Origin of the sequence: Knoellia koreensis (genome assembly GCF_013041615.1) — a bacterium.
Classification (GTDB): domain Bacteria; phylum Actinomycetota; class Actinomycetes; order Actinomycetales; family Dermatophilaceae; genus Pedococcus; species Pedococcus koreensis.
On the sequence record NZ_JABEPQ010000006.1, the window covers coordinates 1 to 57671 of the forward strand.

Consider the following 57671-nt stretch of genomic DNA (forward strand, 5'->3'; position numbering starts at 1 on the left):
CGACAACGCCCGGCGTGCCCGACTTGCCACCCGCCGAGAACACCGCCAGGATCACCCATGAGCACCGCCTCCTGGCTGGGTATTTCAACCGCCAACTGGTGCATTTACTCAGACGCACCTCGGTCCAGAATCCACGTGTCCATCGCCGCGATGGGTGTAGGCGTTGCTGGCTCCTCTGCCCAGCCGAGTACCGGTCGAGACGCGGCGCTCGAAACCTCCTCGTCGGCTCGCCGATCATCACGCTGTGCCTCGGTGCGGAATCCCAGAGGCTGATGCATCGTCGTTTGTTCGAGCACGGCGCCGCAGACGGGGCAGATGGAGGCGGGCTCGCCGTCCGAGCCGGCGATCGCGAAGGTGCATTGCGGGCAGCGTCGGACGAACGTCGACGGTCCGAGCGGATTGGCCTTGGTTTGGCCGGTCCGGGTGTATGAAGCGAAGCCATTGGCGGTGTACACCCAGCCGTCCTTCGTGACGTGCGATCCGGGTGAGAACATGGACACGGCTTGTCCGAGTGGCCGGTCAGAGACTTCTTCGGGTGGCCGGCCGGCGCCGGGTACGTAATAGAGCGTCCGAACGCGTGTCGGGAAGCCGAACATTGGAAGCACTCCCGCGTTGGCCAGCCTTTCAGACAGATCAGTTTGCGTAAGTAGGGGATCGCCGTACGCGGAATCGATCTCGCTGACGAGGTCGGTCCGAATCCAGTCTCTGATTGCGCTGACATCCGCGTTCGCCACCCCCGTGTAGGCAGCCAACCTTTCTACGAGAGGCGCGATGACCGGTGACGTTGCGAGATAGGTAGCGATCTCGTCTCGGATCCCCGGCCAGTCGTGGACTTGGCCGAAGGACCCGTGGACGGAGGAACGCCCGCTCGGAGGAGATGCCTGTGACCCGAAGGCCTGACGAAGCGCCTCGGCTGTGGCGACCCGGCGCAGGATGAGCGGACGACTGGTATCCAGGAATGGCTGGGGTGGTGGGTCGCCGGTCATGCGCCGCGATTCAACGAAGTAGTAGTCGTCGTGTGACCGATCGCGACACAGGGTCAGGGCGTACGAGAAGGGCTGGTTCGCACGGCCGGCGCGGCCAACGCGCTGCTGATAGTTGAACCGCTGCGGGGGCATGTTAGCCATCACCGTCGAGCTCAGGCTGCCGATGTCGATGCCGACCTCCATGGTCGTTGTCACGCTGAGGACATCGAGGGGAGTAGTGCGCTCGTTCTCGCGCGGCTCCGGAAGCAGGGCACCGCGGAATCGTCGTTGCCGGGCGCGTGCCTCGGATGCAGGGCTCGTCTGTCCCGTCAGTTCGGCGACCGCCAGCCGGCTGGGCTCGAGGTGACTTAGCCGAATGTAGTAGTCCAACTCGGCGAGGACCTCGTGGGCGATCGCTTCGAGCAGCCCAGCGCATGACTGCCGGATGCACGTGCCTGCTGACTCGTGAAGGTGACGCGTGGAGCAACTTGAGCAGACCCAAACCTCGCTGCCGTGGCGACGGAGGATGATTGGAAGGTCTCCCTTCTCCAGGCCGAGGGACGGGCCGTCCATCGCGGGAAGGAGATGGGACGTGACGCGGGCGATCAACTCGTCGGAATCAACGGAGTTCTTTGCGGCCGCGCGACGCAGAAAGTCAATGACCCGCCGCGGCATGATTGCTGCGTCAGACGTGTGGCCGGGAGTCCACCGGTTCGCGCGTCCATAGAGCCGGATGGTGGATGCCAGCACCGAGTCCAGCAGGTCGTCTCCGGTCGGCCGCGGTGCAAGGTGTGCCACGAGCGCGCTTTCGATGTCACGGCCGCGGCCGCCGAGGAGCGCATCGCCTAGTGCCATGGTCAGGTATCGGCGGAATCGCTGTTGGTACTGATCGCGAGTTGGCCCTGGCGGCAGCGGCGTCCACTCGCCGGGTACCGGGGGGTCAAATGCTCGGTACCACGGTTCGCCGTCGTCGAGTTTCATCAGCACAGCACGTTGACCGCCCGGCGGCACACCGAGTGCGAGGAGTTCCCCAGTCAGACTGGCGATGAGGTCCGGCAGCGAGATACGGCGCAGTGAGGCGTTCTCGGCTTCGAACGCGGCGATGGTGGCCAGTGCAGCATCGTCGGCCGCGCCTGCTGCTGCGAGCATGTACGCCCTCATGGCGTCGGGGAACTCCTGCCCCAACGCACTCCAGCGGACGAGGTCGCTCGAACTCAGGGCCCCAGGCTTCGGTCCGTCCCGAAGGATCCGCACGGTGTCGTTCTCGGCGTTGAACGTCTTTTGGAGGAGCTGCCTCAGCAGATCGGCGAAACCGTTCTGCGCAAGTCCGATTGCAGTCTCGGCAGCGTCGTCGCGGCTGTCAGTGAATACGATCGTCTTCAAAGGGCGCCTGTCTGCAGAGACGGCTCGCGTGGTCTCCGAAACCAGCAACTGAGCGGCCTGATCGGTGCCTTGGGTGTGCGCTCGGATTGGTGACCGAACAATGCCTTGACGGAAGCGCTGCTGGACATCGTGGTGCCCGCACGAAGGGCACCGAGACGGGAGGGCGGGCGGCGACCAATCTCCAGCGCCGGCCTGAACGAGCATCACCCCCGTCGCTTCGGCAGCGGGAGCCGGCCGGACGTACCCGAGCTTCGGGCTCAATTCCGCGCCGGCGAAGCTGAACCTGACGTCGACGCTGCCAGGCCCGGCATGATTCCAGTGCGCGGATGGGGGGAGGGACCCCGGTCGGTACCAGAGGTACCTGCTTGCCGCGCGCCGGAAGATGACCTTGTCGCTGTCGGCGCCTTCCGTTGCGGGGGTTGACGCGAGAAATGCTCCGCCGGCCTCCTCGCCGACAATCCAGCCACCGAGGCTGACATCGCCGCAGTGGTCGCAGTAGAGCAGCTCGAGTACCCGGGCGCCGCATTCACAGAATCCGGCTGGCCTGGGATGGAGCTTTCCAACAGCGGGACTAGCGCCGCCGGCCTCCGGACACTGGGGATCAATGCACGCCCACAGGCCGCGCATCGTCCGAACCATCATGTGGCTCCGGAACGGGATCTGCCCTTCGGTGGGGACGGAGCCCAGGCGATCAAGGACTTGCGCGAGAAGACCCTGGTCGCCGGTATCGAGCAAGCGACTTGCCACCTCGCCGAGAGGAGTGGCCCGGAGACCCTGCGCGGGGTCGCCGTCACGGCATGCAACGGCGATCGCCTCGTCAATGCCGGTTAGATCGCCACGCTCGAGTCTCGTCTTCACCTCGCTGGAATTGAGCGGAAGGTCTGCTGAGACGCCGCGCGGGCAGCCGGGCACCGTTACGAACGCATCCCGGCTGGTCCCGAAGAACCGCTCGAGATACTCGGCGCGATCGTCGTCGAGCGATGCGCTGGTGGCGATGATCTTCAACTGGCTGGAGTCTGGTGCGAGCCCGAGGCGATCACAGAGCGCCCGCACGATCATCGAGACTTCGGCGCCCTGAGTCCCACGGTAGAGATGCAGTTCATCGACGACTAGAGAGATGGACCGGGTTCCGTCGGCGCGCAACCAGTCGCGAGTCTTCGAGAAGATCGGCTGCTCGAGGTCGCGCATGAGCATGACGTTCAGCATCGAGTAGTTGGTAATCAGGATGTCCGGCGGGGTTTGGATCATGTCCCACCGCGTGACGAGCTCGTTCTGTCGCGGATCGCTCATCTGCGATGTCAGATCCTCGCCGAGGTCCTTCACGCCGTCGATCTCGGTGACCATCGCGCGGAGCTCGGCCGCGACCTGACTGAGATCGCGGTGCCGACCGCGATCCGGCATTGCAGTGCCGCCCAGCGTCGCGCCCGTATATCGGCCGAACCACAGATTCGGTCCGCCGAGGGCCGCAATCCGTCGTAGCGACCTGCGAAGGCGCGAGACTTGGTCCTCGACGAGCGCGTTCATGGGATAGAGGACGATGGCGCGGATTGCTGCGTCGCGGGGTTCGGTCCGGGTGGGTGACCATCGTTCGGGCCGCGAATCCCACCATGTGTTCGGCTGGTTGATGCCTTGCCAAGAGCGGGCCTCAAGCAGGAGCCTCGCAAGCACCGGGAGCAGGAAGCTCTCGGTCTTGCCGGAGCCAGTGCCGGACGTCACGACCGGGTACTTGTCGCTCATGGAGAGGGTCAGTGCGTCGGCCTGATGCTCACGGAGGAGCATGTCGCGACCGGCCCAGTCGCCGAAGACGCCTTTCAGCAGGACGTCCGCCTCGACCTCGTCGAGGCCGACCGAACGGCAAACGTCGAGGGCAGGGCGAACGTTCGGATAGGGGAGTACCGGCTCGATGAGCGGATCCTGAAACAGGATTCCCGGTCTGGAGAGCAGCGCGCGACGCTCTGCTGCCAGGCCTCTATCGCGCAGCCAGTAGGCAGTGTCGATATAGGAGAGAACGGCCTCTTCAATGGCAGTGGCCACCGTTGCGGGGGCTGGCATGCCGGTTCCTGATGGCACTGACGGTGTCCTATCGGGTGAGTACGTCGAAGACGCGCGTTGCGAGCTCTTCCGGGACGTCCCGGTACGCAACCGCCCCTGAGGCGTGAACGACAGCAGGTGGCAGGCATGAGGCTGCCGTCAGGGCCCGGCCGTAGAGCCCAGGCAGCTCTGCGCCGACGGGCACCATGAACAGTTTCTGGTTCGGGTCGTAGGCGGCCAGCGGCCTGCCGTCCATCAGCGCAGCTAGATGCTTGCTGAGTTGGACCGGGCACCGCGCGTAGGTTCCTCGCTCCAGGTCCTCTGCGGAACGGACGACATCGAGGGTGGCGAACTTGCGGATGCGGTATGCGCCCTGTGCTTCGTAGCTGTCAACGCGCTTCCATGCGGCGTCGACGACGTCGAACCATGAGATGTCACCGCCGGCAGACGCGCTCTGACGCGGTAGTTGTTGCAGGATTGTGCTCATCGGAGGCAGGGCGGCGGCAAGCGCCCGCCAGGCGTCAGGGATGACGGCGACCTCGCATTCATCGGCGACTGAGTGCGTCTTGCTCCCTAGGTGGGTGCCAAAGCATTGAGACGGTTCTTTACCCTCGACTGTGGTGTCCGCGCGGTCTGCCTCGATTGCGTCAACGACCTCGTTGTAGAGCCCAGTCGGCCAGTAGCCATTGAAGGCAAACCGGCCTGTCGCGCAGCCGGTCAGCTGCGTGGGACTGATCTCCCATGCCGCCGGGCGGAGCGTCTTCTCGTCGCGGCGGATGGAGATGTGCCCGAGGGACTCGAGGGTGCGCGCGAACTGGTCGACGAAGAGCCCGGTTGGCTCGATTTGCAGGGCGACCTTCTCCAGCGAGGCCCACGCTCCTCCGCCGAGGTGCTGCAGCGTGTCGCATGCGACGGTCCAGTCTCGGTCCTGGCTCGATGTGACCGCAGGGCTCAGCGTCGTGAGGTCGTGCACAGGGTGCACCTCTTGACCCTCTGCGGGTTCAGCGCCCTGCCGACGCTTTCTGATCCGGGTCGGATACCGCTTCACGAGGCCGCAGGTCTTGCAGCGCCCGTAAACCCACGAGGTCGTCGGACGACCTTTGGAGTCCAACTCCACGGTGTCGATCTCCTGGCGATGTCTCCCCGTTCGGATGCATGAGTCTGAGTCGGGAACGGTGATGCGCATGGGCTGGGCTTCGCGCCGCCTTGTTCCGACATCCTTCGACCAGGAAGGGGCTCGCGGCGGAGTGCCGCGAGGAGCGGGTGGCGGCTCTGGTGAGCCGAATACAGCGTGACCCTGGATCGACATCGAATCCGTGTCGGTGGCGACGCCGAGTGCACCGATCCCCGGCCCATAGCTGATCGACTCGGCGAGATGCCACTGCCGCTCGTCGCGGGTGTCGCCCGACCGCAGGTAGAGCATCGCGCTGCTCGACGGGTCGCTCTGGCCGCTCGGAACAAGTTCGATCCGGTAGTCCCCGTCGGGGAGCTTCAGGCTAGCGAGCGGCTCGATGACGACGCCTGCGCCCTCGTCGGACCACTCAGAGATGTGGCGCTCTTCGAGCTCATCCGACGAACGGTCCAGTTGGACGAGGCGAACGATGAAGCCGCCGTGCGCATCGTTGACCGCTCGAATCTCGGGAGGAAGAGCTGCGTGCCACTTGCCACGAACACTTCCCGGAATTGCGAATCCACCGGACACCTTCAGGGTGGACGCGGTCAGTGGAATGAGCGCGGACAGGTCGTCCATCTTGTTGGCGGGAATCAGCGACCCGGGGTGGTTCAGGACCTCCACGCCGGTGAACAGTGTCCAGCCCTCAGGCTGCCCCGGGTACGGCGTCGCCGCCTCCCACCCAGGCCGGGCGACAACTGCCAAGATTTCCGCTACCCGGGGCGCCAAGCCGTCCTCGACGAGGAGGCGTAGGTCGTCACCCAGCATGATCTGCTGCACTTCCACCCAACGTCGAGAGAGCTCGTCCTCCCTGAAAGCGACGAGCCGCCTCGGGCGACGCTCCAGCGTCACGCCCGAATAGTCGTCGCGCACTCGGAACACGCCGGCAAGAACGTCGTCTGGGCGAAGGGACGATCCCGGTGCCAGGCCGAGAGCACCGGGGACGTCAGGGACGAGGTCGATTGCTGTGCCCGGCTCCGCGGTGAGCAGTTCCATGGACCGGCCCAGTTGGGCCTGAGGGACATAGAAGAGGGCCGAGATTGAGAACCGCTTCCGTGGGAAGCCGCCCAATTCGAGTGTGAGGTGAAGCCGGCCAGTCCCGGAGGATTGACCTGTGCCACGGTCGACCACGGAGCCGTCCCAGGAGGCAAGCGTGACCGCGGCTGCCTCGGCGATTCGCGACCGTGCCTGACCGTTGGACCACAGTCGCGCAAGACTTGCACTGACGGGGCAGTGGGCCTGCTTGATCCAGCTGTCGAGCAGAGGCACTAGGTCGGCCGGGGCGACTTGGCTCCCCGGGGCAAATCCGAAGACCTGGAAGAAGTCCTTCAGCTTCTCTCGGTCATTGCTTCTGACCAGAGCTTGGGAGACCGAGAGGCCGACGTACCGGTGAGCCAAGGAGAACGCCGTTGGGATCCCACGCTCGCCCTCCTCCTGAATGAGCCAGCGGTTGAGCTCACTCCAGTAGCGCTCCGCGACGCGTCGGTACGCCATGCTGAGGGAGGGGTCGTGCGAGCGCCACTGCAGCACCTGGCCGAGGCGGCCAAAGTAGTTATTTGCCGCCATGCCGTCGCCGCCGGCCATCTGCTCGGCGGCTAGAGAGAAGCAAGCAAGAACGCCGAGGATCGGCGGAGGCGTGCTGCGCCCGCCACGGATCCAGCTGCGTAGTCGCGCGTCATGACGGGCGAATACCCGGGCAGGGCCTTCCGAGCGATCCAACGTGCCGCTGACGACGTCGCAGAGTGCGTCAACGGCAGCAACGCTAGCGACGTCGATCTTGGCAGCGAGGTCGTTGACGAGATCGTCCTCAAGGTCGAGGTAGACAGGACGTACTTCCTCGGAGCGCGCAAAGATGACCTCAGCGATCGCGTCGTTCCAGCGGTCGTACTCGCTCCACGCATCCACAGCAACATCCCTCCCAGTCTGGAACGTACAGAAGCCCCGGACTGATCTGGGCGGATTGGGCAAAATAGGGTCTAAGGCGCGGAGCGAGATGGACGACAGAAGGACCCGTGGGCCCAGTCACCGCTAGCTCCTGGCCCTGATCGGTGGCTACTGCCCGGCGGGCAGACCGCGAACACACCTACCAACGGAATGAAGGGGGCGCTCGCCCTGGAGGGGGAAGGTGCCGTTACCTATGGTGGAGCCAAGGGTGTGATCCGTCAGGACATCCCGGACAGGTCTCTCAAGACATCCCGGACACCGACAGGGGGCCGCTGAGAGGTGTACATACACCTCAGGGAAGCGTCCGGGTCATGTCGAAGGCCCGGCTGGTCATCACCGCGATCGAGATCGAGGGCCGCAAGGTCGCCGAGGTGGCGGGTACCTACGGTGTCTCCCGCTCGTGGATCTATGAGCTGCTCGCCCGGTACCGCGTTGAGGGCGACAGGGCGTTCGAACCACGCTCACGGCGACCCAGGACGAGCCCGAGCGCGATCGTGCCGACGACGATCGACCTGATCGTCCTGCTGCGTAAACAGCTGACCGAAGATGGCATGGACGCCGGACCAGAAACGATCGCCTGGCACCTGCAGCACCACCACCGAGTCCGGGTGTCAACCAGCACCATCGCGCGAACCCTGACCCGGCAAGGCCTCGTTGCCCCGGAACCGAAGAAGCGACCCAAAGCCTCCTACATCCGCTTCGCAGCCGAACAACCCAACGAAACCTGGCAGTCCGACTTCACCCACTACCGCCTCAGCGACAACCCCATCGCCGGCGCAGGCACCGACACCGAGATCCTCACCTGGCTCGATGACCACTCCCGCTACGCCCTGCACGTCTCCGCGCACCTGCGAATCACCGGCCGCATCGTGCTGGAATCGTTCCGCGACACCGCCGCCCGCCACGGCTACCCCGCGTCCATACTCAGCGACAACGGCATGGTGTACACCGCCCGGTTCTCCGGCGGCCGCGGCGGACACAACGCCTTAGAGACCGAACTGCGCCGACTCAACATCACTCAGAAGAACTCCCGACCCAACCACCCCACCACCTGCGGCAAGGTCGAACGCTTCCAGCAAACCCTCAAGAAGTGGCTCACCGCACAACCCACCCAGCCCACCACCGCCACGCAGCTGCAGACCCTCATCGACACCTTCGTCGAGGCCTACAACACCACCCGACCACACAGCTCCCTGCCGCACCGGACCACCCCAGCCACCGCCTACAACACCCGACCCAAGGCCGGCCCCAGCGCCGAGCGAACCAAGGACTCCCACGCCCGAGTGCTCACTGACAAGGTCGACCCCGACGGCAAAGTCACCCTGCGACACGGCGGCCGCATGCACCACATCGGCGTCGGCGCCGAACACGCCCGAACCCAGGTCCTCAAACTCGTCGACGGGCTCCACATCCGAATCATCAACGCCGCCACCGGCGAACTCCTACGCGAACTCACCCTCGACCCCACCAAGAACTATCAACCCCTCGGCAGACCACCAGGACCAAACCAAAAACCAGAAGGCCGGACCCAAATCCTGGGTCCGGCCTGTCCGGTATCTCTTGAGAGATCAAGTGGTGGAGCCAAGGGGACTCGAACCCCTAACCCCCTGCTTGCAAAGCAGGTGCGCTACCAATTGCGCCATGGCCCCCGGTGGTCACCACGCGGCATACGAGCTGCGCGGTGGCCGGTGTCACTTCGGGGTGTCGGTCGCCTCTGCCCAGAGGTCCTTCTCGGCCTGCTGAGCCTTGAGCTTCTTCTGCAGGGCCGCGGCGCCGATGGCGGTCGCGATGAGGATCAGGATCTTCTTCATGGCGGTCGCCTTCCCTCGAAGAGGAACCGCGGGGATCGGGATTGGTGGGCCTAACAGGACTTGAACCTGTGGCCTCTTCCTTATCAGGGAAGCGCTCTAACCGTCTGAGCTATAGGCCCGTGAGCCCAATCTCCGCATGCGCCACGGGAGTGGCGCGAGGCACGAGGTTACCCCACCCTCCGACCGTCCTCCAAAACGGTTCCGAACGGCCAGGTATGCCGCCAACGCACCGCCCGGACCGGCCTCACGAAACGGCGGTTGTGCGGCATACCGACCAGCAATTTCTGCTTGGTATGCCGCGCAACCGCCGTTTTGCGGCAAGCGCCGCGAGGGCCCGGTCAGTCGTCGGTCAGGGTCAGCTGGATGCCACCGACCAGCGAGCTGCAGATGTTGTAGAGGAACGCCCCGAGCGTCGACAGCGCGGTCAGCAGGATCACGTCGATGACGCCAATGACGATCGACAGCGACAGCACCCGGCGGAACCCGAGGAAGTCCATGATGTTGAACGGGTTCTCGTTGTCGTTGATGACCTGGGCGACCACGCTGTTGATCTGCGTGAAGACGCCCATGCCCGACAGGATCATCCACAGCACGGCGACCATGACGACGCCGGCGATGCCGATCGCGACCGAGATGAGGAACGACATCTTCATCGCCGACCACGGGTCGACGCGCGAGACGGTGAGCTTGACGCGGCGCTGCCGGGCCGAGACGCCCGGGCGGGGCTGGGTGGCCGTCGCGCCGGACCCGGAGCCACCGACACCAGAGCCACCAGCCGTGCTGCCCACCGAGCTGCCGGCGCGCGAGGAGGTCGCGGTCGACGCCGAGCTGCCGGCCGAGGACGAGGTCGAGGACGGACTCGCGCCGGCTCCCGAGCTGCTCGGGGTGCCTGACGATCCGCCCTGGCCCAGGGCCGACCGGCTGGTGTGGCCTGCCGTGCTCACTCGTTACCTCCGTCGGTCTCGGTCTCGTCGGACACCTCGCTCGAGGCTGCGTCCGGCGTGGCCTCGTCGTTCGTCTCCGACGGTACGGCATCAGGGGCCTGCGAGTCGCGCTCCCCACTCTCAGGAACGCCGGGCGCGTCACCGCCGGATGCGGCCTCACCGGCGACGACGGCGCCGTCAGCGGAATCGGCCGATCCATCGACCGGTATGCCGTCGCCGTTCATCTGGGGTGCGTCCGTCACCGCGACCACGGAGTCGCCCTTGCCGGGGCGGGCGAAGATGACGCCCTGGGTGTTGCGCCCGCGGCGCGCGACGGGCGCGACCGGCATACGCACGATGTTGCCCTTGGCGAAGACGACCATGACGTCGTCGCCCTCCTGGACCGTCAGCGCACCCACGAGCTCACCGTTGCGCTCGGTGATCTTCGCGACCGCGACACCGAGACCACCGCGGCCCTTGGTGTTCCAGTCGGAGGCGGGGGAGCGCTTGGCCATGCCGTTCTCGAAGACGACGAACACGTCGGGGTCCTCGCCGAGCCGGATGACGCTCATCGACAGGAGCGAGTCCTCGCCCCGGAACCGCATGCCGGTGACACCGGACGTGGCCCGGCCCATCGGCCGCAGCTGGGCGTCGGTGGCGTTGAACCGCACCGACTGGCCGTGCCGCGACACGAGCAGCAGGTCGTCGTCGGCGCTGAGCAGGTCGGCACCGATGAGCTCGTCGCCGTCCTTGAGGTTGACCGCGATCAGGCCGCCGGAGCGGGGGGAGTCGTAGTCGCCGAGCCGCGTCTTCTTGACCAGGCCCTTGCGGGTGGCGAGGACGAGGTAGGGCGACTGCTCGTAGTCACGCAGGTCGAGGACCTGGGCGATCTGCTCGTCCGGCTGGAACGCGAGCAGGTTCGCCACGTGCTGGCCCTTGGCGTCGCGCCCGGCGTCGGGCAGCTCGTAGGCCTTGGCGCGGTAGACCCGGCCGTGGTTGGTGAAGAACAGCAGCCAGTGGTGCGAGCTCGTGGTGAAGAAGTGCTCGACCTCGTCGTCACCACGCAGCTGCGCGCCACGCACGCCCTTGCCGCCACGACCCTGCTGGCGGTAGGCGTCGACCCGGGTGCGCTTGGCGTAACCACCCCGGGTGATCGTGATGACCACGTCCTCCTCGGGGATGAGGTCCTCCATCGACATGTCGCCGTCGAACAGGTCGATCTTGGAGCGCCGGTCGTCTCCGTACTTGTCGACGATCTCGGCCAGCTCCTCGGACACGATGGTCCGCTGCCGGGCCGGGGTCGCGAGGATGTCCTGGTAGTCCTTGATCAACGCCTCGAGCCGGTCGTGGTCGTCGATGATCTTCTGCCGCTCCAGGGCGGCGAGGCGACGCAGCTGCATGTCGAGGATCGCGCGCGCCTGGATCTCGTCGATGTCGAGCAGCTCCATGAGGCCGTCACGCGCCTCCTCGACCGTCGGCGAGCGGCGGATGAGCGCGATGACCTCGTCCAGCGCGTCGAGCGCCTTGAGGTAGCCCCGCAAGATGTGGATGTCGGCCTCGGCCTTGCGCAGCCGGAAGGTCGTGCGCCGGACGATGACCTCGATCTGGTGGTCCACCCAGTGCCGGATGAACGCGTCGAGCGGCAGCGTGCGCGGCACCCCGTCGACCAGCGCCAGCATGTTGGCGCCGAAGTTGGTCTGCAGCTGGGTGTGCTTGTAGAGGTTGTTGAGCACGACCTTGGCGACCGCGTCGCGCTTGAGCACGATGACGAGGCGCTGGCCGGTGCGGCCCGAGGTCTCGTCACGCAGGTCGGCGATGCCGGCGAGCTTGCCGTCCTTGATCAGCTCGGCGATCTTCTGGGCGAGGGTGTCCGGGTTGACCTGGTACGGCAGCTCGGTGACCACGAGGCACTGCCGGCCCTGGATCTCCTCGACCTCGACGACCGAGCGCATGATGATCGAGCCGCGCCCCGTGCGGTACGCGTCCTCGATGCCGCGCCGCCCCATGATGAGCGCGCCGGTCGGGAAGTCCGGGCCCTGGATGATCTTGAGCAGCTCCTCGAGCAGCTCCTCACGACCGATGTCGGGGTTCTCGAGGTAGAACTGCGCACCAGCCGCGACCTCGCGCAGGTTGTGCGGCGGGATCTGGGTCGCCATGCCGACCGCGATGCCGGCCGAGCCGTTGACGAGCAGGTTGGGGAAGCGCGCCGGCAGCACCGTCGGCTCGAGCGTCTTGCCGTCGTAGTTCGGCTGGAAGTCGACGGTGTCCTCGTGGATGTCGCGCACCATCTCCATGGCGATCGGCGCCATCCGGCACTCGGTGTACCGCGGCGCCGCAGCCCCGTCGTTGCCGCGCGAGCCGAAGTTGCCCTGCCCGTCGACGAGCGGGTAGCGCAGCGACCAGTCCTGCACCAACCGCACCAACGCGTCGTAGATCGCCGAGTCGCCGTGCGGGTGGTACTGACCCATGACGTCACCGACGACACGGCTGCACTTGTTGTAGCCGCGGTCGGGCCGGTAGCCCCCGTCGTACATGGCGTACAGCACGCGGCGGTGCACCGGCTTGAGCCCGTCCCGCACGTCGGGCAGCGCGCGGCTCACGATCACGCTCATCGCGTACTCGATGTAGCTGCGCTGCATCTCCGTGTTGAGGTCGATCGGCTCGGTGCGATCGCCCGGGGTGATGGTGGGCGGCTGCTCAGTCATGAATTCCCTTGTCCTTCAATGCTTTTCGCACAGTGTCAGTCAAAAGCTCGTTCGGTATGCCGCGTGGCTGGTTTCACGTGGAACGTCGCCGGCCGCTCGCCAGGGCGACGCGCCCGCGGAGGCGAGCACGCGGCATACGCATCAGATGTCCAAGAAGCGGACGTCGCGCGCGTTGCGCTGGATGAACCCGCGACGGCTCTCGACGTCCTCGCCCATGAGGATCGCGAAGATCTCGTCGGCGGCGGCCGCGTCGTCGAGGGTGACCTGGAGCAGGACGCGGTGGTCCGGGTCCATCGTGGTCTCCCACAGCTCGTGGTAGTTCATCTCGCCGAGACCCTTGTAGCGCTGGACGCCGTTCTCCTTGGGCAGGCGCCAGCCGCGGGACTGGCCCTCGGCGATCATCGCGTCGCGCTCACGGTCGCTGAACGCGAACTCGTGCTCGTGGTTGCTCCACTTGAGGCGATAGAGCGGCGGCTGCGCGAGGTAGACGTAACCGGCCTCGATGAGCGGGCGCATGAACCGGAACAGGAGCGTCAGCAGCAGCGTCCGGATGTGCATGCCGTCGACGTCGGCGTCGGCCATGAGCACGATCTTGTGGTAGCGCGCCTTGGACAGGTCGAAGTCCTCGCCGATGCCGGTGCCGAACGCACTGATCAGCGCCTGCACCTCGTTGTTGGCCAGCACCTTGTCGATGCGGGCCTTCTCGACGTTGAGGATCTTGCCGCGGATCGGCAGGATCGCCTGGGTGTGCGGGTTGCGGCCCTGCACGGCCGAGCCGCCGGCGCTGTCGCCCTCGACGATGAAGACCTCGGAGATCGACGGGTCCTTGCTCTGGCAGTCCTTGAGCTTGCCGGGCAGGCCGCCGGACTCGAGCAGGCCCTTGCGCCGGGTCGCCTCGCGCGCCTTGCGGGCGGCCATGCGGGCGGCGGCGGCCTGGATCGACTTGCGGACGATGTCCTTGCCCTCGTTCGGGTGCGCCTCGAGCCAGTGGCCGAACTCGTCGGTCATGGCCCGCTGGACGAAGCCCTTGACCTCGGAGTTGCCGAGCTTGGTCTTGGTCTGGCCCTCGAACTGCGGCTCGCCGACCTTGACCGAGATGACGGCGGTGAGACCCTCGCGGATGTCGTCTCCGGTGAGGTTGTCGTCCTTGTCCTTGAGGAGGTTCTGCTTGCGGGCGAAGTCGTTGATGAGCTTGGTCATCGCCGCCCGGAACCCCTCCTCGTGGGTGCCGCCCTCGTGGGTATTGATGGTGTTGGCGTAGGTGTGGACCGACTCGGAGTAGGCCGTCGTCCACTGCATCGCGAGCTCGAGGCTGAGCTGGCGGTCGGTGTCCTCGGACTCGATCGAGATGATCTCCTTGTTGACCGGCTCGGCCCGCTTGGACCCGACGAGGTGGGTGACGTAGTCGACCAGGCCGTTGTCGTAGCGGTAGGAGACCGCTCGGGTCTTCTTCTCGGTCTCGTCGACGACGTCGTCGCCCTCGGCTGCCGCATCCGCCTCGTCGGCCGGCTCGCGCTCGTCGACGAGGTTGATCGTGAGGCCCTTGTTGAGGAAGGCGTACTGCTGGAACCGCGCCCGGATCGTCTCGAAGTCGTAGGTCGTCGTCTCGAAGATGTCGGGGTTGGCCCAGAACGTGATGGTCGAACCCGTCTCGTCGGTCGCCTCCTCCTCGGCGAGGGGAGCGACCGGCACACCCTGGTCGAACGACATCCGGAAGACGTGGCCGAGCTGGCGCACCTCGGCGTCGAGCTTGGTCGACAGCGCGTTGACGACCGACGAACCGACGCCGTGCAGACCACCGGACACCTTGTAACCGCCGCCACCGAACTTGCCACCGGCGTGCAGCTGGGTGAGCACGAGCTCGACGGTCGAGATGCCGTACTGCTCGTTCATGCCGGTCGGGATGCCACGGCCGTTGTCCTTGACCCGCACCCCACCGTCGGCGAGCAGGGTGACGTCGATCGTGTCGGCATACCCGGCCAGCGACTCGTCCACGGCGTTGTCGACGATCTCCCACACGAGGTGGTGCAGGCCGCGCTCGCCGGTTGAGCCGATGTACATGCCGGGACGCTTGCGGACCGCCTCGAGGCCCTCGAGCACCTGGATGGCGCTGGCGTCGTAGTCGGCGCCCGGCTCGACGCCAGCGAGCTCGGCCTCCGCGTGCGCGCGGGCCGCTTCGGCCTCGGCGGCCGTGAGGTGCTCGGTGGTGTCGGGTCCAGTGGCGTCGGGTCCGGTGTTCTCGCCGGGGGTGTCGTTCTGGTCGTGGCGGTCGAACTGCTCGGGCACGGTGCTCCTGTTCGCTGGTGGCGCGACGAACGGCTCTGGTGGTGCCCGGGCTGCTCGTCGAACCCTGCTCATGGAACGCGACCAGCCTGGTGGACCAGCTGGCCGCGAAACTGCTCCCAGTCTACCCGTCGCCGGTGTCAGAACTAGCGTCAGGAGGCCCGTGAGCCCACCTTTGCGCGAAATTTACGCGGCAATGTGCATCGGGGATCGTCACCCGACCCCTGAGCGCTTCATTTCGGCGATTTCCCGGTATGCCGCGTGGTCACCTTGACGTGGCCCGTCACCTGAGTGCCCGAGGACTTCGCTCGGGAACCTTCAGCCTCACTCGCTCTACTGGACCGAGTGAAGCCAGCTTTCGCGCTTGACGCGGAAAAGTTGAGGCGCGCAGGAGGTCAGGGAGACGGTCGGTAGAGCTGCACCGAGCCGATCGGGGTGAAGCCGGCCCGCAGCAGCGCGCGGAAGCTGGCGACGTTGCCCGGCGACACGCAGGCGACCAGGGGCTCGCCCTCGGGGACGAGGCCGCGTGCGGCGGCAGCGAGCGCACTGCCACCTCCCTGTCCGCGCCTTGCTGGTGCCAGCTCGAAGCTCAGCTCAGCCAGGCCGCCGACACCACGCGCCAGGGTGAGCACGGTCTCATCGTCACCCTCGTAGCCGTGTACCTCCACCTCGTCGCGTAACGCCAGGGCGTGACTGACCCGCGGGTGGTGACGTAGGCCCGGCTTCGGAACGACCGCGGGGTCGGGGCGACCGGTCCCTTCGACCACGAGCACGGCATCGAGCACGTCGACCCAGCCCCGCGATCCGGCCAGGCGACTCATGACGCGCGGGTCGTGGGCCTGGCCCCAGCCGTCGACGCCTAGCGCCGACAGCTCGGCATCGGTGACGTCCGACGGCGCGACCACGGCGGCCCGTCCCGTCACGGCCAGGACCGCTCCGAGGCCGTCGCGCCAAGGAGGCATCCGCACCCACGACCCGTCGACGGCACCGTGCGGCGCGTGCCACGCGCTGAGCAGGAACTCGGCCACCGGGTGCCGCTCCAGCGACCCTCGGGCGGCGTCGGCTTCAGCCCCGGTCGGCCGGTCCATCAGCATGGCCGCATCGTGGCAGATGTCGCAGCTGGGTCGCGCCCGACTGAGGAACCGGCCTGCGCACTTCGCTCGGGAACCTTCAGCTTCACTCGCTCTACTGGACCGAGTGAAGCCAGCTTTCGCGCTTGACGCGGAAAAGTTGTGACAGGTGGGGTCAGTCGGCGAGGGTGCGGTGGAACAGGTCCCGGACCGGCTCGGGCAGGCCGTGCTCGGGCAGGGTGACCTCGTTGCCCTGCGGCGGGCAGGCCACGTGGTAGGTGTACGAGTCGGGGATCGTCCGCCCCTCGCGGGCCTGCTGCGCGAGCGTCGTCAGCCGGTCGCCGGCCAGCAGGTCGCTCCACGCGGAGGCGTCGGCGCCCGGCAGCGAGTCCACCGCCACCGTGCGTTCGCGCACCTGACCGGCCAGGCCGCCGGTGCGCCTGATCCGGACCTCGGCGGCGTTGGCCGACGAGTCGCCGGTGGGTGCCGGGTCGGGAGTCGGGTCCTGGCCACCGGAGCCGCCAGAGCCACCGCTGTCACCCGAGCCACCGCCGTCGGCGCTCAGCACCCCGACCCGGACCCACGCGTCACGCACGACGGTCGCCTCGGGTGAGCCCGCGGCATACCGGGCCTCGGCGGCCGCCACCGTCAGACCGGCGAAGGTCGCGAAGTCGCAGTCGGCCGCGATGCCGCTGCCGGTGAGCGTGTCGTACCAGACCTGCCCGGCCTTCTCCCACGCGTTGCCGCCGATCGCGGTCGCGGCCAGGTAGAAGGCGTGATTGGGGATGCCGGAGTTGATGTGGACGCCGCCGTTGTCATCGGTGGTCTCGACGTAGCCGTCCATCGTCGCGGGCTGTGGGTCCTTGCCGAGCTGCGGGTCGTCGTAGGCGGTGCCCGGCGCCTTCATCGAGCGCAGCGCCACGCCCTTGACCTGTGGCGTGAACAGGCCGGCGCCGATGAGCCAGTCGGCCTCGTCGGCGCTCTGCCCGAGCAGCTGCTGGCGCACCAGCGACCCGAACACGTCGGACACGCTCTCGTTGAGCGCGCCCGGCTGCCCCTGGTACGTCAGACCGGCCGTCAGCTCGGTCACGCCGTGGGTGAGCTCGTGCCCGATGACGTCGACGGCCACCGTGAACCGGTTGAAGACCTGCCCGTCGCCGTCGCCGAACACCATCTGGGTGCCGTCCCAGAAGGCGTTGTCGTAGTTGCGCCCGTAGTGGACGGTCGCCAGCAGGGGCAGGCCCTTGTCGTCGAGGGAGTCGCGCCCGTATGCCGTGGCGTACAGCTGCCACGTCGCGCCGAGCCCGTCGTAGGCCTCGTCGGCCGCCTCGTCGCCGGTGACCGGGTCACCCTCGCCGCGGACCTTGGTGCCGGGCAGGGTCTCGGTGCCCCCCGCATCAGAGATCACCCGCTGCGGGCCGCTGCCGTCGTCGGCCTGCGGCTTCGGCGTCGCCGCACCACCCGGCTCGGGCGTGGCGGTCGGCCGGCCAGCCCGCCGCTGCCGGTGGGTGGCGTCGACCTGCAGGGTGCGGCGGGCGATCTGCGCGACGTCGCCTTCACCTCCGGCCATCGCCTCGAGCAGGTACGGCGGCACGATCGAGCACCGGTGACCTGACGAGCGCTGACCGGATGAGTCGGTGACGGGGGAGGGGACTGGCTGGGACGGCATACCCATCACCATGCCCCTGCCCACCGACGCCCGCGACCCGGCGAGCGTGCCCCGTTTGCGCTCGACCGGCTCAGCCGTAGGTGTCCCGCGGACCGCGGCCGTAGTCGGTGCGGCGCGGGCCCTTCTTCCACGACGGCGCGCTCGGTCCGACGATCTTGAGCTCGGTCACCGTGCCCTTGCCCGCCTCGTTCTCCAACCGGCCCATGATGCTCGCCTCGAGCAGCTGCAGCTGCACCATCCAGGCCGTCGAGTCGGCGCGCACCGTCAGCACCCCGGCCTCGAACGTCACCGGCGCGCAGTGCTGGGCCACCTCCGGCCCGACGATCGCCGGCCACCTGCCCATCACCGAACCCACCGCCACGTCGACCTTCCAGCCGCGGTCGCTGGTCAGCCGGTCGAGCTGGTCGCCGAGCGTCACCGGGTCGCGGCCGTCGCGGCCGCGGTCACCGGCCGGGTCCCGTCTGCCGGCCACCCGCCGACGCATCGGCCGCAGCCCGGGCCGCAGCCCCTTTTCCTTGGCCGCCGCGCGGGCACGTTCCAGTGCAGCCGCGGCCGCGTCCTCGGCCGGCTCCTCAGGGACCTCGTCATCCACGTCACTCACGTGCGGTCACCTCACCCAACGACACGGCATACGACTGTCCCGCAAGGGATTTCGGCACATCCGCCTCGACCGCCGCGGTGATGAGCACCTGCTCGCAGTCGGCCACCATCGCCGCGAGCCGCTCGCGCCGGCCCGAGTCGAGCTCGGCGAAGACGTCGTCGAGGATCAGCACCGGGTCCTCGCCGAGATCGTGCCGGAGCAGCTGGTATGCCGCGAGCTTGAGTCCCAGCGCGAACGACCAGGACTCGCCGTGGCTGGCATAGCCCTTGGCCGGCAGCTCGCCGAGCGCCAGGACGAGGTCGTCGCGGTGCGGTCCGGCCAGGGAGACGCCGCGCTCGACCTCGCGCTCGCGGACCTCCTCGAGCGTCGCGAGCAGCTCGGTGCGCAGCTGCTCGATCTCGGGCACCTCACCGCCGGCCAGCGACGCGGCCGCCGCCTCGCGCAGGGACGACTTGTAGGTCACGCGGGCGTCGGACTGACCGGCACTGACCTCGTCGTAGGCCTTGGCCAGGTATGGGCCGAGGTCGCGCAACAGCCGCAGCCGGGCGTAGAGCAGCTGCGAGCCGACCGTGGCGAGGTGCTCGTTCCACACGACCAACGTGTGCAGCGCCGAGTCGCGGGCCTCGTCGGACAGGTCCTCGCCGGGACGCGGCCGACGGCGAGATCCCTTGCGCAGCAACGGTTGTGCCGACTTGAGCAGAGCGTTGCGCTGCTTGAGGATCTTGTCGTAGTCGCTGCGCACCCCGGCCCAGCGCGGCTGGCGCGCCACGAGCAGGTCGTCGAGGAACTTGCGCCGCTCGGACGGGTCACCCTTGACCAGCGCCAGGTCCTCCGGCGCGAAGAGCACCGTCCGCAGGGTGCCGAGCACCTCGCGCGGGCGCTGTACCGGCGAACGCCCGAGCCGCGCCCGGTTGGAGCGGCCCGGGTTGACCTCCAGCTCGAGCAGGGTCTCGCGGCCGTCGCGCATGATCGCGCCCCGGATCACGGCCTGCTCGGCCCCGAACCGCACGAGCGGCTGGTCGGTCGCGACCCGGTGGCTCGACAGGGTGGCGAGGTAGCCGATCGCCTCGACGAGGTTGGTCTTGCCCTGGCCGTTGAGCCCGACCAGCGTGGTGACGCCCGGCTCGAGGGGCAGCTCGGCCTTCGGGTAGCTGCGGAAGTCGGCGACCGACAGGTGGCGGACGTACACCTCGACCTGCGGCGGCCCGCTAGGCCTTCTTCGCGGCGCGCTTGGCCGCGCCCCGCTTCGCCGCGCCCCGCTTGCTCGCCTGCGCGCCGGTCGACCCGGTGCCGGAGGTCGCACCGGCCCGGGTGGCCCCGGAGCGGCCGCGACCGGCGGCGGAGGTGGACCCGGTGCCGGACGAGGGCCCGGCCGCCGCGGCCTTGCGGCCCTTGGCAGCAGCCTTGGCCGCGCTCTTGGTCGGCTTCTCCTTGGTGGCGGCCTTGACCTGCACCGACTTCTCGTGCTGGGGCGCGCCCTCCTCGCGCAGCTGCTCGCCCTCCTTGACGGTCATGACCTGATGCCCGCCGAAGCCTCCGCGCAACGCCGCAACCGCCTGCATCGTCGGCGACTCCTTCTGCCGCGAGGCGAACCGCGCGAACAGCGAGGCCGAGATGACCGGCATCGGCACCGACAGGTTGATGGCCTCCTCGACGGTCCACCGGCCCTCGCCGGAGTCGACGGTGTAGCCCGACACGTCGTCGAGGTGCTCGTTCTTCTCGAGCGCGTCGACGAGCAGGTCGAGCAGCCAGGACCGGACGACGGTGCCACGGGTCCACGCCTTGAAGGCGCCCGGCACGTCGGTGACGATGTCCTTCGCCTCGAGCAGCTCGTAGCCCTCGGCGTACGCCGCCATCAGGCCGTACTCGATGCCGTTGTGGACCATCTTCGTGTAGTGCCCGGCGCCGACCTTGCCGGCGTGGACGAAGCCCTCGTCGCGCGGACCCTCGGGGCGCAGGGCGTCGAAGATCGGCATGGCTCGCTTCACGTTCGCCGCGGAGCCGCCGACCATGAGGCCGTAGCCGTTCTCCAGGCCCCAGATGCCCCCGGAGACACCACAGTCGAGGTAGCCAATTCCCTTGGCCTTCAACAACTTCTCGTTCTCGAAGTCGTCGGTGTACTTGCTGTTGCCGCCGTCGATGACGAGGTCACCCTTGGACAGCAGCTTGCTCAGCTTCTCGATCGTGTCGCGGGTCGGTGCCCCGGACGGGACCATCACCCAGACGATGCGCGGTGCCTGCAGCTTCTTGACCAGGTCGGCCAGGCTCTTGGCGTCGGACACCTTCGGGTTGCGGTCGTACCCCACGACATCGATCCCCGCGCGGCGCAGCCGCTCGCGCATGTTGCCGCCCATCTTGCCGAGACCGATCAGACCGAGCTGCATGGGAACGCCCTTTCGTGAGGCTGCGATGAGACTGCGATGCGGGTATGCCGTGGTGTCACCCCCACGGGGCGACGCCCGTCAGGCTACGCCCGAGGGTTTCAGCTCGCGAAGCGGACCGGCATGAGCACGTAGCGGTACGAGGTGTCGGCCTCGCCGTCCTGCTCGTCCTGGCCGCTGAGCACCGCCGGCCGCGACGGCTGGGTGAAGGAGAACCGGCTGAAGGCGGTGCCCACCGCGCCCAGCCCGTCGAGGAGGAACTGGGGGTTGAACGCGATCTCGATCTCCGGCCCGGTGAGCGTGGACTCGACGGCCTCGGACGCCTGGGCGTCATCGCCGGTGCCGGCCTCGATCGCGACCTGGCCGTCGGTGAACCGCAGCCGCACCGGGGTGTTGCGCTCGGCGACGAGGGCGACACGCTTGACCGCCTCGATCAGCTCACCGGTCGACACGACCGCCTCGGTGTCGACCGAGGTGGGGAAGATCGAGGTGACCTTCGGGTACTCGCCGTCAAGCAGGCGGGTGGTGGTGCGCCGCTGCCCGGCCTCGAAGCCCACGAGCCCGTCACCACCGGCGTTGGCGCCGAGCGCGAGCTCGATCGACCCGGAGGCACCGAGGGCCTTGGCCGTCTCGGACAGCGTGCGTGCCGGCACCAGCGCGAGGTGGCTGGCATCGGTCGCGTTGGGGTTCCACGTCAGCTCGCGCATGGCCAGCCGGTAGCGGTCGGTGGCGAGCAGCGTCATGGTCGAGCCGTCGATCTCGACCCGGACCCCGGTGAGGATCGGCAGGGTGTCGCCGCGGTCGGCCGCGACCGACACTTGGGCCACGGCCTGGGTGAAGACGTCACCGGCGATGGTGCCGCTGGCCTCCGGCGCGGTCGGCAGGGTCGGGTAGTCGTCAGCCGGCATCTGCATCAGGCTGAACCGGGACGAGCCACAGGTCACCGAGACCTTGCTGCCGTCGGTGGCGACGTCGACCGGTTTGGCCGGCAGATTGCGGGAGATGTCGGCCAGGAGCCGGCCGAGCACGAGCACCTGGCCGCCCTCGGCGACCTCGGCGGGCACGGTGATCTTGGCCGAGACCTCGTAGTCGAACGCCGAGAGCGTGATGCTGCCCTCTTCGTCGGCGTCGATGAGCACACCGGCGAGCACTGGCACGGGGGGCCGGGCCGGCAGGCCGCGTGCCACCCAGGTCACGGCGTCGGCGAGGACCTCACGTTCGACCCGAAACTTCACCTGTACCTGCCCTTCAGAACCCGTCGACGCGGCGGGAATTCCACGATTGTGATGTGGGCACCGACCCTAGTGTGCGGGCGCGGTGCGGCCAACCCGGATGCGGCAAAGTTGTCGTTCGGTCCTCTGTCCTTCCCCTGGTGGTCCCTGCCTCTCCCTCCCCAGGGGGTCGAGCGGTCGCATGGGTACTCGGGGCGGGATTGCTGAGTTGAGGGATCTCATCGTTGTCATAGCGGTTGTGGATCCTGTGGACGAGGCACGAACGCGCAGGTCAGCGGTCCGCGCAGGGTGTGGGTATGCCGTGGAGCAGGCCTGCGGACGAGCTGGCACCTCGTGTGGATGGCTGGCGTCGCCCACATGGTCTCCACACGGCGCACCGGTGTCGTCCCCAGCCCGGGGCGCGGTCGTGCACGAGTTCTCCCCATGTTGTCCACAGGTTGTGGTTGACGGTTCAGCCGTTCACCCGATGGTGGAGTCCCGCCACCACATACCCACAGAGTTGTCCACAGGTGTGGACCACGTCCCTTCGTCCCGTTTCGTCCGAATCCCGGTGCCGTCCCTGCGGGTCCCAGCACGGCCCCGGACCCAGGTAACGGAGCGGTGAACGCGTGGACACAGGTGTGGAGAAGGGTGTGGAGAACTGTGGACAGGGTGGCTCCGCGCGCTCACGTGTGCACGACCAGGCATCGGGACACCGTCGTGACACGGGAGTTGCGAGCATGAAACGGGCAGCATTTGGTGGGGTTTCACGCACGCAACCCCCGTTTTGCGCGGGGCCCGGCACCCGGGCGAGGCGTCAGCGCGACTGCTGCTTGATGCGGTTGGTCAGCTCGGTGACCTGGTTGTAGATCGCACGCCGCTCGGCCATGAGCTGGCGGATCTTCTTGTCCGCGTGCATGACCGTGGTGTGGTCGCGGCCGCCGAACTGCTGGCCAATCTTCGGCAACGACAGGTCGGTGAGCTCGCGGCAGAGGTACATCGCGATCTGCCGGGCGGTGACCAGCACGCGCGAGCGCGACGTGCCGCACAGGTCCTCGATGGTCAGGCCGAAGTAGGCCGCGGTCTGGGCCATGATCGTCGCGCTGGTGATCTGGCTGCCCTGCTCGGTCGGGATGAGGTCACGCAGCACGATCTCGGCCAGGCCCATGTCGACGCTCTGGCGGTTGAGGCTGGCGAACGCGGTCACGCGGATCAGCGCGCCCTCGAGCTCGCGGATGTTGGTCGAGATGCGGCTGGCGATGAACTCGAGCACCTCGTCGGGCGCGCTCATCCGCTCCTGGATCGCCTTCTTGCGCAGGATCGCGATGCGGGTCTCGAGGTCGGGCGGCTGCACGTCCGTCAGCAGGCCCCACTCGAACCGGCTGCGCATCCGCTCCTCGAAGCCGGACAACAGCTTCGGCGGCAGGTCGCTGGTGATGACGACCTGCTTGTTGGCGTTGTGCAGCGTGTTGAAGGTGTGGAAGAACTCCTCCTGCGTCTGCACCTTGCCCTGCAGGAACTGGATGTCGTCGATGAGCAGCACGTCGACGTCGCGGTAGCGCTTCTGGAAGTTGCTGGCCTTGTCGTCGCGGATGCTGTTGATGAAGTCGTTGGTGAACTCCTCGGAGTTCACGTAGCGCACCTTGACGTGGCCGTAGAGGTTGCGGGCGTAGTGACCGATGGCGTGCAGCAGGTGGGTCTTGCCCAGCCCGGACTCGCCGTAGACGAACAACGGGTTGTACGCCTTGGCCGGCGCCTCGGCCACCGCAACCGCGGCCGCGTGCGCGAACCGGTTGCTCGCGCCGATGACGAAGGTGTCGAAGGTGTACTTCGGGTTGAGCCGGGTGGCTTCCTCGGTGGTGGCGCGGGCCTCGTCACGGGGCAGGCGCGTGGGCGGCGCCTCGGTCAGCGGCGTGCCGATGGTCGGTATGCCGGCCGGCTGCGGCTGCGCGGCGGCCTCGCCACCGGGGCCGGTCGGGTCGCCCGCGGGATGCGCGCCGGGGTCGGCGGTGGCCGTGTCGGCGGAGTTGGCTGCGTGGCCCGGGCCGGCTGCGTCGGAGTCGGCCGGGTGTGGCTGGTCGGCCAGACCGGCGGTGTCGGTGGTGTGTTCGAGACTGGGATCAACGGTGACCGCCAGCTGTACGGACTGGCCCAGCTGCTCGGACAACGCGCGGGTGACCGCATCGCGCACCCGCTGCTCGACGACGCCCTTGGTGTAGTCGTTGGGCACCTTGACCAGCGCGGTGCCGTCGAGCAGCCCGGCCAGGCGGGTCAGGGCGAGGAAGGCCTGCTCACGGGCGGGAAGCCCGGCCTCGTCGAGGGTGGCGATGGTGTTCCGCCAGATCTGTGAGTAGTCCAGATCCGCCTCACTCACAGCTGCCACGTCCCCTTTTCGACGAATCGGTGCTTGCCCTGTCGCAGGGTCACGGTGCCTGTCCACACACTTATCCACACCCTGTGGGTGAAAGAGGGGACGAGGAGGGACGCTAACAATCCGGGCCCGGCACGGGCAAGCCGGTCCGGCGAAATTTCCCACGGGGCGGGCAGTTTGCGGTGGTCCCCTCCGGCGTGTCGGAGCCGGTCGGCCCGGTCGTGGTGCTAATGGGATGACCCGCTCGTGGCGGGGTAGCTGGTTTGACCCTGTGGACGCCGCTCGCGTACCGTGGGACCTCGGCCTGTCGGCCGCTTTCGCATGCCCGTGACCTCTGGTCCGTCCGCGCGCGCCTCTGCGCCCGTGGGACGCCCGACCTGGCGCGGGCTTCCGATGGCGACCGAACGGGTCGGCACCTCGATCTCGACCGGGCCATCGGGGCCCGACCAGTCAACGGAGAAACCCTCGTGAGCAAGCGTACTTTCCAGCCGAACAACCGCCGCCGGGCCAAGACCCACGGCTTCCGCCTGCGCATGCGCACCCGTGCGGGTCGCGCCATCCTGTCGGCTCGTCGTCGCAAGGGTCGCTCCGAGCTCTCCGCCTGAGGTCGACCCCGTGCTGCCTGCGGGGAACCGGCTCCGGGTGAGCTCGGACTTCGCGGCAGTGTTCCGGGGGCCCAGGGGAGCCCGAGCCGGCTCCACCCTGATCGTGGTGCATGCCAACCAGACCGACGCGCGTGCGGGACAACCGCCGCGGGTCGGTTTTGTTGTCTCCAAGGCGGTCGGGACGGCGGTGGTGCGCAACCGCACCAAGCGTCGTCTGCGGGCCCTGATGGCTTCCCGCCTGGCGCTCCTGCCTCAAGGCACCGACGTCGTCGTACGCGCGAATCCCGTTGCGGCACAATCGAATTCGCACGAATTGGGTGCCGAGCTCGACGCCCTCCTGGGCAAGGTGCTGGCTCGGCTGGCCGGTGGGCACGCGAAGGCGAGCCCGGCATGAGCAGGCTCTCGCGGCTCGCGACGGCTCCCCTCGTCGGGCTGATCGTGCTCTACCAGCGGTTCATCTCGCCGCTGCGCCCGGCCACCTGCCGCTACTACCCCTCCTGCTCTGCGTATGCCGTGACCGCGCTGCGCACGCACGGCCCGGTCCGGGGAACCTGGCTGGCACTTCGCCGGTTGGGCAGGTGCCATCCGTGGAGTGCCGGCGGGGTCGACCACGTGCCCGGCACGGGGCGCACCTACCGTGACCCCATCCCCGAGACCAGATCCACCCCGGACGACCCCGTCCACCCGGCCGCCGCCTGAGGCGACCACCCGAGAACCTGCCGGCCACGCGGCATACCCACCAAACGGCCGGAACCACCGGCGAAGCCCGCTTCGCCACCAGACCCGAGGACACGATGAGCTTCAGTGACCTGATCTATCCGTTCGAGTGGATCGTCGCCTGGATCCTGTACGGCTGGCACAGCCTCTTCACCGCGATCGGCATCCCGCCGGCCTCCGGTGCCGCCTGGGTGCTGTCGATCATCGGCCTCGTGGTCGTGATGCGCGCGGCGATGATCCCCTTGTTCGTCAAGCAGATCCACGCCTCGCGCCGGATGCAGCTGATCCAGCCGGAGATGCAGAAGATCCAGGCGAAGTACAAGGGCAAGACCGATCCCGAGTCCCGGCAGGCCATGACGCAGGAGACCATGGACCTGTACAAGCGGACGGGCACGAACCCGTTCAGCTCGTGCATGCCGATCCTGCTCCAGTCGCCGTTCTTCTTCGGCCTGTTCCGCGTCCTCAACGGCCTGCAGGGCATGGCCGACGGCAGCAAGGACACGATCGGCCCGATCACCCGCCAGCTGGCCGCGCAGGCCGAGCAGTCGACCCTGTTCGGCGCGCAGCTGTCGGACAAGTTCATCGGGTCCGAGACGACGACGGTCAAGGTCGTCACCATCATCCTCATCGTGCTGATGTCGCTGTCGACGTTCACCACCCAGCACCAGCTGATGCGCAAGAACATGCCGGCGTCGGCGCTGGACAACCCGTTCGCCAAGCAGCAGAAGCTGCTGCTCTACGCCATGCCGATCTTCTTCGCCATCTCCGGCGTGAACTTCCCCATCGGTGTCCTGCTCTACTGGCTCACCACCAACGTGTGGTCGATGTGCCAGCAGTTCTACGTGATCCGGCGCATGCCGGCGCCCGGCTCCCCCGCGGAGCAGGCGCTGCGCGACCGCAAGGCCAAGCGCGGCAAGGTGCACGAGGAGTTCACGGTCAAGGGCCTGGACAAGAGCGACGACGACGCCCCCAAGCAGGTCAGCGGCCAGCGCCAGCAGCCCACGCGCAACAAGAAGCGCAAGGGTGCCCAGAAGACCAGCCCGCAGGCGCCCAAGCCGGGCCAGAAGGCCCAGACCGCCGGCGGCCCCGGCACCCCCAGCACCAAGAAGGGCAAGGCCCAGGCGTCCAGCACGCCCGGCTCGGCAGTGACCGAGAACGCCCCCAAGACCGACAACTGAACGGGAACACATCACCATGAGCGAGCACGAGACCCTGGTCGAGGACCAGACGACCGACCAGACGACCGACCAGGCCGACGCCAGCGAGGCGCCCGTCGCCGAGCAGAGCACGGACGAGACCGAAGCGGCGTCCGCCGCCCCGCGTCGGGCGCGGCCGACCGCCACCCGGGCCCAGCTCGAGCGGGAGGGTGAGGTCGCCGCCGACTTCCTCGAGACCCTGCTCGACATCGCCGACCTCGACGGTGACCTCGACGTGGACGTCGACGGCGACCGCGCCTCGGTGAGCATCGTCGACTCGGACGAGGGCCGGGTGCCGCGTCGACTCGTGGGGCAGGACGGGATCGTCCTCGACTCGCTCCAGGAGCTGACCCGCCTCGCGGTGCAGTCCGCCACCGGTGAGCGCAGCCGGCTGATGCTCGACATCGCCGGGCACCGGGCCGAGCGTCGCGCGGCGCTCGTGACGCTGGCCCAGCAGGCCATTGCCCAGGTCAAGGACAGCGGCGAGTCCACCGCGCTCGACCCGATGAGCGCCTTCGAGCGCAAGGTCGTGCACGACGAGGTGCTCGCCGCGGGGCTGGCGTCGGAGTCCGAGGGTGTGGAGCCGCGACGGTATGTCGTGGTCCTCCCGGCCTCCTGAGCCGTTCCGTTTCACGTGAAACACGACAGATGAGCACGCACCACGACGACGGGCGCGACCCCCAGGCAGGGGTCGCGCCCGTCGCGCATGCGGCGTCATCCGGGGAGGCTCCGGTTCGGCCAGCTGCGGCGCCTCCCGCGACGCCTCCCACCGCGGCGACCGTGTTCGGCGATCGGCTCGGCCTCGCCGAGCGGTTCACCGCGATCCTCGCCGACACCGGCGTGAGCCACGGCCTGATCGGTCCCCGCGAGGTGCCGATCCTGTGGGAACGACACGTGCTCAACTGCGCCGTGGCGCAGGAGGCGTTCCCGCAGGGAGTCGCGGTGGCCGACATCGGTTCCGGTGCGGGCCTGCCCGGCCTCGCGCTCGCGATCGCCCGCCCTGATCTCGAGCTGCACCTGGTCGAGCCGCTGCTGCGGCGCACCACGTGGCTGTCGACCACGGTCGAGGAGCTCGGTCTCGACAACGTCACCGTGCACCGCGGCCGCGCCGAGGAGCTGGCGGGCACCCTCGAGGTGCCGTGGGCGACGGCTCGCGCCGTGGCCAGGCTCGACAAGCTGGCCCGCTGGACCTTCCCCCTGCTGACCGCGGGCGGAACCCTGGTCGCGCTCAAGGGCTCCTCCGCGGCCGACGAGCTGGCCGCGGACGAACCGGCACTGCGCCGGCTCGGGATGGTGTCGGCGCAGGTCCGCAGCTACGGGGCCCAGGTCCTCGACCCGGCCACCACGGCGGTGGAGCTCACCATCGGCGAGGCGCGGGCGCGCGCAGGCAAGGCGGGCGCCCCGTCGCGTAAGCGCAGCGGGGCGAAGGGTCAGGGCCGGCGCCGCTGAGCGTGGCGCGACCCTCACGCGAAGAGGAAGTCCGCCGCCACGTCGGTCGCCCGCACCGATCCGGCTTCGCCGAACAGTTGCCGCTGCTGCGCGTCGGCGGTGCCGGGCCAGGCATGACCGACGCCGGCCAGCCGGTGCAGCCGGGCGACGACGCTGTCGTCGGCGGCATGCCACGTGGTCACCTCGTCGGCCGGGGACGCCTGTCGCACAACGGATTTGGCGCCGAGCCCGTCCGCCCACGCCTGGGCTGCCGTCGGCACGGACTCGGCCCACCGTGGCTGGTCGAGACCGTGCCAGGGGTTGATCTGGTCCCGTGCTCCGTGCAGCGCGAGCAGCCCGGCCCGCGGTGGGGCAGGTGGGGTGCGCACGCCGCTGACACAGACGACCCGCGTCACCGGGCAGCCTTCCTGCCCCGCCCAGTGCGACAGCAGCCGGGCGCCGCCCGACCAGCCGAGCGCGAAGACCCGGTCCGCGTCCGTGCCCCACTCCCGGTGGGCGTGCTCGACCAGTGCCGTGAGGTATGCCGTGTCGTCCACCTCGCGGGTCGCGGTGCCGGGCGGCACCCCGAACAGGGGCACCCCGGGGATGGACCACGCGAAACCGGGCTGCCGGACGCCCTTGAACTGCAGCGGCACGGCAGCGGTGGGTGCCACGACCACCGCTGTGTGCTCGTCGACCCACGCCGGGGTGCCCGTGACCGCGACGTGGCGGGCGGCGTCGAACCCGCTGCCGTGCAGGTCGAGGACCAGGGCAGCACCACCAGTGCTCGCGGGTAGCCAGGCCAGCGCCGACCGTGCCAGCCCACCCACGGCGAGGTCGAGCGGGACCGATGGCGACGGCATACGGCTCCGATCTGGTGGTGGTGTGGGCCGGACAGGCCCAGTCTTGCGCACGAGGCACCCAGCGCGTGGCACCCACGTTGTGGCCCGTCAGCGCCGTACGGTTGGATGGAACCCATGGCCGACGAGGTGAGCGAGTGAGTACAGCAGTCCTCCAGCTGGAACGTGGCCTCGGGTGGCCCTCCCTCGTCGGGTCGACGGCCTCCCCTGTCGGGTGGCCCAGCCCGGAGTCGGTACGCCACGAGGAGATGGTGGCTGACGAGATGGTGGCCGACGAGACCGCCAGCACCGATGTTTCACGTGAAACGGAGACGGACGCGGTTTCCAGCGAGACCCGGCCGACCCCGCCCGCGGCACCGACCGAGAGCTCGGCCGAAACAACGCAGGCCGACGCGGGCGAGCCCTCGGCGGCCGCGGCCGAGGAGGCGCTGGCGGCGGTGTCGGTTTCACGTGAAACGGCGACGGATGAGCGTGATGCCCTGGCCGCCTCGCTCCCCGACACCGACCATGACACGCCCTTGGCGCGGGCGGTGGCCGAGGACGCGCGGAAGCGGATCGCGCTCACGGGACGTGTCTTCCCCAAGCCGGCCCAGACGCGCGTACTGACGGTGGCCAACCAGAAAGGTGGCGTGGGGAAGACGACCACGACGGTCAACATCGCCGCCGCGCTGGCCCAGGCCGGGCTGACCGTGCTCGTCATCGACATCGACCCCCAGGGAAACGCGAGCACCGCGCTCGGGATCGAGCACCACGCGGAGGTCACGAGCATCTACGACGTGCTGGTCGAGGGCACCGCCATGCACGAGGTGGTGCAGGAGTGCCCCGACGTGCCGGGTCTGTGGTGCGCGCCCGCGACCATCGACCTGGCCGGTGCCGAGATCGAGCTGGTGTCCCTGGTGGCGCGGGAGACGCGGCTGGACAAGGCCATCGCGGCCTACCTCGAGCACACCGCCACCGAGGGCGGCGTAGTACCCGACTACGTGCTCATCGACTGCCCCCCGAGCCTGGGCCTGCTCACGGTCAACGCGTTCGTCGCGGCGCAGGAGGTCTTCATCCCCATCCAGTGCGAGTACTACGCGCTGGAGGGCCTGTCGCAGTTGCTCAAGAACATCGAGCTGATCCGCAGCCACCTCAACCCCGACCTGCACGTGTCGACCATCCTGCTCACGATGTATGACGGGCGGACCCGGCTGTCGGCGCAGGTCGCGGACGAGGTGCGGGCCCACTTCCCCGACCAGGTGCTGCGCAACACGGTGCCGCGGTCGGTGCGGGTGTCCGAGGCGCCGAGCCACGGACAGACCGTGATGACCTACGACCCCAACTCCAGCGGAGCCCTGTCCTACCTGGCCGCCGCGTCCGAGCTCGCCGACCGTGGTGCGGCGTCCGACCCCAGCGCACCCGCGCAGAACTGAGAGTGACCCATGAGTGAGAAGCGTCGCGCCCTCGGCCGTGGCCTCGGGGCCCTGATCCCCAACGCCCCGACCGCTCCCACGTCGGCCCGGCCGGTCGACGTGTTCTTCCCCGAGCAGGCGAAGGACCAGTCCGGGGCGGGGACCGCCACCGACGTGGTCGACCGTGAGGCCCCAGTCGTGCCCCAGGACGGTCAGGAGGGGACGCAGCCCGGCGCTGCCGAGCAGCGGGACAACACCAGCCGGACCGACACCCCCGCCTCGTCCGAGTCGCCCGACGCGGACGGCGACACGGAGGCCGCCTCCGTCTCCGACGACCTGGCGCCCGTGCCGGGTGCGACCTACGGGGAGATCCCGGTCGACCAGATCCGGCCCAACCCCCGCCAGCCGCGGACGGTGTTCGACCAGGACGACATGGACGAGCTGGTCCACTCGATCCGCGAGATCGGGGTGCTCCAGCCGATCGTCGTCCGACCCGTTTCCGCAGGTCAGGGTGCTGATGAGGAGGTGCCGGAGGGCATCCACTACGAGCTCATCATGGGTGAGCGGCGCTGGCGCGCGAGCCGGGAGGCCGGCAAGGACACCGTCCCGGCGATCGTCAAGGAGACCGAGGACGACGACCTCCTGCGTGACGCGCTCCTGGAGAACCTGCACCGCAGCCAGCTGAACCCGCTGGAGGAGGCCGCGGCATACCAGCAGCTGCTCGAGGACTTCGGGTGCACGCACGACGACCTCGCCGGCCGCATCGGTCGCTCGCGCCCGCAGATCTCCAACACCCTGCGGCTGCTCAAGCTGCCGCCGCTGGTCGCCCGGCGCGTCGCCGCCGGTGTGCTGTCGGCCGGGCACGCCCGCGCGCTGCTCGCGCTCGAGGACGGCGCGTCGATGGAGCGGCTCGCCCAGCGCATCGTCGCCGAGGGCCTGTCCGTCCGCTCGGTCGAGGAGATCGTCACCCTCGGCGGTGACCAGGGCGCCACGGCCAAGGCCCGGCGTCCGCGTGCGGGTGGTCGTCACCCGCAGCTCGACGACCTCGCGGCGCGGCTCTCGGACCGCTTCGACACGCGCGTCAACATCGCGCTCGGTCAGCGCAAGGGCAAGCTGACGGTCGAGTTCGCCTCGGTCGAGGACCTCAACCGGATCGTCGGACTGCTCGGCGTCGACCCGCGCGACTGACGCCCCGCAGCCGGGAGGTCTGCCGCCCACCCCGACGGACAGGTGCACCTGATCCGGACACGGTGCACCCTGACCGGATCCGGCTGACCTTTTCTCACGAGGGTTGGCGAAAACCGTTGGGGGAGAAGGGGATTCGGGATCCCGAGGGCGACCGGCGTCAGCCGTGTGCGGCGAGGTAGGCGCGCAGGTCGCCGAGGTGCAGGACGCCCGTGGTGGCGGTGTCGTCCTCGCCGAGGTACATCCGCTGCAGGCTCACCAGCACCGCCTCGGCCAGGGTGTCGCGGAAGGCCGGCTGGGCCAGCTGCGCCGCGTCGACGGGTGAGGACAGGTACCCCGCCTCGACCCGCACCGCCGGCATCCGGGTCTGCTGGAGCAGCGTCCACGACCGCCCGTGCGAGCGGCAGTTCGCCAGCCCGGTGCGGGCCACGACCTCGCGCAGCAGCAGGTCGGCCAGGTGCTCGCCGACGGCCGACCACGACGTGGTGCGGTCGCGGCCGAAGAAGAAGGTGGCGACCCCGCTGGCGTCCTGGACGTCGTGGGAGTCGCAGTGCAGGGACAGCACGAGGTCGGCGCCCGCGGCGTTGGCGATCGCAGCGCGCTCCTCCTCGGAGGGGTCGGTCTGCTCGGTGCGGGTGTAGACGACCGAGACCCCGATCGCGGTCAGCCGGCCCTCGATGCGGCGGGCAAGGTCCATGACGACCTCGGCCTCGACCAGCCCGCCAGCGAGGACACCGGTGTTGGCGCCGCCGTGGCCCGGGTCGAGCACGATCGTGCGCCCGCTGAGGTTGTGGCCCGACCGGCGCACGATCTCTCGTTCGCGCAGCACGGTGGACGAGCCGCCGGAGACCGAACGACGCAGGTCGGTGAAGGCGCGCAACGTCTGCGGGCCCACCGAACCGTCACCGGCCAGGCCGTAGGCCCGCTGGAAGCCGCGCACCGCACGCTCGGTGTCGGCTCCGAACCGGCCGTCGACCCGGCCGGCATCGAAGCCGAGGGTGTTGAGCCGCTCCTGCAGGGCCACGACGTCCTCGCCGCGCATCAGCTTGCCGGGGGTGTGCACGAGGATCCGGTCACCGAGCCCCCACCGCGCACCGTCAATCGCGGTGAACGTCTCCACGCCCACGACCCCGTCGACGATGAGCCCCTTGGCCTGCTGGAACGAGCGCACGGCTCGCTCGAGGCCCTCGTCGAACTCGCTCGGGTCGGCGGCCCCGTCGAGGGCGCCGCGCTCGGGCAGCTGGTCCGGTGACAGGGCGGCGAGCCGGGCGCGGACGTCGGCGACGGCAGGGCCGTGGTCACCGAGGCCGAGCAGGCCGTGCTTGCTGTCGGACACAAAGCCTCCGGGTCGTGTTTGTGCAGGTCAGAGCGGTGCCGGCGGGGGAGCCGACGCTGCAGCCTAGGTCAGGTTGGCGCGTGCGACCAATTGCCGCGCCCGTGGACGGCCGAGGCCTGTTCCCGTCCGTCCCACCCGACACACAGGTATGCCGGCCGGCCCACCAGGGGGCTCGGCCGGCATACCTCGTCGTGCGCCAGCACGCGCGCAAGCTCGTGCGCACCGCGGCTGGCGCGCCACATGGTCAGTTCAGGTAGTCGGCGAGCTCGCGGACCAGCTTGGGCTTGGGCAGCGCACCCACGAGGGTCTTGACGACCTCGCCGCCGACGTAGACGTTGAGGGTCGGGATGCCGGTGATGCCGTAGCGGCTGCTCACCTGGACGTTCTCGTCGGTGTTGAGCTTGACGACCTCGATCTTGTCCTTGTGCTGCTCAGCCAGCTCCTCGAGGATCGGGGCGACCGCGCGGCACGGACCGCACCACGGCGCCCAGAAGTCGACGAGGACGGGCTTGTCACTCTGCAGGACGTCAGCGTCGAAGGTGGCGTCGGTCGTGTCCTTGATGGCTCCCACTTCGGGGGCTCCTCTCGTGTTGCGGTCGGGTGCTGCGGTCGGGATGAAGACGAGTCGGGGGTGCGGCCGTGGCGCCAGCGTGGCACCACGGGGTGACACTCAGCTGATGACGAGCTCGGGCTCGTCGACCAGCGCGGCGTCGGCCGCGGGCAGCCCGGCCTCGTCGTGGTCGGCGAGGAAGCGCTCGGCGTCGAGCGCGGCGGCACACCCGGATCCGGCGGCGGTGATGGCCTGCCGGTAGGTGTGGTCGACGAGGTCGCCCGCGGCGAAGACGCCCGGGACGTTGGTGTGGGTGGTGCGGCCCTGGACCAGCACGTAGCCCTCGTCGTCGAGCTCGACCTTGGTCGCGTCGGCGGAGTCCTTGATGAGCTGGTTGCGGGGGTCGTGCCCGATGGCGACGAACAGCCCGGTCACGGGCAGCTCGGTCTCGGCACCGGTGACGGTGTCACGCAGGGTCACGCCGGTGAGCTTGCCGTCGCCGTGGATCGCGGCGACCTCGCTGTTCCAGGCGAACCTGATCTTGGGGTTGTCCAGCGCACGCTGGGCCATGATCTTGGACGCCCGCAGCTCGTCGCGGCGGTGGACGATCGTCACCGACTTGGCGAACTTGGTGAGGAACGTCGCCTCCTCGACGGCGGAGTCGCCGCCGCCGACGACGGCGATGTCCTGGTCGCGGAAGAAGAACCCGTCGCACGTCGCACACCACGAGACGCCGTGACCGGAGAGCGCCTTCTCGTTCTCGAGGCCGAGCTCTCGGTATGCCGACCCCATGGCGAGGATGACCGCGTGGGCGCGGTAGGTGTTGCCCTCGGCGTCGGTGACGGACTTGACCGGGCCGTCGAGCGAGACGGACTCGACGTCGTCGGTGATGATCTCGGCGCCGAACCGCTCGGCCTGGGCCCGCATCTGCTCCATCAGCTCGGGGCCCATGATGCCCTCGGGGAAGCCGGGGAAGTTCTCGACGTCGGTGGTGTTCATCAGCGCGCCACCAGCGGTGACGGCGCCCTCGAACAGCAGCGGCCGGAGGTTCGCGCGCGCGGCGTAGACGGCTGCGGTGTAGCCCGCCGGGCCGGAACCGATGATGATCAGGGATCGGATGTCGGCAGGTGCGGAGGTGCTCACGCGGCTACAGCCCCTTGTGGTCGAGATCGGTCGGCACCGCAAGATGCGGTGTTCTAGTGCTGCAACCGATCGTAGGGCCTCGATGTTCCACCGGCGCCCGCGACACCCACATCTGCCGGCTGCCCGGGTCGCCTCAGCCCACGGGCAGTGGCCCCGCGAGCGCGACGGCGTGGCCGGCGTCGCACCCGGGCGCCACGGCATACGCCGTCCGACCGCCGGGCGCCTCGACCACGGCGACCACGGCCGGGGCGCCGTCGAGCGTGCCCCGGTCGACCCAGACGACGGTGTCGGCGCCGACACCGAGGGCCAGGAGGCAGTCGCGCAGCCCCTGGTCGGTGTCGGCCGGGCCGCGGACGCTGCTGGCGGACTGGTCCGCGCCCGAGCCCTTGGCGTCCTTGGCCTGCAGGGCCGCCGTGACCTGCCGGGCGAGACCAGCGGTCGTGTATGCCGTGCCGTTCGCCTGCTCGAGGCCCTTGGAGTCCGCGGTGGAGGGCGTCGCGGGTGGGAGCGTGGGGGTGACCGACGGTGACAGGCCGCCCTCGGGAGGGCCGCTCGGCGCCCCGGTCGCGGCGAGACCTTGGCTCTGGGCGCCGGAGGAGGCCGCGCTGCCGTCGGAGGAACCACCCGACAGCGACGCGATGAGTCCGCCGTTGCCGCCGGAGAGCGCGGCCGGCACCCCGACCCCGATGACGGCGACCGCGGCAGCCGCTGCGGCGACGTGGCGCCAGTTCCAGCGGCGGCGGGAGTCCAGGGGGACCACGGTGGCGCCCGACCCGTCGGCGTCCCGGTGGGGGTCGCCGGCGCGTGCGGCCTGCTCGGCGGCCAGCGAGGCGGTGATGCGCTGGACGAGGTCCTCGGGCATGGGCCCCGGGTCGGGCAGGGAGGCGAGCAGGTCGCGCATGCCCGTGGGGTCGTGCTCGGGGTCGCCGCGCCCGGGTGGGGTCGGCGGCGTGGGCGGTGTGCTCACCACGACGACCTCCGAGCGGGGCTGGACTGCGGGACGGGGGTGCCGCCACGACCGGCCGCGTGGCGGCGGGGGCGACATGGGTAGGACGTCACGGCCGCTCCGATGGTTCCCGCGGCGACTGCGGCTGCGGGTCGCGCAGCAGGGCCGCCAAGGCCTCCCGGCCGCGGCTGCACCGTGACTTCACCGTGCCCTCGGCGACCTCGAGCACCGCGGCCGCCTCGGCCACGGACAGGCCGTGCATGTCGACGAGGACCAGCGCCATCCGCTGCCCCTCGGGCAGCCTGGCCAGGGCCTCGCGCACGTCGAGCCGGGCGTCGACCGAGGCGTGGTGGTCGTGGCGATCGGCCAGCTCGTACTCGGGCAGCTCGCTGGTGGGGCGCTCGCGGCGCAGCCGGTCGAGGCAGGCGTTGACGACGATGCGGTGCAGCCACGTGGTGACGGCTGCGTCGCCGCGGTAGGAGTCGGCGCGGCGGAACGCCGAGATGAACGCGTCCTGCACGCAGTCGGCGGCGAGCTCGCGGTTGCGCGTGGTCCGCAGGGCCACCGCCCACATGCGGTCGCGGTGCCGCCGGAAGATCTCACCGAAGGCGTCGGGGTCACCGGCGACGTGCGCCCGCATCAGCTCCCGGTCGTGACGCTCCTGCAGCGGGAGGCTGCCCATGGCGCGGCGGTCCGTCCGCTCAGCTGACGGTGACCTCGGCCAGGGTGGCGCGGAACCTGCCATCGCTGACCTGGGAGACCTTGGTGAACCACACGAAGACGTACTGGCCCTTCACCGGCTTGTCGGCCTTGAGGGTGACCTCGCCGGACTTGCCGGAGGAGGTGCCGATCTCGGTGGCGTCGCTGCGGTCGCGGTCGGGGCCGACGGACACGGTCACGTCGGAGGCGTCGGGCAGGGACAGCTTGACGGTCGACACCGACCGCACCTGCCCGAGGTCGAGCCGCACGCCGACACCCTTCTTCAGGCCGCCGAGGTTCGCGCTGGCGTAGCCCTCCGAGCTCCAGGACGTGGAGTCCTTGCCGTCGTAGGTGCGGGCGGCCTCGCTGTTGCGCTCCGACCCGTCACCCTCGGGGTCGTACCCGGTCGCGCTGAGGATGGGGAAGTCGCCACCCTCGGGCGAGCCCTCGGTGGCGGTGGGCTCGGGCGCGTTCGTGCCGCCCACCGTGGTGGGCGGGGCGGTGACCGTGATGGTGTTCTTGGGCGCCGGGGTCCCGAACCCCAGGTTGGTGTTGCTGCCGATCTGGGAGACACCCCACCAGCCCAGGGCCGTGGCCACCACGAGGAACCCGGCTATGATCATCAGCACCAGCCGGGACTGCTCGCGGCTCGGCGGGTCGCCGAGCTCCTGCGGCAGCATCGGCAGCGGGGGGTCCAGCGGTTCGCCGGACTCGACGAGGGCGCCCTCGAGGCTGACGCGGCGCTGCTCGGCGCGCTCCTGCGCCTCCTGGCGCTGGGCCCGGCGCTCGGCCGCCTTGTCGGCGGCGGCGCGGGCGAAGCTGCCGACCTTCTGCGCGGCCCCGGCGGCGGCCTGGCCGGCCGCCTGCCCGGCGGTGCCGAGCGCACCGGCCACGGCGGCGCCGGCAGCGGAGGCGGCCGCGGCACCCTTGCCCGGACCCTCCGGATACTTCGGGAAGGTGGACGTCGGGGGTATGCCGCCGCCCGCGCCCTGCGCGGTGCCCTCGCCCTCGGTGATGGCCTCGCCCTCGGTGGTGGCCTCGCCCTCGGCGGGCACCGGGCGGGCCATGGGCTGGGTGGTGTCGTCACCGGTGCGGTCAGTCCGCAGGTCCAGCGGTCGGGTGCTCTCGTCGGCCGACCCGGCACCAGCCACGCCCGCTGCCGCAGCCGCACCCGCGCCGGCCGCTGCACCAGCAGCGGCACCGGTGGGCGAGCCGGTCCGAGCCGATGCCGCCGGGGACGGTGCCGTCGGGTCGGGGGTTGCGGGGGTTGGTGACTGTGGGGTTTCAGCACCCGTCGCGCGGTCGTCCTGCGGCACGCCGTGGTCCACGCCCGCCTGGGGCTGACGACGCGGGGCGGCCGGGCGCAGCGGGAGCTGGTCGGTCGGCAGGGCGATGGTGGGCGCGCTCTCGGCGGCCGTGCGCGGGGGCACGGCCGACCCCTGCACCTGGCTGAGCGCCCACGGCGCGATCTGGGCGGCGAAGTCACCGGGGCTGACCGGCCCCTGGTCCTGGGTCAGGGTCAGGCGGCACAGGCCGTCGAGGTCACCGGGCACTCCGGCCGCGATCTCGGAGGGTGCCGGGACGCCACCCACGACGTGTGGCGCGGACTCCAGGCCCGGCACGGGGGTGGGCAGCGGCCAGCGACTGGTCAACGCGGCATACGTGAGGGCGACGATGCCGACCGCGTCGGTGCGGGCGGCCCGGTCGGCGTCCACGTCGTCGGCGTGCGCCATCGCGGCGGCGGTGGCGAGGCCGCGGACCTTGATCGTGCCGTCGGGCAGCCGCAGCACCGAGTCGGGGGTGAGCCGCAGGTGGTGCAGCCCGCGGCCGCGCGCGGCCTCGAGCCCGGTGGCGACCTCGCCGGCGATGCGCCGGGCCTCCTCGGCGGGCAGGCCGCCCTGGCCGAGCAGCTGGGTCACGGTGTGGGTGTCGGGCAGGGCTTCCTCGACGAAGAACGCGATGCCGTCGGAGCGCCCGACGTCCAGGACACGGACCAGCCGCGGGTTGTCGATGCCGGCGGCGCGGCGGGCCGCGTCGAGCGTGGCGTCTGCGTGCTGTTCGGTCTCGGCGAAGCAGACGAGCACGACATCCCGCTCGAGGGTGGTGTCGTGGGCCGACCAGCGCTCGGCGTTCGGCAACATCTCCAGCCGGCGCTGCGCGGCATACCGGCCACCCAGCACCGTCGAAGGGCCTACCCCGTGCACAGTGTCCTCCCCTGTTGTCGTCGGCGGTGCGGCCAGCATAGGCGGTGGCGCACGTCAGGCCCGCCGACGGATTCTGCGCGTCACCGGGTCGAGGAGAGCCGCGACCTCCTCGACCCGCATGAGGTGGGCGACCCCGAGCACGACCGCGAGGAACAGCCCACCCCCCGCGACGAGCTCGATGGCGCTGCCGAGGACGCCGTCGCCGACGACCCGCTCGAGCAGCATCCGCGCGGGAATGGCGACCGCGGCACCGACCAGCGTGGCGACCCCCAGCCGCACGTACAGGCGCACCGTGCTGCGCAACCGCAGCAGGCCCAGCCGGCGCCGCAGCAGCACGAACCCCACGCCGGCGGCGACCAGGTTGCTCAGGGTCTGGCCGATGCCGACGACGATGCCGACCTTGGTGGGGTCGACGGTGAACGCGTAGAGGTTCACGGCGGTGGCGACGCCGGAGACGACGAGCTGGAGGTAGAACGGCGTCTTGGCGTCCTCGTAGGCGTAGTAGACGCGCTGGATGAGGTAGACCCAGCCGAACGGCACGACGCCGACCATCATCGCGATCATGACCTCGGCGATCGCCGCCGCCTGCTCCGGCGTGTTGCCGGCAAAGGCGAGGCGCACCGCCGGCAGCCCGAACAGGATCGCCGCCGCGGTGCCGGGCACGAGGAAGACGGCCGGCATCCGCAGCCCGCGCCCGAAGTCGGACACCACCTCGGCGGTGCGGCCGGCGTGCGCCGCCGTGGACATCCGGGTGAAGAGCGCCGTCACCAGGGACAGGGTGATGAGCGAGTGCGGCAGCATGAACAGCAGGAACGCCGCGCTGTATGCCGCCTTGCCGGCACCCGTGACCCCCTGGGCGGCCATGAGGTCGTTGGCCCGGGTGAGCACCTTGGACGTGACGATGAACCCCAACTGGCTGACGGCCAGCGCGGCGAAGGTCCAGAGGGCGACCCGGGACGCCGACCGCAGTCCCACCCCGCGGAAGCCGAAGACGGGTCGGAGCCGGAAACCGCTGCGGTGCAAGGGGATCAGGAGCACGAGGGCCTGCAGCGCGACGCCCAGGGTGGCGGTGCCGGCGACCACCCAGACCATCCCCGCGTCCCACTGCTCCACGCGGGGCTGGTCCGCGTAGACCGCGCCGAACCAGAGCAGGCCGAGGATCGCGACGATGTTCGCGATGGCCGGCGCCCACATGTAGGCCGCGAACTGGCCGCGTGCGTTGAGCACCTGCCCCACGACGGTGTAGAGGCCGTAGAAGAAGATCTGCGGCAGGCAGATGAACGCGAAGGCCGTGCCGAGGGCCAGGGCGCTGGAGTTCCAGCCCTGGGAGAACAACCGGACCAGCAGGGGCGCCAGGGCGGTCACGACGATCGTCGCGGCGGCGATGATGAGCAGCGACAGGGTGAGCAGCCGGTTGACGAACTCCTGGCCGCCGTCGTCGTGCTTGGCCGCCTTGGTGATCTGGGGGACCAGCACGGCGTTGAGGACACCGCCGGCGAGCAGCAGGTAGAAGTTGTTGGGCAGCGTGTTCGCCACGTCGAAGGCGTCGGCGGAGACGCCGAGGCCGATCACGGCGGCCAGCATGGTGGTGCGGGCGAAGCCCAGCAGGCGGGACGTGGCCGTCCCGGCGGCCATGACGGCCGAGGAGCGGGCGAGGCTCTGGTCGCTCACGAGGATCCGATCGTGGTGACGGGCGCGGTCGCGCGCCGGGTGCGGGGACGCTTGCGGTAGGTGCGGAACAGGCCGATCACGAGGATCAGGCCCGCGAAACCGCCGAGGGCCCAGTAGACACCGTCACCGGTCGGGGTCACGCGCACCCGCACGTCCGCGCCCTGCCCGATCACCGTGTCGTCGGGGGTGGTCAGCGTGGTGCGCAGAGGCACGGTGCCTGCGGCGAGCGCGGTGACGTTGACGGTGACGGTGGCCCGGCTGCGCGGTCCGATCCGCAGCACCGGCGGCTGGCTGTCGATGCGCAGCCGCGGGTTCGAGGCCTCGACGGTGAGCTTGACGTCCTCGACCGGGACGGTGAGGTCGTTGGTGACGGTGATCTGGAGCCGACCCGAGTCGGCGAGGAAGTTGATGGTGCCGGCCGCGACCTTGACGGCGCTGGTCGTCTGTCCGGCGGCCTCGGTGACCCGGCCGTCGAGGGTGCTCCACGCGGTCGGTGCGGCGCGCCACCGGGTGGAGGCGAGCTGCTCGGCGGCGCGGGTCCAGGTGCGGGAGAAGGCGTCGCCGTCGTCCCGGATGGTCGCCACGCCCTGCACGGTCCGCACGGTCTGCCCGAGCTGGGCGAGACGGGCCCGGGTCAGGACGGGCGCGCCGCCATAGGACGGCCCCGTCGGCCGGGTGACCGGTGCCGCCGGGGCCGGGACGGCCCGGCTGGCCGTGCTCAGCTGGGCGTCCGCGGTGGTGGGCGTGAGCCACGGTATGCCGGCGACGGTGTCCAGGAAGCGCTTGGCCGCCGTCGCGTCCGGTGCCCACGTCCGCGGGGCGACGATGAAGACGGTGCGCCCCGCGGTGCCCGGCAGCTCGTTGAGCAGCGCCGCCGAGTCGGCGACGAACTGCTGGGTGCTGAGCACGCCCTCGGCCTGCGACGTGGTCCGCGCCAGCAGCCCGCTCAGGGAGTCGTCGAACGCCAGCATCGGCAGGCCACCCTGGGAGCGTTGCGTCGCGACCGGGGTGCTGCCCCGGCCGAGCTCGCCCAGCGCGCTGACCGCGACGACCTGGCCCCCGAGCCGCGGGTCGCGGTAGAAGCCGCGCAGCGCCGACTCGCGCGCCGAGGTGTACTGGCCGTCCACGGGCCAGGCCACGTCGGAGCGGCCCCCGAGCTGGTTCGCCACCTCGGTGGCGCGCCCGACGAGCTCGCCCATCAGGGTGGTGCCCGATGCCGTGCCGGCTGCCGCGGCGATGTCGGCGTCGGTGTCCGGCAGCACCCACGGCCGGTGCTGGGCCGCGGCACCGCGGATCCGGCTCTCGGCGGCTGTGCGCACCTTCTCCTCGCCACCGTTGCCGCCCTGGGGGAACTCACCGAAGTCGGGCAGCAGGGTCGGGGTGAGCGTGGGGTCGACGGCCCACGTGACGTCGGTGTTCGAGGTGGCGTCCAGCACGTGGGTCAACCGCGAGTCCGGGCCGAGGGCGCGCTCCCACGCGGCGTCGCGGGTGGCGCCCTCCGCGCCGAACAGGTCGGGGTCGGGGTCGAGCGTGAGCGGCACCGCCACGGCCAGCGACAGGGGTTCGTACTGCTTGACCGACTGGAAGCCGGCGAACGTCCGCACGCTGTCCCCACCGCTCTGCACGCTGATCGGCAGCGCGCCGTAGGTGACGGCGCCGCGGCGGCCGAGGTCCTTGACGGTCACCCGGAAGGCGGCGCTCGCACCGGGCGCCAGGGTCGAGCCGACCCGGGCCTGGCCGACGACCGTCCCCTGGGCCGGACCGGTCTGCGCCGCCCACTCGCGCACGGCGTCACGTGACAGGTCGACGCGGGCCGTGCCCAGTACCACCTGGACCAGCGGGCGGCTCACCGCGGCGCCCGAGGTGTTGCGGACGGTGCCGGTCACGGTGAGGTCCTCGTTGTCGGTGATGACCGCCGGGCTCACCCCCGTCAGCTGGAGGTCGAGGCTGGCCGCGGCGGCCGGCGCGGCGGGAGCGGCAGCAGGTGTCGCGGCGACCGACGCCGGCTCGGCACCGGGCGTGGCAGACGCACGCGAGCCGACACCCCCGACCGGGACCACGACGGCAGGCACCGCCAGCGCCGCCGCGGCGAGCACGCGGCATACCGACCCGCGCACGCCTCACCCCTCCCCGGCGAGACGGGCCCAGGCCTGACGTGCGATCCGACGCTCGTTGGGGAAGGTGAGGTGCTCGTGGGCCTCGCGCAGGGGGAGCCAGGCGACGTCGATGGCCTCGTGGTCGGGGTCGTTCTCGATGGTGAGGTGACCGCCGGTGGCCTCGAGCAGGTAGTGGTGGACGAACTTGTGCACCCGCCGGTCCGACGTCGCGAACCAGTAGTCGATGGTGCCCAGCTCGGTGAGGACCCGGCCCTCGATGCCGGTCTCCTCGGCGACCTCGCGGACAGCGGTCTCGGGGAGCGTCTCGCCGTTCTCCATGTGTCCCTTGGGCAGGCACCACTCGACGCGGCCCGCGCGGTTTCGCCTGGCAATGACCGCGATCCGGGCCTGGCCGTCGTGCACGTCGACGACGATCCCGCCGGCCGAGCGTTCCTCCACTGCGGGCAGCCGCCCGGCCGCGCGGGCCGGATCGGGGGCAGGGGAGGTCACCCGATCACTCTAACGAGCGCCTACCCTTGGTCCCCATGTCCTCCGCCGATCCCAGCGCGCCGCGCCTGGACCTGTTGCGCCGGGCAACGGCCCACCTCGCGCCCGTCGTGCCGCTGCTCACCGAGCTCGGGTCGCTGTTCGAGCAGGCGGGTCACGAGCTGGCGCTGGTCGGCGGACCGGTGCGCGACGCGTTCCTCGGACGCACCTCGCCCGACCTCGACTTCACGACAAGCGCCTCGCCCGAGGAGATCCTCGCCGTCGTCAAGCCGTGGGCCGACACGCACTGGGACATCGGCCGCGACTTCGGCACCATCGGCGCGCGCCGCGGCGACCACACCGTCGAGATCACGACCTACCGCGCCGACGCCTACGACGGCCAGACCCGCAAGCCGGTCGTCGCCTTCGGCGACAACCTCGAGGACGACCTGGTGCGCCGCGACTTCACCGTGAACGCGATGGCGTTGCGGCTGCCGGGCATGGAGTTCGTCGACCCGTATGCCGGGTTGCCCGACCTGGCGGCGAAGGTGCTGCGCACGCCCGGGCCGCCGGAGGTGTCGTTCGGTGATGACCCGCTGCGGATGATGCGGGCCTGCCGGTTCGTGGCGCAGCTGGGGTTCGAGGTGGCGCCGCAGGTGCGCTCGGCGATGAAGGCCATGGCCGCCTCGATCCAGATCGTGTCGGCCGAGCGGGTGCGCGACGAGCTGACCAAGCTGCTCATGGCGCCCGCGCCGCGGCCCGGGCTGCGGCTGCTGGTCGACACCGGGCTGGCCGAGCAGGTGCTGCCCGAGCTGCCCGCGCTCCAGCTGGAGATCGACGAGCACCACCGGCACAAGGACGTCTACGAGCACTCGCTGACGGTGCTCGACCAGGCGATCGCGCTCGAGGGACCCGCCGACGGACCGGCCGAGTCGGTGCCGGGGCCCGACCTGGTGCTGCGGCTGGCGGCGCTGCTGCACGACATCGGCAAGCCGGCGACGCGGCGGTTCGAGAGCGGTGGCGGAGTGTCGTTCCACCACCACGAGGTCGTCGGCGCCAAGCTCGCGACCAAGCGGCTCAAAGCGCTGCGCTATGACAAGGACACGGTCAAGGCGGTGGCCCGGCTGATCGAGCTGCACCTGCGGTTCCACGGGTACGGCGGCGGCCAGTGGACCGACTCGGCGGTGCGCCGCTACGTCACCGATGCCGGACCGCTGCTGCAGCGGCTGCACCGGCTGACCCGCTCGGACTCCACGACCCGCAACGCCCGCAAGGCCGCCCTGCTGTCGCGCACCTACGACGACCTCGAGACGCGGATCGAACGGCTCCAGGAGGAAGAGGAGCTCGCCGCCGTGCGCCCCGAGCTCAACGGCAACGAGATCGCCGAGGTGCTCGGCATCCCGCCCGGCCCGGTGCTGGGGCAGGCCTACAAGCACCTGCTCGAGGTCCGCCTCGACCGCGGGCTCATCGGCAAGGAGGCCGCGGCGCAGGAGCTGCGCACCTGGTGGGCGACGCGGTCGGCCACGAACGGGTCATGACCGCGCGGGCCAGCGTCTTCTCCCGGCCGACGGTGCTCGGCCACCGGGGCCTGGGCCGCGACCGGGTCGACGGCCTGCTCGAGAACACCATGGAGTCGATCGTGGCCGCCGCGCGCAGCGGTCTGCGCTGGGTCGAGTTCGACGTGCGGCGCACGGCCGACGACCACCTCGTCGTGGGGCACTACCCGACCGTCGACGCCACCACCTTCGTCGCCGACCTGTCGCTGGAGCAGGCGCGCGAGCTCGGCGCGGTGACCCTGTCGGACGTGCTCGATGCGCTGCCCGCGGAAACCGGCGTCAACCTCGACCTCAAGACCGCCCTCGAGGACGCCCTGCGGCCCGCGGCCACGACGACGGCCGGTCTGCTCGCGCGCGTCGCACCGGACATCGCCGCCGACCGCCCGCTGCTCGTCTCGTCCTTCGACCCCGCAGCCCTGCTCGTCCTCGGTGAGTCCGCACCCGGCATACCCCGCTCGTTGCTCACCTGGATCCGCTTCCCGCTGCGCAAGGCCATCCCGGCAGCCGCGCACCTGGGGGTCGACGCGGTCGCCGCCCACTGGGAGTCCTTCGGCCCCAACCCGTCCGACCGCGCGCCGACGTTCCGCTCGGCCGCGTATGCCGTGGACGTCGCCCACCGCGCCGGGCTCACCGTCGTCGCGTGGTGCCCGGCCGTGCCCGAGGCGCGCACGCTGCTCGAGGCCGGGGTCGACGCCGTGGTGGTCGACGACGTGCCGCGCGCGCTGCCCGCGCTTGCCGGCTGGGCGGACTGACGCCACCATCGGCCGAACGGACCGAAGTCCGGATTGCCGGTTTCCTCCCCGTCCGCGCTTGTGGAATTCTGTGGCCCGTTCATGGGGAGTGCTCCCCATGCCGTGAGGGGCTCTCGGCTCGTACGCTGACCTGGTGTTCCCCACGCAGGGGGCACCCGTCCGTGGCACGTCATGCGCCGGACGTGCGACGCGGCACCGCCAGAGAGGGCCAGGATGACGACGCTGACCTACCCGAGTGCTCAGTTCCCGGGTCCCCCGAGCGTCTCGGTGCAGATCCCCGACGGGTGGGCCCCGGTGCGGGTCCCGGGGACACTGCTGGCGGCGCGACGGGCGCAGTCCGGTGGGCGGTTCGCCCCCAACGTGGTGGTCCGTGGCTTCACCCGCTCGGGTGACTTCACCATCGGTCGGGCCCTCGGCGAGCTCAAGGCGTACGTCGACGAGCGCACCGACGGCGAGATGGACGCGCCCTTCTCGGTCGAGATCGAGGACGTGCCGTTCGTGGGGGTCAACGTGTCGTGGACCGACGAGAAGGTCGGCGACGTGGTGCAGGCGCACCTGTTTGCCGGAGCCCGTCGGGGGCAGGTGGTCGACCTCATCCAGGTGACCGGTTCGGTCGGGGGAGAACAGGTCAGCAGTGACTACGAGACGCTGCAGCAGCTCATGCAGACCGTGCGGGTCACGCGTTGAGCGGCGACACGACGCGTGGCGTTGGCATGACGGTGCGGGCGGGGGCAGCCACCGATGTCGGGCGCGTGCGCAAGGTCAACGAGGACAGCGTCCTGGCCGACCGGTCCGTCTTCATGGTGGCCGACGGCATGGGCGGTCACGCCGCCGGTGAGGTGGCCAGCAAGATCGCCGTCGACGCCTTCGTACCGCTGGCCGAGGCGCCGGTGCGCCGCCGCGACGACCTCGTCCACGCCCTCGAGCTCGCCAACCGGCGCATCCTGGAGTCCGTCGCCCGCCACCCCGAGCAGACCGGCATGGGCACCACCGCGGCCGGCCTGGCCGTCGTCAACGCCGGCGGCTCGGACCACTGGGCCGTCTTCAACGTCGGCGACTCCCGGGTCTACCGCTACGTCGACGGCCGCACCCGGCAGGTGACGGTCGACCACTCCGAGGTCCGCGAGCTCGTCGAAGCCGGCATCATCACCGAGGCCGAGGCCGCCAAGCACCCGCTGCGCAACGTCGTCACCCGTTCGCTCGGCTCCGACCCCGCCCCCACCCCGGACGTGTGGGTCTTCCCGCCGCACCCGGGTGAGCGGTTCGTCGTCTGCTCAGACGGGCTGTCCGGTGAGCTGCCGCTCGAGCGCATCCACGCCCTCGTCAGCGAGTTCGACGACCCGCAGGAGTGCGCCGAGGCGCTGGTGTCCGCGGCCGTCGAGGCCGGTGGGCGCGACAACGTCTCCGTCGTCGTCGTCGCCCTCGACGCCGGTGACGACGATGACGAGGACGTCGACACGGCACCGCGTGCCGGCACCGGAGCCGCCCGATGACGGACCTGCGTTTCGATCCGCCCGACCAGCCCGGATGGAGCACCGTCTCGGTGTCCGGGCTGCACGTCGTGGTGCGCGGCGGTGGCGCGCTGGTCGACCGCGTCCGCACCGCGGCCGCGGACGGTGACGTCGACGCCGTCCTCGACGTCCTCGCCGGTGGTGGGCTGCGCGCGACCCCCGACTTCGTCGTGGTCGGCGAGGGCGACCCCGTGCGCGTGGTCGTCCGCGGTGAGGGGTATGCCGTGGTGTCCGGTCCCGAGGGCGAGACGCAGGTGCGGGGCCCGCGCCGTGGCAGCTGGACCGATGTCGACGCCCCCGAGGGGGTGAGCGCGGTCGCCGTGGTCCTGCCCGGTGCGCCGGAGCGGTCCGAGGCAGTCCCGACGGCGGCCGTCGAGGAGACGCCTGCCGACCAGCAGCCCGGAGCGGACCACCCGGCCGGCCCCGAAGCCGACCAGCAGGAGCCGGTCGCCGAGCCGCCGCAGCAGGCCGGGCAGGCCGAGCCGGTCGAGCCGGTCGAGCCGGTCGAGCCGCCGGAGGCAGTCGCCGAGGGCGCGGCACCCGCCGCACCGGCGGAGCCGGAACCGCAGCCCGAGCCGCAACCCGAACCGGAGCCGCAACCCGAGCCGGAACCGGAGCCTGTGGCACCGGCGGAGCCGACCGTGACCGAGCCGGTGGCGGAGCCCTCGGCAACGGCGGTCCCCCAGGAGGCGCCGAGCACGCACGCACCCGAGGCGACGGTGCACCCGCCGCCCGAGGTGGACGAGGCGCCGGCCCCGGCGCCCAGTGGCTGGCGGCCCCCGAACCTGCTCAGGCGACGCACCGACCCGGCCCCAGAAGCACCGCCGGTGGCCCCGGCGCCCGAGGCGGTTCAGCCCGCCCAGCCGGGCGCGCCCGAGCAGTCCCAGGTCCCGGCGGCGCAGCAGCAGCAGCAACACGGTGCTCAGCCCGCGGCCCCCGTGCCCTCGCCGTCCCCCTCGGCGAGCGAGGAGGAGGTCGACGAGCTGCCGAGCTACGACCACCTGTTCGGCGCCACCCAGCAGGACCGTCCGGCATACATCGAGCAACACGACACCGGCACGATCGACGAGCCGCCGATCGGGCACGCTCCGATCGAGTCCGCGGGCGGTTACACCTCGCAGGAGCCCAAGCCGGGTGAGCGCACGCTGGCCCCGCCGGCGCAGACGCAGTCGCCGGCACCGCAGCCGCCACCCGGGCAGCCGAGTGCCGCCTCGGCCCCGCCACCCCCGGCTCCCGCCCAGGGCGGACGCATCATCGACTCGGTGCCCTGGCGCAGTGGTGGGTCGAACGTGCCCGCCCCTGAGCCGAAGCCGGCACCACCGGCGGGCGGCACGCACACCCCGCCGCCCGCGCCGTCGCTGCGTCAGGCGCCACCAGCTGCGCCGCCCGCGGGCCCCAGCCAGGCGGTTCCGCCGGCGCCATCGGCTGCAGCTCCGCAACCGGCCGCGCCCCCGTCGCCACCGCAACCCGCTGCACCGCCACCTGCCGTGCAGCCACCCGCGCAGCCGGCGACCCCACCCGCCGCGGCTGCATCCACAGCACCCGCGGCATCGGGTGCCGCGTCGGGCGACGACGCGGAGGCGACCGTCGACCGTTCCGCGCTCCTGGGCGGCGGCCCGTCCGCGAGTGGCCCCCTCGTGCTGGCCGTGCTCTGCCCGGCCGGCCACGCCAGCCCGCCGCACTCGAGCGCCTGCCGGGTGTGTGGTCGCGACATCCCGCCGCAGCAGCCGTTCCAGACGCCGCGGCCCTCGCTCGGCGTGCTGCGGCTGCCGACCGGTGACGTCGTCATGCTCGACCGCGGTGTGCTGCTCGGCCGCTCGCCCAAGGTCAACGCCGACCTCGACGCCGGCATGCGGCCGCACCTCGTGCGGGTGCCGTCGCCGGAGAACGACATCTCGCGCAACCACGTCGAGATCGTGCTCGAGGGCTGGCATGTCCTGATCCGCGACCTCGGGTCGACCAACGGCACCACCGTCACCCTGCCCGGGCAGCTGCCGGTCCGGCTGCGCCCGAGCGACCAGCAGGTCCTCGAGCCCGGCACCGTCATCACCCTCGCCGACGAGGTCGCGATCACCTTCGAGGTCGCCGCGTCATGACTCGCACCCCAGGGCGCACCCGATGAGCTCCTCGGCGCCTCCGGAGATCCCCGGGCTGGTCTATGTCCAGCCCGTGGGGTCGGGTGGGTATGCCGACGTGTTCCTCTACGAGCAGCAGATGCCGCGGATGAACGTGGCCGTCAAGGTGCTCAAGGGTGAGGGCCTGACCCCGTCGCTGCGCCGGCAGTTCACCGACGAGGCCGACACGATGGCCCAGCTGGCGGACCACCCCTACATCGTCCAGGTGTTCCGGTCCGACACCGCCGCAGACGGCCGGCCGTACCTCGTCATGAAGTACTACCCGCCGCCGAACCTGGCGATGCGGGCCCGGGCCGAGCGCTTCACCGTCGAAGAGGTGCTGCGCACCGGCATCCAGCTGGCCAGCGCCGTCGAGACCGCGCACCGGGCCGGTGTCGTGCACCGTGACATCAAGCCGGCCAACGTGCTCGTGAGCCAGTACGGCGCGCCCGGCCTCACCGACTTCGGCATCGCCGGTCGAGGAGCCGCAGCCGAGGAGGACGATGACGACGTCGGCGTCTCGGTGCCGTGGGCGCCGCCTGAGGTGCTCTTCGGCCAGTCCAACGGAGACCACCGGTCCGACGTCTACAGCCTCGCCGCCACCCTGTGGCAGCTGCTCGTCGGGCGCTCGCCGTTCGAGGTGCCGGGAGGCGACAACTCGGCCTACGCCCTCATGCCTCGCATCCGGTCCAACCCCGCGCCGAGCACCGGCCGCGCCGACGTGCCGGTCTCGCTGGAACGCCTTCTGTCCCAAGCGATGTCGAAGGACGCCGCCAACCGCCCGCAGACCGCGCTCGCCTTCGCCCGCGCGCTGCAGGAGATCGAGCAGGAGCAGCGGTTCCCGCGCACCCAGATCGTTGTCCTCGACGAGCAGGGCCAGACCACCCTCGCCGACACCACGCCCACCCCGGGCGCCGACGACGACCGCACCCGCGTCCGGGCGCCACAGGCCGTCCGTGCCCAGGCCCCGGCACCGGCCCCGCCGGCATACCGGCCGATGAGCGGCTCCACCTCGATCCCGGCAGCCGGGCACACCACCGTCACCTCACCGCGAGCCGGCCAGGTGGCGCCCCTGCCCGACGACCTCGCGGAGGAGGGGACGGTCCGCAGGGCCAAGGTCACCGACGAGGCCGAGCAGGCACCGCCCGCCGCGCCCGCCGAGGACCAGCACGTCATCAAGCCCGGCACGCTGCTGGCGGTCGTGGGCACGGTGTTCGCGATCCTGGTGGGGCTCACCGTGTTCGCGCTGACCCGTGGCGATGACGCGCCCACCCCGCAGCCCACGAGGACGACCGTGGCGGGTCCCGGTGAGGACGACCCCCTGCTCGGGGGTCCTGCGCAGGTGCCGACCGTCGCGGCCCGCGCCGCGTCCGGGGCCGTCGCCTTCAGCTGGTCCTACGGCGGCGCGCAGAAGGACGACACGTTCCGGTTCCGGTGGGCACCGGCGATCGACAAGCTCGAGGAGGCCAAGCCGGCCTACGTGACGCCGAAGTCGTCGAACTACGTGGTCAAGGTCCCGAAGGGCACCCAGGTTTGTGGACAGGCGCAGGTGATTCGGGGGGGCCCGTGGACCAACTGGTCGGAGCCGCAGTGCGAGAAGGCAGGGTGAGGGGTTCATGGGTGTGACCGTCGACTTCTGTGGGGAGCTGTTCGTGGCCGACCCGGCCCAGCCGCTCACCATCGGGCGCACCGGTGACGTCGAGATCGACGACAACCCCTACCTGCACCGCAACTTCCTCCAGGTCGTGGAGGACGGCGGGCTGTGGTGGCTGGCCAACGTCGGCACCACGCTCACCGCGACGGTCGCCGACAAGAAGGGCCTGTTCCAGGCCTGGCTCAACCCCGGGGCGCGAATTCCGTTGGCACTGGAGCGTTTCACGGTCTGGTTCACCGCCGGTCCCACGACCTACGACTTCGACGTCATCGTCGACACCCCGGCGTTCGTGGCGACGGAGACCGAGACCAAGGAGGAGGCCGACTCCGGTGAGACCACCGTGGGCCGGGTCTCCTTCACACCGGACCAGAAGCTGTTGATCATCGCCCTCGCCGAGCCGTTCCTGCGGCGCGGTCAGGGCGGTGCCACCCAGATCCCGTCGTCGGCCGACGCGGCCGCGCGGCTCGGGTGGAAAGTCACGAGATTCAACCGAAAACTGGACAACGTGTGTCAAAAGCTCGCAGATGCTGGTACACGTGGTCTCCACGGAGGTCCGGGCAAGCTCGCCAGCAACCGCAAGGCTCGACTCGTTGAGCACGCGCTGTCGACACGGTTGGTGACCGAGGCGGATCTGGTGCTGCTCGACCACGAGCAGGTCGCCGGGGGAAGCGACGAAGGGGAGCAGTAACAGTGCATCCGATGTCACGTCGGAGGGTGGGGGTTGCGTCAGGGTTGGTTGTCGCGTTGACGGCCGGCGTGTTGACGTATGCCGCGGTGTCATCCAAGGGCGAGACCGTGCACCGTTCCGACCTCGACGACGGCAGCGTGTGGGTGTCGTCGGCGAAGGATGGTCGGTTCGCGCGGGTGAACAAGGCGGTCGGTCAGTTCGACGGTGGGGTGGCTTCTGACAGTGGGCCGGGCGATCCGGTCGACATCCTCCAGGATGACAACGCGGTGGCGGGTCTGGTGCTGGGGTCTGGTTCGTTGACGCCGATCGACACGCGCACCAGCGCGGTCGCGCAGGGCTCGGGTGTCTCGGTCCCGGCGCCGCAGTCGGGCACGAACCTGCAGGTGTTCGTTCCCCGCACGGTCGACCTGCGCGGCGGCACCGTCGCCATGATCGACCCGAAGACGGGCAAGGTGTGGGGTCAGCGCTACACGTCCGACCAGGGCATCAGCACCCTCGAGGGCCTCACCGTCGGGGCCAAGCCGCTGGCCACGGTCGGCGGCACCGCCGCGCTCGCCGTCGACGTCAAGGGCGGCATCCACGCCGTGTCCGGTGCGACCGGCAAGGTCGTGTCCATCCCGCAGCTGGGCGACGGTTTCGGCAAGCCGGTCGAGGAGTCGATCAAGCTCTCGAACGCCAAGGTCGTCGACATCACCGCGGTCGGCACCCAGTGGGTCGTCTACAGCGCGGGTGACGACAAGCTGTGGGTGCAGGGCTCCGGCAAGGCGGTCGACGGGGGCACGACCCGCACGGAGGGACAGCCCGCGTATGCCGCGTTGCAGCAGCCGGGTCCGGCCGCCGACTCGGTGGGTCTGCAGGACTCGACGACGTTGCGGCTCATCGGGATCGGCGGCGAGGGTGGTGGCACCGGCGGGGTCGAGGTGACCATCGGGGAGAACGAGGCGCCGCCGATGGTGTCGCGTCCCCTGCGCACCGGGTCGTGCATCCAGGCCGCGTGGGCCAGCACCCTGGTCAACTACTACGGCAAGGACTGCGGCGCGTCCGACCCGCAGCCCGCGGTGTCGATCCAGCGCACCACGCAGGCGACGGTGAAGAACGGTGTCGCCCTGCGCACCAACCACGGCCAGGTCGTCCTCAACGACCTCGACGGCGGAGAGGTGTGGGACCTCGACAGCAAGCCCAAGAAGCTCGACGAGTGGGACTCGCTGATCCCGCCGCCGAAGCGCGACGACAAGAACAAGAAGAAGGACGAGAACCTCATCGACGAGGCGTCGGTGACCCAGCCGCCCAAGGCGGAGGACGACAACCTCAAGGTGCGCCCGGGCCGGGTGTCCAAGCTGCACGTCCTGGACAACGACACCGACGCGGTCGGCTCGGTGCTGGCCATCGACCCCGGTGACGTGTCGCAGCCCGACCTGCCCGGCGTGAGCGCGAGTGTCGCCGCCGACGGCCAGAGCATCGACGTGTCGGTGCCGGCCGAACCCGACGCACGGTCGTTCTCGTTCACCTACAAGGTCAACAACGGCAAGTCGCCGCAGAAGGACCAGGGCAAGGTCACCGTCACCCTCGTGCCCGATGAGGTGAACGGTCCGCCCGGTCTGCGGCAGGGCACGGCGAACCTGTCCAAGAAGGTCTACCCGGTCAACCCCGGCAAGCTGCTGCCGCTGCAGGTGGTGGGCGACTGGCGCGACCCGGAGAACGACCCACTGACCATCCAGGCCACCGACGAGGAGTCGTCGGTCGACGGGCAGGGCCGGCTCAACGTCCTCGCGCCGACCGATCCCGGCACCCGTCCGGTCGAGTACTCGGTCGGTGACGGCCGGGCCAGCAGCAAGGGCACGGTGACCCTGCAGGTCCTCAACCCCGACGACAAGCTGGTCAAGCCGCAGACCCAGCCGGACGTGGTGCGCGGCGTCGTGGGCAAGCCGTTGCAGCTGGAGCCGCTGGGCAACGACATCCCCGGTGCCGACCCGAGCGAGCCCGACGCCAAGCTGCGCCTGAGCCGTGAGCTGCAGTCCTCCGACGGACTGAGCGTCGACACCAACCTGGACACCGGCCTCGTGACGATCACGGGTTCGTCGCCGGGCACCTACGACCTCAGCTACGGCGCGCAGGTCGGCGGTGGCATCGACGCCGGGCGCATCCGCGTCGACCTCATCGCCAACCCGGACCCGGACGCGCCGCCGGTGGCCGTGCCGGACTCGGCGACGCTGCGCGACCAGACGCCGGTGCTGACCGACGTGCTGAACAACGACTACAGCCCGCGGGCCGATGTGCTGGTCACCCGCTCGGTCTCGGTCAGCTCGGAGAACAGCTGGCTGCGTCCGTCGATCTACCAGGGCCGCTGGGTGCGGATCGAGTCCCTCGACGTCGCCCCGGCCGGAGGCAAGCCGCGCACCGGCACCGTGCAGTACACGATCAGCGACGGCTCGAAGTCGACGACCGGCGAGGTCGCGGTGACGCAGTACCCCGCCGACGACCGCAACACCCCGGTCGTGGAGGACGACGAGGCGGTCGTGCGCGCCCAGGACTCCGTCACGATCCCGGTGATGGACAACGACTCCATGGCCGACGGCATACCCCTCGTCCTCGACCCCGCGAGCGTCAAGGTCCTCCCTGCCGAGGGCAAGACCAACGGCTACGCCTTCGCCTCCGGGAACGTCGTGCGCTTCGTGCCCAAGGACCGGGCACCGACGTCGCCCCAGCAGGTGACGGTGGAGTATGCCGTGTACCCGTTGGGTGCCAAGGAGAAGGCGACCACCGGCCGCATCGCCGTCACGGTGATGCCCTTGCCCACGCAGGCGACCCCGAACCAGGCCCCGGTGGCGCGCAGCTTCTCCACCAGTGTCACCGCGGGTGACCCGCTGACGATCACCGTGCCGAACTCGGGGGTCGACCCCGACGGCGACAGCGTGACCGTCGTGGGGCTGACCGGTGACGACGCGGGTGCGGTCGACCTGAAGTACGGCCGCGTCACCGGGTTCGGGCCCTCGACGATCAAGTACGAGGCGTACCCGACGTCGGCCGGCACCGAGGTGCTGAACTACGTGGTGCGGGACCGGTTCGGGGCCACGAGTACGGGTTTCGTGCGGATCGGTGTGGTGCAGCCGGGCGACCCGCAGCCGCCGGTGGCGGTGGAGGACGAGGTGCGGGCCAAGCCGGGCAAGTCGGTGACGGTCGATGCGACGATGAACGACCTCATCGCCCGTGGTGACAGCGTCGACCTGCTGTACAAGTCGCCGACGAACGCCGAGGCCGAGCTGAAGAAGTGGAAGGTCGACGAGCCCAACACGTACTTCACCACGACGGTGCCGGAGGCCAAGGCCGGCGTGCAGGTCCTCAACTACGGCATCAGCAACGGCCTGTTCGACCCCTCGAAGTCGACCATCACCGTGATCCCGGACCCGGGCGCGAAGAACCCACCGATCGCGGTGGACGACACGGCCAAGCCCAAGCAGGGCGAGGCGACGGCCACGGTTGACGTCCTGAACAACGACCGCGACATCGACGGGCCCCGAGAGTCCCTGAAGGTGACGGCGGTCCTGTCGCCCGACGGCACGATCGTCGGCGACGGAAGGCAGGTGCAGGTCGCGGTCAAGCCGTACCCGTACACCGTTCCCTACGTCATCACCGATGAGGACGGCCTGACCGGCATGGCCCTCATCTACGTGCCGACCGGCGACGCGGGGGTGCCGTTCGTGGTCTCCGGCGCCCTGATCCAGATGGACAAGGACTCGACCAAGAGCGTCAAGCTGTCCGACTACGTGAAGTCGCCGCGCGCCAAGGTCGTCAGCCTCACCACCGCGGACAACGTCAGCGCCTCGCCGTCGGACAAGCTCAAGGCGGAGGCCGACGGTCGCTCCGGGCTCAACCTCACCTCCTCCGGCGGCTACGTCGGACCGGCCTCGGTCATGCTCGAGGTCAGCGACCAGGAGACGGTCGAGCAGAAGGACTTCAAGACGGCATACGTCTCCATCCCCGTCCAGATCGGGCCCAAGATCCCGTTGCTGCGATGCCCGAACTACTCGGTCAAGCTCAACGCCGGCGGCCTGGCCCGCAAGATCGACATCCCGACGCTGTGCCACGCGTGGGTGCCGATCGGCATGACCCTCGATGACGTGGTCTTCGAGAGCGACTGGAAGACCGAGGCCGACGGTGTCGACCTCACCCGCACCGGTGCCGGCAACCGCACCGTCGAGCTCAAGGCGGGCGAGAAGGCACCGAGCAGCACGAACGGACGGCTCGCGGTCAAGGCCCGCGGTGGCCCTGAGTCGATCGTCTCGGTCACGGTGCTCGGCGCCGACGACGGCGCGGTGGACACGGGCAACAACCTGGCGACGCTCGGCCCTCCTCGCCTGCGCCCGTTCACCGTGACGGGCCTGAATGCCGGGTCGTCGACGACGATCGACCTGCGCGGCTACCTCGACTCCCCCCTGGAGTCGCCGAAGTGCGCGATCGCCTCCGCCGCCGCAACCGGCGCCGGGCTCAGCGCCACCTTCTCCGGGTGCACCCTGACGGTCACCGCGACCGGTGAGGCACGCGGCCAGGGGACGGTGCTGGTCTCGGTCAGCGATGGTCGCCCCGGTATGAACGCCACCGGGCGTGGGACGGTCACCGTCCTCGGCAAGCCGGACGCCCCCGGCAACGTCAGCGCCCAGGCCGACCGGGTCAGTGGCGGGTTCGCCCGCGTGCGCTGGTCCCCGCCGGCGAGCGACGGCGGCAGCCCGATCACCCACTACCTCGTGCAGGGCCAGGGCCCCGGCGCGAAGACGACCACCTGCACCGCCTCTCCGTGCACCATCACCGGCCTCACCAACGGTGAGACCTACACCTTCACCGTGGTCGCAGTGAACGCGATCGGGCAGAGCGCGCCGAGCCGGGCCAGCAACCCGGTCAAGCCGGACACCCTGCCGAACCCGGTCGGCGGCGTGCGCATGGTCAGTCGCGGCGACCGCACCCTGACGATCGGGTGGGCGGCGCCCGCCAAGAAGGGCAGCGACGTCAAGACCTACGAGGTGCGGGTCACGGACACGACCAGCGGCACCCTCAAGTCCAGGGAGGTCGCCGCCCCGACCCTGCAGGCCGCGATCGGCGGGCTCGTCAACGACAACGAGCAGTCGGTGCGGGTGCGCGCCAAGAACGACCTCGGCTGGGGCCCGTTCGGTCCGGCGGTGAAGATGCAGTCCGCCGGCACCCCGCCGGCCGTGCCCGCACCCCGGGTGACCAACTCGGGCACGGGCCCGGCGGCTGGTTCGTCGCGGCTCACGATCTCGTGGCAACCGGTGCGCCCCAACGGTCCGCCACTGACGAAGTACACCGTGTACCAGAGCCGCAACGGTGGCGCCTGGACCTCCATCGGCAGCACCTCGCCAGGCACCCGCAGCCTCGGCCACACGACCGTCTACGACGGCGCGAAGTACCGCTACGTCGTCACCGCCACCAACGGTGGCAACAAGGAGGGACCCAAGACCAACCCGACGTCCTTCTCCTCCGTCGGGATCCCGCAGGCGCCCGGTCGCCCCAGCGTCACGACCCCGCGTGCCGACTACAAGGCCGTCGTCCGCGTGCCCTTGCAGGACTCGCGGTCGGCGCGGTTCACCCAGCTGCAGTGGAAGAACAGCTTCGGCCGGACCGGCACCGTCAGCTGTGGGTGTGCGGAGGGCTCCACCAAGGAGTTCACGATCAGCGGCCTCAACACCAGCAACCAGACCCTGCAGGTGCGCGCCTACAACGGGACGAGCTGGTCGTCGTGGTCGCCCTCGAGCAACACCTACCGCGCCTACGGCCCGACCAAAACGCCGACGGGCCTCAGCTCGGACGGCAACACCAAGGACAAGAACGTCACCTGGCGGTGGAACCTGCCGACCAACGGTCGGCCCATCACCAAGGTCCAGGTCGAGGGTGCGGTGAACCGCACCTTCAGCGGCGCGCAGACCTCGGTGACGGCGAGCAACAAGGCTCCCGGCACCTACCGGCTCCGGGTGCGGGCCTACTCCGCCGCGGGCCCGTCGTCATGGACGGGCTACGTCAGCGGCAAGGTCGCCCCACCCACCCCCAAGGTCAGCGTGAGCAAGGGTGCGCAGGGCCACTCCGAACGGGGCTCCTGCGCGCAACCCAGCTCCGTGTGCTGGAAGGTCAACGTCGGCATCAGCAGCTTCCCGCCCGGATCGTCATGGACCGTGTCCTGCCGGAGCTCTCGCACCAGCACCTTCACCTCCAGCGGTCGCCTGACCGTCGGGTCGAACGGGAGCAGCTACCGCTGGCCGGGCAGCTGCTACTTCGGCAGCAACGTCGGCACGGTCTACGTCACCTTGAGCAACGGCTCCGGAAGCCATACCGGGTCCGTCTACTGGGGTTGACGCCG

At 70.4% G+C, this 57671-nt stretch carries 39 protein-coding genes, 2 tRNA genes and 1 pseudogene; 17 read left to right on the forward strand and 25 right to left on the reverse strand.

Annotated features, from left to right (window positions below):
• Positions 1-104 precede the first annotated feature (104 nt).
• On the reverse strand, positions 105-4400 hold the full coding sequence (locus tag HJG52_RS18720; RefSeq protein WP_206071156.1) for a DEAD/DEAH box helicase: 4296 nt from the start codon (positions 4398-4400) through the stop codon (positions 105-107).
• A gap of 28 nt (positions 4401-4428) precedes the next feature.
• Positions 4429-7455, reverse strand: coding sequence for a hypothetical protein (locus tag HJG52_RS18725; protein ID WP_171245165.1), 3027 nt, complete (start codon positions 7453-7455; stop codon positions 4429-4431).
• Positions 7456-7805: 350 nt separating this feature from the next.
• On the opposite strand from HJG52_RS18725, the pseudogene HJG52_RS21945 reads away from it, so the two are divergent.
• A pseudogene (locus HJG52_RS21945) lies at positions 7806-8660 on the forward strand (DDE-type integrase/transposase/recombinase); the annotation flags it as partial.
• Positions 8661-9067: 407 nt separating this feature from the next.
• Here HJG52_RS21945 and HJG52_RS18735 read toward each other — a convergent pair.
• From HJG52_RS18735 to dnaA, 13 genes are all read right to left on the reverse strand, one after another.
• Positions 9068-9143: transfer RNA gene (locus HJG52_RS18735), tRNA-Ala, on the reverse strand.
• Between the two features lie 42 nt (positions 9144-9185).
• Positions 9186-9305: a DLW-39 family protein gene (locus tag HJG52_RS21095; RefSeq protein WP_240978247.1), complete on the reverse strand. Its 120-nt coding sequence runs from the start codon at positions 9303-9305 to the stop codon at positions 9186-9188.
• A gap of 42 nt (positions 9306-9347) precedes the next feature.
• Positions 9348-9424 (reverse strand) — tRNA-Ile (locus tag HJG52_RS18740).
• Positions 9425-9643: 219 nt separating this feature from the next.
• Complete coding sequence (locus HJG52_RS18745) at positions 9644-10249, reverse strand: DUF3566 domain-containing protein (protein WP_171245166.1); 606 nt, start codon at positions 10247-10249, stop codon at positions 9644-9646.
• Positions 10246-12933: a DNA gyrase subunit A gene (gene gyrA / locus HJG52_RS18750; RefSeq protein WP_171245167.1), complete on the reverse strand. Its 2688-nt coding sequence runs from the start codon at positions 12931-12933 to the stop codon at positions 10246-10248. The genes HJG52_RS18745 and gyrA overlap by 4 nt, the downstream gene beginning before the upstream one ends.
• 141 nt (positions 12934-13074) lie before the next feature.
• Positions 13075-15219, reverse strand: a complete 2145-nt coding sequence (gene gyrB, locus HJG52_RS18755; protein ID WP_171245168.1) for a DNA topoisomerase (ATP-hydrolyzing) subunit B — start codon at positions 15217-15219, stop codon at positions 13075-13077.
• Positions 15220-15611: 392 nt separating this feature from the next.
• The gene (locus HJG52_RS18760) at positions 15612-16310 is read right to left on the reverse strand and encodes an N-acetyltransferase (protein WP_171245169.1); all 699 of its coding nucleotides are present in this window, start codon (positions 16308-16310) and stop codon (positions 15612-15614) included.
• Positions 16311-16461: 151 nt separating this feature from the next.
• Positions 16462-17955 (reverse strand): protealysin inhibitor emfourin, encoded by a 1494-nt coding sequence (locus tag HJG52_RS18765; protein WP_171245170.1) that lies wholly within the window; start codon positions 17953-17955, stop codon positions 16462-16464.
• Positions 17956-18025: 70 nt separating this feature from the next.
• Complete coding sequence (locus HJG52_RS18770) at positions 18026-18556, reverse strand: DciA family protein (protein ID WP_346767846.1); 531 nt, start codon at positions 18554-18556, stop codon at positions 18026-18028.
• Positions 18549-19745, reverse strand: coding sequence for a DNA replication/repair protein RecF (gene recF / locus HJG52_RS18775; RefSeq protein ID WP_171245171.1), 1197 nt, complete (start codon positions 19743-19745; stop codon positions 18549-18551). Before recF ends, HJG52_RS18770 begins: the two co-directional genes overlap by 8 nt.
• Before the next feature lie 19 nt (positions 19746-19764).
• Positions 19765-20940: a phosphogluconate dehydrogenase (NAD(+)-dependent, decarboxylating) gene (gnd, locus tag HJG52_RS18780; protein ID WP_171245172.1), complete on the reverse strand. Its 1176-nt coding sequence runs from the start codon at positions 20938-20940 to the stop codon at positions 19765-19767.
• Between the two features lie 98 nt (positions 20941-21038).
• Positions 21039-22172, reverse strand: a complete 1134-nt coding sequence (dnaN, locus tag HJG52_RS18785) for a DNA polymerase III subunit beta (RefSeq protein WP_171245173.1) — start codon at positions 22170-22172, stop codon at positions 21039-21041.
• Between the two features lie 793 nt (positions 22173-22965).
• Positions 22966-24522, reverse strand: coding sequence for a chromosomal replication initiator protein DnaA (gene dnaA / locus HJG52_RS18790; protein WP_171245174.1), 1557 nt, complete (start codon positions 24520-24522; stop codon positions 22966-22968).
• A 464-nt stretch (positions 24523-24986) separates the two neighbouring features.
• Between dnaA and rpmH the strand changes: the two genes are divergently transcribed.
• The 6 genes from rpmH to rsmG all read left to right on the forward strand — a co-directional run bounded on the left by rpmH (position 24987) and on the right by rsmG (position 28486).
• A complete protein-coding gene (gene rpmH, locus HJG52_RS18795) occupies positions 24987-25124 on the forward strand; it encodes a 50S ribosomal protein L34 (protein ID WP_106297453.1) in 138 nt (45 codons plus the stop codon).
• Positions 25125-25134: 10 nt separating this feature from the next.
• The gene (gene rnpA, locus HJG52_RS18800; RefSeq protein ID WP_171245175.1) at positions 25135-25518 is read left to right on the forward strand and encodes a ribonuclease P protein component; all 384 of its coding nucleotides are present in this window, start codon (positions 25135-25137) and stop codon (positions 25516-25518) included.
• Positions 25515-25823 carry a membrane protein insertion efficiency factor YidD gene (gene yidD / locus HJG52_RS18805; RefSeq protein WP_171245176.1) on the forward strand — a complete coding sequence of 103 codons (309 nt, stop codon included), beginning with the start codon at positions 25515-25517 and terminating at the stop codon, positions 25821-25823. Before rnpA ends, yidD begins: the two co-directional genes overlap by 4 nt.
• A gap of 95 nt (positions 25824-25918) precedes the next feature.
• Positions 25919-27019: a membrane protein insertase YidC gene (gene yidC / locus HJG52_RS18810; RefSeq protein ID WP_171245177.1), complete on the forward strand. Its 1101-nt coding sequence runs from the start codon at positions 25919-25921 to the stop codon at positions 27017-27019.
• A 16-nt stretch (positions 27020-27035) separates the two neighbouring features.
• A complete protein-coding gene (locus tag HJG52_RS18815) occupies positions 27036-27656 on the forward strand; it encodes a Jag family protein (RefSeq protein ID WP_171245178.1) in 621 nt (206 codons plus the stop codon).
• A gap of 29 nt (positions 27657-27685) precedes the next feature.
• Complete coding sequence (gene rsmG / locus HJG52_RS18820; RefSeq protein WP_171245179.1) at positions 27686-28486, forward strand: 16S rRNA (guanine(527)-N(7))-methyltransferase RsmG; 801 nt, start codon at positions 27686-27688, stop codon at positions 28484-28486.
• Between the two features lie 14 nt (positions 28487-28500).
• Here the strand turns inward: rsmG and HJG52_RS18825 are convergent, their stop codons facing one another.
• Positions 28501-29328, reverse strand: a complete 828-nt coding sequence (locus tag HJG52_RS18825) for an alpha/beta hydrolase family protein (RefSeq protein ID WP_171245180.1) — start codon at positions 29326-29328, stop codon at positions 28501-28503.
• Between the two features lie 134 nt (positions 29329-29462).
• Here HJG52_RS18825 and HJG52_RS18830 point away from each other — a divergent pair, with 134 nt between their 5' ends.
• The gene (locus HJG52_RS18830) at positions 29463-30737 is read left to right on the forward strand and encodes an AAA family ATPase (RefSeq protein WP_346767847.1); all 1275 of its coding nucleotides are present in this window, start codon (positions 29463-29465) and stop codon (positions 30735-30737) included.
• 9 nt (positions 30738-30746) lie between these two features.
• Positions 30747-31904 (forward strand): ParB/RepB/Spo0J family partition protein, encoded by a 1158-nt coding sequence (locus HJG52_RS18835; RefSeq protein WP_171245181.1) that lies wholly within the window; start codon positions 30747-30749, stop codon positions 31902-31904.
• A gap of 157 nt (positions 31905-32061) precedes the next feature.
• Here the strand turns inward: HJG52_RS18835 and HJG52_RS18840 are convergent, their stop codons facing one another.
• The 9 genes from HJG52_RS18840 to HJG52_RS18880 all read right to left on the reverse strand — a co-directional run bounded on the left by HJG52_RS18840 (position 32062) and on the right by HJG52_RS18880 (position 43056).
• Positions 32062-33237, reverse strand: coding sequence for an N-acetylmuramoyl-L-alanine amidase (locus HJG52_RS18840; RefSeq protein WP_346767848.1), 1176 nt, complete (start codon positions 33235-33237; stop codon positions 32062-32064).
• 244 nt (positions 33238-33481) lie between these two features.
• Positions 33482-33808, reverse strand: a complete 327-nt coding sequence (trxA, locus tag HJG52_RS18845) for a thioredoxin (RefSeq protein ID WP_171245182.1) — start codon at positions 33806-33808, stop codon at positions 33482-33484.
• A 99-nt stretch (positions 33809-33907) separates the two neighbouring features.
• Positions 33908-34930 carry a thioredoxin-disulfide reductase gene (gene trxB / locus HJG52_RS18850; protein ID WP_346767849.1) on the reverse strand — a complete coding sequence of 341 codons (1023 nt, stop codon included), beginning with the start codon at positions 34928-34930 and terminating at the stop codon, positions 33908-33910.
• Positions 34931-35063: 133 nt separating this feature from the next.
• A complete protein-coding gene (locus HJG52_RS18855) occupies positions 35064-35897 on the reverse strand; it encodes a hypothetical protein (RefSeq protein WP_171245183.1) in 834 nt (277 codons plus the stop codon).
• Between the two features lie 88 nt (positions 35898-35985).
• On the reverse strand, positions 35986-36558 hold the full coding sequence (sigM, locus tag HJG52_RS18860) for an RNA polymerase sigma factor SigM (RefSeq protein WP_171245184.1): 573 nt from the start codon (positions 36556-36558) through the stop codon (positions 35986-35988).
• A gap of 19 nt (positions 36559-36577) precedes the next feature.
• Positions 36578-38779, reverse strand: a complete 2202-nt coding sequence (locus tag HJG52_RS18865; RefSeq protein ID WP_171245185.1) for a protein kinase family protein — start codon at positions 38777-38779, stop codon at positions 36578-36580.
• A 54-nt stretch (positions 38780-38833) separates the two neighbouring features.
• Entirely contained in the window at positions 38834-40450 is a 1617-nt protein-coding gene (gene murJ, locus HJG52_RS18870) for a murein biosynthesis integral membrane protein MurJ (protein WP_346767850.1), read from the reverse strand.
• Entirely contained in the window at positions 40447-42567 is a 2121-nt protein-coding gene (locus HJG52_RS18875) for a DUF6049 family protein (protein WP_171245186.1), read from the reverse strand. Before HJG52_RS18875 ends, murJ begins: the two co-directional genes overlap by 4 nt.
• Before the next feature lie 3 nt (positions 42568-42570).
• Positions 42571-43056, reverse strand: coding sequence for an NUDIX hydrolase (locus HJG52_RS18880; RefSeq protein ID WP_346767851.1), 486 nt, complete (start codon positions 43054-43056; stop codon positions 42571-42573).
• Positions 43057-43091: 35 nt separating this feature from the next.
• On the opposite strand from HJG52_RS18880, the gene HJG52_RS18885 reads away from it, so the two are divergent.
• The 8 genes from HJG52_RS18885 (at position 43092) to HJG52_RS18920 (ending at position 57666) form a co-directional block, all read left to right on the forward strand.
• Complete coding sequence (locus tag HJG52_RS18885) at positions 43092-44570, forward strand: CCA tRNA nucleotidyltransferase (RefSeq protein WP_171245187.1); 1479 nt, start codon at positions 43092-43094, stop codon at positions 44568-44570.
• A complete protein-coding gene (locus tag HJG52_RS18890; RefSeq protein ID WP_171245188.1) occupies positions 44567-45340 on the forward strand; it encodes a glycerophosphodiester phosphodiesterase in 774 nt (257 codons plus the stop codon). Before HJG52_RS18885 ends, HJG52_RS18890 begins: the two co-directional genes overlap by 4 nt.
• A 213-nt stretch (positions 45341-45553) precedes the next feature.
• Entirely contained in the window at positions 45554-46027 is a 474-nt protein-coding gene (locus tag HJG52_RS18895; protein WP_171245189.1) for a hypothetical protein, read from the forward strand.
• A 26-nt stretch (positions 46028-46053) separates the two neighbouring features.
• Positions 46054-46833: a PP2C family protein-serine/threonine phosphatase gene (locus tag HJG52_RS18900; RefSeq protein WP_171245190.1), complete on the forward strand. Its 780-nt coding sequence runs from the start codon at positions 46054-46056 to the stop codon at positions 46831-46833.
• Positions 46830-48947: an FHA domain-containing protein gene (locus tag HJG52_RS21440; RefSeq protein WP_171245191.1), complete on the forward strand. Its 2118-nt coding sequence runs from the start codon at positions 46830-46832 to the stop codon at positions 48945-48947. Before HJG52_RS18900 ends, HJG52_RS21440 begins: the two co-directional genes overlap by 4 nt.
• Before the next feature lie 22 nt (positions 48948-48969).
• Entirely contained in the window at positions 48970-50574 is a 1605-nt protein-coding gene (locus tag HJG52_RS18910; RefSeq protein WP_171245192.1) for a serine/threonine-protein kinase, read from the forward strand.
• 7 nt (positions 50575-50581) lie between these two features.
• Positions 50582-51307 (forward strand): hypothetical protein, encoded by a 726-nt coding sequence (locus tag HJG52_RS18915; protein WP_171245193.1) that lies wholly within the window; start codon positions 50582-50584, stop codon positions 51305-51307.
• Between the two features lie 11 nt (positions 51308-51318).
• Positions 51319-57666 carry an Ig-like domain-containing protein gene (locus HJG52_RS18920; protein ID WP_171245194.1) on the forward strand — a complete coding sequence of 2116 codons (6348 nt, stop codon included), beginning with the start codon at positions 51319-51321 and terminating at the stop codon, positions 57664-57666.
• Positions 57667-57671: the final 5 nt, after the last annotated feature.

What these genes read in the sequence shown, in the direction of transcription:
- HJG52_RS18720 (WP_206071156.1), bottom strand. Translation starts at nt 4,400, where the DNA reads ATGCCAGCCCCCGCAACGGTGGCCACTGCCATTGAAGAGGCCGTTCTC.
- HJG52_RS21095 (WP_240978247.1), bottom strand. Translation starts at nt 9,305, where the DNA reads ATGAAGAAGATCCTGATCCTCATCGCGACCGCCATCGGCGCCGCGGCC.
- gyrA (WP_171245167.1), bottom strand. Translation starts at nt 12,933, where the DNA reads ATGACTGAGCAGCCGCCCACCATCACCCCGGGCGATCGCACCGAGCCG.
- HJG52_RS18760 (WP_171245169.1), bottom strand. Translation starts at nt 16,310, where the DNA reads ATGCTGATGGACCGGCCGACCGGGGCTGAAGCCGACGCCGCCCGAGGG.
- HJG52_RS18765 (WP_171245170.1), bottom strand. Translation starts at nt 17,955, where the DNA reads ATGCCGTCCCAGCCAGTCCCCTCCCCCGTCACCGACTCATCCGGTCAG.
- gnd (WP_171245172.1), bottom strand. Translation starts at nt 20,940, where the DNA reads ATGCAGCTCGGTCTGATCGGTCTCGGCAAGATGGGCGGCAACATGCGC.
- yidD (WP_171245176.1), top strand. Translation starts at nt 25,515, where the DNA reads ATGAGCAGGCTCTCGCGGCTCGCGACGGCTCCCCTCGTCGGGCTGATC.
- yidC (WP_171245177.1), top strand. Translation starts at nt 25,919, where the DNA reads ATGAGCTTCAGTGACCTGATCTATCCGTTCGAGTGGATCGTCGCCTGG.
- HJG52_RS18815 (WP_171245178.1), top strand. Translation starts at nt 27,036, where the DNA reads ATGAGCGAGCACGAGACCCTGGTCGAGGACCAGACGACCGACCAGACG.
- rsmG (WP_171245179.1), top strand. Translation starts at nt 27,686, where the DNA reads ATGAGCACGCACCACGACGACGGGCGCGACCCCCAGGCAGGGGTCGCG.
- HJG52_RS18825 (WP_171245180.1), bottom strand. Translation starts at nt 29,328, where the DNA reads ATGCCGTCGCCATCGGTCCCGCTCGACCTCGCCGTGGGTGGGCTGGCA.
- HJG52_RS18835 (WP_171245181.1), top strand. Translation starts at nt 30,747, where the DNA reads ATGAGTGAGAAGCGTCGCGCCCTCGGCCGTGGCCTCGGGGCCCTGATC.
- sigM (WP_171245184.1), bottom strand. Translation starts at nt 36,558, where the DNA reads ATGGGCAGCCTCCCGCTGCAGGAGCGTCACGACCGGGAGCTGATGCGG.
- HJG52_RS18885 (WP_171245187.1), top strand. Translation starts at nt 43,092, where the DNA reads ATGTCCTCCGCCGATCCCAGCGCGCCGCGCCTGGACCTGTTGCGCCGG.
- HJG52_RS18890 (WP_171245188.1), top strand. Translation starts at nt 44,567, where the DNA reads ATGACCGCGCGGGCCAGCGTCTTCTCCCGGCCGACGGTGCTCGGCCAC.
- HJG52_RS18895 (WP_171245189.1), top strand. Translation starts at nt 45,554, where the DNA reads ATGACGACGCTGACCTACCCGAGTGCTCAGTTCCCGGGTCCCCCGAGC.
- HJG52_RS18900 (WP_171245190.1), top strand. Translation starts at nt 46,054, where the DNA reads ATGACGGTGCGGGCGGGGGCAGCCACCGATGTCGGGCGCGTGCGCAAG.
- HJG52_RS21440 (WP_171245191.1), top strand. Translation starts at nt 46,830, where the DNA reads ATGACGGACCTGCGTTTCGATCCGCCCGACCAGCCCGGATGGAGCACC.
- HJG52_RS18910 (WP_171245192.1), top strand. Translation starts at nt 48,970, where the DNA reads ATGAGCTCCTCGGCGCCTCCGGAGATCCCCGGGCTGGTCTATGTCCAG.
- HJG52_RS18915 (WP_171245193.1), top strand. Translation starts at nt 50,582, where the DNA reads ATGGGTGTGACCGTCGACTTCTGTGGGGAGCTGTTCGTGGCCGACCCG.
- HJG52_RS18920 (WP_171245194.1), top strand. Translation starts at nt 51,319, where the DNA reads ATGTCACGTCGGAGGGTGGGGGTTGCGTCAGGGTTGGTTGTCGCGTTG.